This window comes from Ruficoccus amylovorans, assembly GCF_014230085.1.
In the GTDB taxonomy this organism is placed as follows: Bacteria; Verrucomicrobiota; Verrucomicrobiia; order Opitutales; family Cerasicoccaceae; genus Ruficoccus; species Ruficoccus amylovorans.
Window position 1 is genome coordinate 55,950 of the sequence record NZ_JACHVB010000025.1, and the last position, 57,671, is coordinate 113,620.

The following is a 57,671-nucleotide window of genomic DNA, read 5'->3' on the forward strand; positions in this document are numbered from 1 at the left end:
CCGAGCCGTACCGCGTCCTACTCGACGGCCTCGGGCTACATGCTCGCCCCCTGCCGCTGTTCAGCAACATCCCCCCGCAGGCCGGAACCGCCGAGGGCATTCTGTATCCATTTCTGAATACACACGGCTTCGCCATCTCCGACCGCAACCGGAAGCAATTCCACCTCGGCGGACTTTTCGGCACGCTCCATCCGGAGTGGCCACCCCAGCCACTGCTCAACGCCCTGCGCGAAGCCGCCCGGCACGAGGGCCGACGCATCGCGCTTATCCACTTCGGCGGCATCGGCCCGGGCAAGGCGCTTTGGGAGTCGCTCATGCGCGACAACGACGAGCACCTCGCCCTCTTCGAACTCGGACGGCTCGACGCCGACGCGGCCTCGCGACTAATCAACACGCTCGACTTCGGGCTGGCCTCCTCGCCCCGCAGCCTGCTGCAAAAAAGCGGCAGCGCCATCACACTTATCGAGCACGGCCTGCCCGTGATCGTCAACCGCGACGACGCGCACTACCCCGGCATCCCCCGGGAGCTTCCGCTGGGTGACCCGCAGTACATCGCTTTCGACGGCACTTTGCCGGACAATTTCTTTAACCTCCGCAGCCGGGCACCGGCCAGCCGCCTGCCCGCCGTGGCGGAAACCTTTCTTCACGATCTCGGCGCATGATCCTGCTCAGCCACCCGACCGGCAACGAAAACCTCCGCCAGGCCATGCGGGCCATGCAGGAGGCGGGCATTTTGTATTCATTTTCCACTACAATCGGACTGACGGCGGACAGTAAAATCGAATCACTCCCACTCCCCGGCCAGCTCAAACGCCAGTTGGCCAAGCGCCGCTACGCCATCTACGCTGCGCAACTGCGCCGCTCCCCGTGGCGCGAACTGGTGCGGCTCGCGCTGCTCAACCGTCCGGAAAATTCCCTGACCCGCCACGAGATCGGTCCGTGCAGCGTGGACGGTGTTTACCGTGCCCTCGACCGCAAGGTGGCCCGTGCCCTGCGCGGCAAGGCGGGTCGCGAGGCGCAGGCCGTTTACGGCTACGAGGACGGCTGCCTCGAGCATTTCACCGTCGCCCGCGAGCGCGGACTGACCACGATCTACGAACTTCCCATCGCCTACGGCCCCTACGCCCACGCCATGCTGGCGGAGGAGGCGCGGCGGCGGCCCAACTGGGAGCCGACTCTGATCTCCACCCGCGACTCGGCGCGGAAACTCGACCGCAAGCGCCGCGAGTTGGAACTGGCTGACGTGGTGGTGTGCCCGAGCGCGTTTGTCGAGGACTCGATCCCGCCCGAACTGCGCGCGGGCAAGCGCCTGCTGCGGATGCCCTACGGCATCGATCCGGTGGAAGCGATTCCGCCCTACGAGCCGCCGCTTGAGCGCCCCTTGAGATTTCTGTACGCCGGTTCGCTCAGCCAGCGCAAGGGCTTGGCCGACCTCTTCGAGGCCTGGAACTCGGCCGCTCTCCCCCACACCGAGTTGCACGTCATGGGCTCGCGGCTGATGCCGGGGGCGTTTTACCGGGAGCTGTGCCCGACGGCGATTTTTCACGGCCCTCGCCCCCGGCCCGAAGTTCTCGCTCTGATGGACGCCTGCGACGTGCTTGTGCTCCCCTCGCTGGTCGAGGGGCGGGCCCTCGTCCAACTGGAGGCACTCGGGCGTGGACTGCCGCTGCTCATCACGCCCAACACCGGCGGCGACGATCTGGTGGAACCGGGAGAGACGGGCTTCATCACCCCGGCGCGTTCGCCGGAGGCGCTGGCCGAGCGGCTGGCGTGGTTCAGCCAGCACCGGGACGAATTGCCACGCATGCACGCCGCTTGCCTGAAAAAAGCCGCCACCGTCTCCTGGGAGCGCTACCGCGAGCAATTGTCTGGCGCACTGGTCAATATTCTGGAAGATCGCGCGCATGGCTAAGGGCATCGGAACCAAGGGACTCATCAAGCTGCTGCTGTGGGCATACATCGCGCTGCTGCTGGGCGAGGGCGCGTTGCGCAAGTGGTTCCTGGTCCCGCTGTCCGAGCCGCTGCTCATCGTGCGCGACCCCATCGTGGTGCTGATCTACCTGCTGGCCTTCCGCGCGAACCTTTTCCCGGTCAACGGCTTTGTCATCGCCTCGATCTTTATGGGGTTCATGGCGTTTTTGTTCGGGGCGCTTTCGAGCGAGTCGAGCGTCATCGTCACTCTCTACGGGATGCGGATCAACTTCCTGCAAATCCCGCTCATCTTCGTCATCGGGCAAGTCCTCGACTACAAGGACTGCGTGCAGATCGGCAAAGTACTGATCGCGCTGGCACTGCCGCAGGTGCTTATCATGGTGCTCCAGTTCAGTTCGCCCCAGGGGGCGTGGATCAACAGCCAGGTCGGCGGCGGCGAGGGTATCATGGGCGCGCTGGGCCGCTACCGCCCACCGGGCACGTTCTCCTTCATCACCGGACCGGCGGCGTATTTCCCGCTTGTGCTGGCGTTTGTCATCGCGTTTCTGCTGCACGAGGGCAGGCGCTATACCTGGCTGTGTTATATCGGGGCAGCCTCGGTCATGCTCGCCATCCCGATCTCCATCAGCCGCCTGCTGGCGCTGACTTGCGCGCTGGTCATGCTGGCGGCCACCTACGCCTTTTACCGCCTGCCCAACCCGCCCAAGCTGATTATCCGCTCGGTAGGGGCGGCGGCACTGATCCTGGTCGTCGTACCGATGCTGCCCGTCTTCGACACGGCCACGGAGACCTTCACCGCCCGCTGGGTCAGCTCGACCGGGGAGGACGTGGAGGGCTTCAAGGAAGAAGTCGTGGGCCGCTTCCTCTACGGGCTGGTCGGGCTGCCCTTCAACGCACTTTTCGAGGCCCCGCTCACCGGGCACGGGATCGGAGTCGGCTCCAACGTCGGAGCCAAGATGCTGACCGGCGAGGTCACCTTTCTCATGGGCGAGAGCGAATGGCAAAAGGCCATCATGGAAATGGGCCCGATGCTCGGGCTGGGCTTCATCGTGCTACGGCTCATGCTGGTGGTTTTCCTCTTCCGCTACGCCTTCAGCGCGCTGGGCCGGGGCAATGCCATGCCGCTGCTGCTCTTCACCTCGTGCTTCACCCTCGTCCTCAACGGTCAATGGGGACCACCGACGATTCTGGGCTTCGCCATTCTCGGCAGCGGGCTGACGCTCGCCGCCACCAAGACCTCCTCGCTCTCCGCCGAAGACGCCCCCAAGCTCCGCCAACCCGATGACCCCGCACCCGCCGCACATAGCGCTCATCGCTAACTATGCCCCCGACCGGCAGGCAAGCATGCTGCGCTTCGCCGCGCTGCTGGAGACCGGGCTGCGCGACAAGGGCTGCCGCGTCACGCGGCTGGAGCCGAAAAAAGTCCTCGGCGGCCCCGGCCCGGCGGCCAAATGGCGCGGCTACGCGGACAAGTTCCTGCTCGCTCCCGCCAGACTCCGACGGCAACTGCAGAGGCTCTCTACCGGCGGCGAACGCCTCATCGTCCACCTTTGCGACCACTCAAACGCGCCCTACCTGCCACTGGCGCAGGGCCAGCCCACGCTGGTTACCTGCCATGACGTGATGGCGATCAAGTCCGGTCTCGGTCTGGTTCCGCAGAATCCGACCCGCCTGAGCGGACGGCTCCTGCAAAACTGGATTTATCGCCATCTCAAGGACGCGCCCTTCGTGGTGTGTGTGTCGGAGAAAACCCGCCACGACCTCCAAACCCTGACCGGTCTGCCAGACGAGCGGCTGGCTGTCATCCCCAACGCCCTCCCCTATCCCTTCCAACTCCTTCCCCCCGAGACAACCGACCGCCTGCTGCCCGGAAAAATAGACTGGCCGTACTTCCTGCACGTCGGCTCGGACGCCTGGTACAAAAATCGCCCCGGCGTCCTCGCGCTTTACCGGGCCCTGCTCCCATCCCATCCGCAGGCGCGCCTGGTCTTTGTCGGGCCGGAGGATGCAGCGCTCACGCGGGAAATCCGCCAGCACCATCTGGGCTCCCGGGTTCACTTTCTCACCGGTCTGGACAACGCGCAACTCAACGCGATCTACGGCCGGGCCGAATGCCTGTTTTTTCCCTCCTGGGAGGAGGGCTTTGGCTGGCCCGTCGCCGAGGCCCAGGCCAGCGGTTGCCCGGTCGCCCTGACCGACCTGCCCCCCATGAACGCCATTGGCGGCGAGGCCGCTATTCGCCTGCCGCCCCCGCCCCTCAGAGCCGACCAGACCGACAAATGGGCCGGGCAATGTGCCCCGCTCATCCTCGAATCGCTCGCGAACCGGTCAGCGCTCATCCGGAACGGGCTGGCCAATGCCGCCCGCTTTACCCCCGGCCGCATGGCGGAAGCTTATCTGAGTATTTATGCCCAGTTGAAGAATGGAGGATAAATACTCCATTAAGCGGGGATAAACAATCTATCATTGCCAGACCCTCGACGCCTTTGTTTTTTCTTCATCTACGCTTCATCTGCTGATTTATGAAAATTCTCCACGTCATCCACACCATGCGGCCCGAGTCCGGTGGAGTGGTCGAGGCTGTCCGGCTGATCGCCACCGCTCAGATCGAACTGGGACACGAGGCGGAAGTACTTTGTCTGGATGCAGCCGGCACAAATTGTCACGATCTCCCGTTTAACCTCTACGAAATCGGACCGGCCAAAGCCACCTACGGCTACTGCACCGAACTGAAACCCTGGTTGCGCCAACACCATGACGAGTTTCACGCCATCATCGTCCACGGACTGTGGCAATACCTCGGGCTGGCCGTGCACAACATCCTGCGCCGCACCCGCACGCCCTACTACGTCTTTCCCCACGGCATGCTCGACCCGTGGTTCAACCAGGCCTACCCCCACAAACAGCTCAAAAAGCGGCTTTACTGGCGGTTGGCCGAGTGTCGCGTCCTGCGGGACGCCCGGGGCGTGCTCTTCACCTGTGAGACCGAACGTCAGCTCGCACGCACCTCCTTCAGCCCCTACGAGGCCAACGAAATCGTCGTCGGACTCGGTATCGAGGAACCTGCCTTCGACGCCACCGTCGCCCGTGCTGCTTTCAAGGAAAAATTCCCTGCCATCGGCGGAGATTTCCTGCTTTTTCTCGGACGTATCGACCCGAAAAAGGGTCTCGACCTGCTGGTGCTCGCCTATGACGGGCTTGTCAGCAACGGTGCCAATCTGCCGCCACTCGTGCTGGCCGGCCCCGGAGAGAACAGCACCTACGCCGAGCGGCTCAGAAGCCTGAGCAGTTCACCAAAGATCCATTTCACCGGCATGCTCTCGGGCGAACTCAAGTGGGGCGCGCTCAGTTGCTCGCAGGCACTCATCCTGCCCTCGCATCAGGAGAACTTCGGCATCGTCGTGGCCGAGGCCCTTTGCCTGAGCAAGCCGGTCCTCATTTCCAATAAGGTCAACATCTGGCAGGAAGTCCAGGAGGACGGCGCGGGCCTGGTCGAGAGCGACACCCTGGCCGGGACCGAACAACTCCTGTGCAACTGGCTCTCCCTCACCCGCGGAGAACGACACGCTCTCAGCCGTGCCGCCCGCCCGTGTTTCCAGAAGCGCTTCTCCATCCCCGAAGTCGCCCGGCGATTGATGGAAGTGCTTGGCCAAGAACAAGCCGAGAAAGACGCAGCGCACCGGTAGAGTTCACGCCTTCACCATCAGCAGCGTGACCAGCTTCAAGCGGTGCTCAGCCCAACGGGCCTTATAGTCGATGTCCATGCCCAGGTCGTAAGTTTCCAGCCGCTCGGTCTCGCACTGGCGGATCAATTCCCACTGGCAGAGGTTGCCGGGGGCAAGCGCTGCATAGGTGCGGTGATAGCTCATTTGCAGCCCGCGAAAAACCCCTCCCAGCGCCGCCCCGAAAGCGAATCCGATGTCCTCCCCGTCGAGCCGGGCGAAGGCCGCCCGCAAACGACCCGCCGCGCAACTGCGCTGGATTAGCTCCTGATAAAAGGCCCGGGTGTTCGTCGACTGGAAAATACTCTCGCCCGCCTGCCATTTCCACGATTGCCGCTCGGCGGCCACGATGCGCGTAAAGAGCGCGTCCGGATCGTCCGCCTCCAGCACGCGCTCGAACTCAACCCCTGCCACCTGCGCTGCCCGCTCCGAGCGTCGCAACCCCGCCCGGAATTTTCCACTTCGGCGCGAGAGGAATCCCTCCGCCCCGCCCTCCAGGCTGGCTTGCAGGCAATCCGCCCCCGGCAGCGCGTGCACCTGCCAGCGTCCGCCGTATCCACGCCGCAAATACAGATGCAGGTCACTGTCCCAGGGGATGCCCCCGAGCAGGACCAACCGCGCATCGGGCTTTTCTTCGAGCAAGAAATCTTCCAGCAGGTCCACGCTGTCGCGGGGGTCCGGCCCGAGCAGCGGGCAACTGAAACACCACAGCGCGTCGAGCGGCTGGAGCGCCCCGACAAACTGCATCAGCGGCCCCTCCGCCAGCGCCAGCCAGCTCTCGCCCCGCCGGCGCACATGCAGTTCGCGCTCGCCGCACAAGTGACGGTGAGCCGGTAACACCCAGTCCGAGCAGGAACAAAAACGCGCGATGGCAGGCGTTCGCGCGACGGCGGAGTTGTATTCATTTTCCGATACAATCTCAGAGTCCCCCGCCCCGCCTGATGACTTTTTCGCCTTCATTGACCGTGGGTACATTCAAAAACCATGCCAGCCCGGCGGCAATCAGAACTTTCTTCCCGCATGGAACCAGCCCCAACCCCAATCCGTACATTTACTGTCATTACCCATACATTTTAAGACACGCTAACCCGTGCGCAATAAAAGGGACCAAAGCACCTAAAAACACATTAACCATTAATATACAAAACATTAAGAACATAAAACCAAACTCATAAACCATCTTGGCACGGGTCGAGTTATAAAAGCCATGTCCGCGCATGCGGGCATACTCACTCACCTAAACCTGAAACAAGATACCATGAGAACATTCTGGAAACGCTGGAGAATCACCATCGGGAGCGGTTTCGAGTCGCTCATCACGCGGGTCGAAAACCATGAGGCCCTCGTGGCCGAGGCCATCCGCGAGGCCCAGTCCGCCGCCGCCAAGGCCAAGGTCAAACTCGCCCACGTGCGCCGCGACGGCGAACGCTTGCGCGAACGTGCCCGCACGCTCGCCACCGAGACAGAAAGCTGGGAGCGGCGCGCTCAAGCACAGGCCGACGACAACCGGGAGCGCGCACTGGAATGCCTGCGCCGCCGCAACACCACCCGCCGCGAGCTGGACAGCACAACCGCTGAGCTGGCCCGCCACGAACAAACCGAGCGCGCCCTGAGCGCTGACATCTCCAAGCTCGAAGATCACGTGGCCGGGCTGCGCCGCCGCAAGAACGAACTGGCCGCCCGCGACTTCCGCGCCCGCGCGCTCAGCGCCACCTCTCCCGAGGAGGGCACGCTGCTGGGCGGCATTGATGACATCTTCGAGCGCTGGGAGCTGAAGCTGGCCGAGTCCGAAATTATCTGCGAACCGGCCCCGGCGGACGATTTCGCGGACGGCTTCATGGCCGAGGAGGAAAAGGCTGAACTTGAGGCCGAACTCGACGCGCTTCTGAAGCCCGGCCCCGACGACCGGTCCTGATTTCCGATTCCTATCCTCCTCCTTCGCTAACCTTAAACCGACACTTCCGATGAACTCTTCCGACACCTCCTTCCCTCCTCCCGCCAATCCGCTCAGCGAGCCGCCGCCGCTTCCGTCTCTGCCCAAGAGCGAGACGGAAGCGGACGGCGCTCCAGCCATGACGCCAATCCGGGAAACCCGGCCGGCCTCACACGCAGCCCGGGAGCCCATCTCGTGGCCCGACCTGTACCCGCGCATCCTCCGCTGGACCGGCGCGCTCATCCTCGCCGTAGCCGCCCTGTGTTTTCTCATCTCCGGCTGGGTCAACGGCTCGCCGCTCCTGCGCACGGGGAGCTTTCTGGGCTTCACCGCACTGCTGAGCGGGGCGGGGATTTTCTGCGCCTACCGCTGGCGAGAGGACAAAGGGGCACGCACGTTTCTGGCACTGGCCACGGCGTTCCTGCCCGCTAACTTCGCCCAGCTCGGCGCGCTGACCTTTGCCCAGGCACACGGCAGCCTGGGGTACAGCGTTGGGCTAAGAAAAGTTTTCACCTTCGCCCCGGTGGGAGAAACGATGCTGCTGGCCGCGCTCGGAATCAGCCTGCTCGTGCTCGTCCCTGTGGCCTTTACCGGGTTTAGCGCCCTGGCCCGCAGCGGCGCGAAAAAGATGACGGTGCTCTTCCTGGCCGGGAATGCGCTGCTGCTGCTCCCGTGGCGCGACGCCAACCTCGTCGCCGGGCTCGGGGCCGCGCTGGTCGCCGGGCTCATCGTGGCCGACCGGCTTTGGTTCTCGCGCGAAAGCTCACTCAAGACCTGGGACGGCGTGGCCATGCGCAGCCTGCTTTTCGCCCCGGCAGTATTGCTCGTCGTGCGCAACGTGTGCATGCACCCGCTGACGGACGGGTTGATCGCGCTCATCCTCGCCGCCGTCGCCGCGCTCTTCACGCTGGGACTGCCGAGCTGTACGCAGCGTCGCGGACTCGGTGTCGCCAGCCAGGTGATCGGCTACTTCATCGCCCTGCTGGCATGGTTTTTTACCCTGCAAGCCTGCTACCCCGGCAATCTGCCCAACGAAGAAATCCTCCTGCCGATCGTGTTCCTGCCCTGGTGCCTGGCGCTGTTCGGCCTGTCCTTCAAGGCCGAGGGCAAGGGCATCGTCACCCGCGGCTTGGCCGCGTCCGTGGCCTGCCTGAGCTGTCTCCTCGAAATCGCCCTCTACGGCGAAGCCGGTTACCTGCCGAGCATCCTCGGGCTACTCACCGCGCTCGGTCTGCTGCTGGCAGCGTTTACCCTGGAGGAGCGCACGGCCTTCCTCGCCGGAGCCCTGACCCTCGTCGTGACCCTTGGCTACCACCTGCACCTGGCCTTCAGCTTCGTGCAGGAAAACCTCTGGATCTCCCTCGCGGTGGCCGGGACCGGCATCATCCTCGCCTCGTCCTACCTGGAACGCCACGGCGGCGGCCTTCGCCTGCGGGCCAAGCGCCTGCGCCGCCAGTGGAAGCGCTGGAACTAATACCGGTTCCAAGCAACGTTGAAGGTTATGCGAGAGGGTGTTTAAAAAAGTACCCTCTCGCTCTCTCCCCAAAAAACTTTTGAGACGGAACTTAGTTCCTTCGCAAGAGCTGTAGCCTTCACCCCGGCGAGAAACGGTATAACTTCTGCCCGAGGCAGAATCGGAAGTGCCATAAAAAACAAACCGGCGGTCGCACGCACGACCGCCGGTTTTCTTGTTGTTTAAACAGCTAAAGAAAACGGAACTCTAGTTCGCGGCCCACCAGTCGGTCTTGGCGACCTTGACCGCCTTGACATACCCGGCGCGGATGGTGAAGTCGCCGAAGCGTTCGCCCTCTTTACGCTCGCGGGCGTATCGCTCGATGATCGGCTGAAGGACGGCGGCGATTTCTTCCTGCCGGACGTTCTCCTTATAGAGCTTGTTCATGCGCGAGCCGTCGAATCCGGCCCCGAGGTACAGGTTGTACTTGCCGGGGGAGCGGCCCACGAGACCGATCTCGCCCAGATAGGGGCGGGCGCAGCCGTTGGGGCAGCCCGTCATGCGGATGACAATGGCCTCATGCTCCAGCCCGGCCGCCTCGATCACGCCTTCCAGTTCGGTCACAAGGTCGGGCAGGTAGCGTTCGCTCTCGGCCAGGGCGAGGCCGCAGGTGGGCAGCGCCACGCAAGCCATCGAGTTGAGCCGGATGCCGGCTTGCTCGAAGCAGCGGTCGAGCTTGTACTCGGCCAGGATCTTTTCGATCTCGGGGCGCTTTTCCGGGCTGATCTTGCCGATGATGAGGTTCTGGTTCGCGGTCAGGCGGAAGTCCCCGTTATGGACCTGGGCGATCTCGCGCAGGGCGGTCTTCATCTTGATCTCGCGGTCGTCGCGAACGCGGCCGTTCTGGACGAAGAGGGTGAGGTTAAAGTTGCCGTTGGTGCCCTCGACCCAGCCATAGCGGTCGCCGGTGGACTCGAAGACGTAGGGACGCGCTTCGCCGAGCTTGATGCCGCTGCGGGCCTCGACTTCGCCCCGGAACCAGTCCAGCCCGCGGTCGTCAATGGTGTACTTGAGACGGGCGTGCTTGCGGTCGGAGCGATCGCCGAAATCGCGCTGTGTGGTCACGATAGCCTCGGCCACCGGGATGACGTCCTCGGGCTTGACGAAGCCGAGCACATCGCCCAGACGCGGGTAGGTGGCGTGGTTATTATGGGTCATGCCCATGCCGCCGCCGACGGTGAAGTTAAACCCGGCCAGCTTGCCCTCCTCGACAATGGCGATGAGCCCGAGGTCATGCGCGAAGACGTCCACGTCGTTGCTCGGCGGGATGGCCAGCACGATCTTGAACTTACGCGGCAGGTAGGTCTTGCCGTAAATGGGCTCCTCATCCGGCTCGCTGGAGACGGCCTTCTCGCCGTCGAGCCAAATCTCGTGGTAGGCGCTGGTCTTCGGGGTGAGGTGGTCGCTGAGCTGCTGGGCGATCTTGAGTGCCTCGGCGTGAATCTCCGACTGCTCGGGATTCGGGTTGCACATGACGTTGCGGTTCACGTCACCGCATGCGGCGATGGTGTCGAGCACGACCTTGTTGATCTCCTGGATGGAGCGCTTGAGGTTGCTCTTGATGATGCCGTGGAACTGGAAAGCCTGGCGGGTGGTGAGCTTGAGCGTGTGGTTGGCGTAGTCGTCGCTGAGCTTGTCCATGGCCAGCCATTGCTCGGGCGAGCAGACGCCACCGGGCACGCGCACGCGAACCATGAAGGAGTAGGCGCGCTCCAGCTTTTTGTTACGGCGCTCGCTACGCACGTCGCGGTCATCCTGCATGTAGATGCCGTGGAATTTCGTCAGCTGTGTGTCAGCTTCGGAAATCGCCCCGGTGGACAGGTCGGCAAGCCCTTCGAGGATGGTGCCGCGCAGGAAATTGCTGGCATCCTTCAAGTCCTCGTTCTTGGAAAGTTTTTTGGCGGTGGCGCTCATCTCAGTGCTTTTATTGGTTTATTGGGTAACTTACTTAACTTTATTTTCAATGCTTGGCAAGCGGATTTATCGCTTTTCGCGGGGCGGACGATCCGTTATCGGATAAACAAGGCGAAGGAAGCATGCCAGAACAGGAAAGATACCTTCAGGATTTTCAACGGTTGGAGCAAGCGAAAGCGTTCGCCTGCGTCCCGGTTTCAGGGTATCAGGTCGGGGCGCTCCTTGTCACCGAGGAGGGGCGGCTTTTCCCGGGCGCGAACCTGGAATTCCCCGGCTTGCCGCCAAACTACTGCGTCCACGCCGAACAGGCCGCTGCCGCCGCCGCGCTGCTGGCCGGCTGTCGCGAGTGGCGCCAGTTGCTCGTGAGCGCTGCTCCCTGCGGGCATTGCCGCCAGTTTCTGCGGGAGTTCGACCCCGGCTCGCTGCGTGTCCGTGTGGTCGAGAGCCCAACCATCGCCAGCGTGTCCACCTTGGGCAAACTCCTTCCTCAAGCCTTTGGGGCCGAGGCGTTTTTGCCCGATGCCAAAGGAGCCGACGACCAACTGCCCACCCCGGCCCCTGTGCCCGGCACGCCCGCAAGCGGTTCGCCTATAATCTCCAACTTGGAAAGCGCCGCCCGACAGGCTCTTGCCCGTAGCCACGCCCCCTACTCCGGCAACCGCGCCGTGGCCGTGCTGGCCGGGGGCGGAGTCTTGATTGCCGGGGCCAGTTTCGAAAACGCCGCTTACAACCCCGGCCTCGGCCCCATGCAGGCCGCGCTCTCGCAGTGGCGGCTGGCGGGACACGACTTCGCCGCCATCGAGCGTGTCTGGCTCGTCCAGAGCGACCCGTCGCGCGTCAGTTGGGAAGCCCAGTCGCGGGAAATCCTCGCCAGTGTGAGCGCCTCTCCATTGACGGCGAGCGTCCGTTGAGCCTGCATTTTAGTCCAAATCCACCGTAACAAGAGGCGGAGTCGGGGCGCCGCAAGCCGTCTTATTCCTCGCCCGTCAAGGTGAGCGCGGGGTGGAAGCTCAGGCGTTCGGCGGGCAGGCAACCAGCGGGATCGACCCAGGCGGCAAAGGCGATCATCGCGGCGTTGTCGCCGGTGTGGCGCTTGAGCGCGGGCAGCAGTGGCAGGCGTTCCTTTTCGGCCAGCGTCTCCATCGACTCGCGCAGGAGGGTGTTGTTGGCGACACCTCCGGAGAGCCCGAGACTGGCATATTTGCCCGCCCGCAACACGTGGCGCGTCTTGCGGATCAGTTGGTGGACTACGGCTTGCTGATAGGAGGCGCACAGGTCGTTAAAATCGAGCGCCAGTTGCGCGTCGTCCATTTTCTCCAGGCGGTAGCGCAGGGAAGTCTTCAGCCCCGAGAAGCTGAACCGCCAGTCGCGCGCCTCGGGAATCCCGGCGGGGAAATCAAAACGCTCCGGGTTCCCCCCGGTGGCGGCCTTCTCCATCAGCGGGCCGCCCGGGTAGTCCATCCCGAGGAGCTTCGCACCCTTGTCGAGGGCCTCGCCCGCGGCGTCATCCACCGTCTGCGCGAGGATGGTTATCTCCAGCGATTCGCTGATGCGAAAAAGCAGCGTATTGCCCCCCGAAGCCAGCAGCCCCAGGTGCGGCAGGCAGGCCGCCAGGCGTTGGCGGAAGCCCGTCGGGTCTTCGCTGTGCAACGGAATAAACGGGGAAAACGCGTGCCCGCGCAGGTGGTTGACACCGACCAGCGGGAGGGATTTGGCCAAGGCGAGTGACTTGGCCAACGACAGGCCGATGGCGAGGCAACCGGCCAGGCCAGGCCCGCAGGTGACAGCGATCCGCTCCACCTGCTCAAAGCCTTCCGCCCGCGACGCCTCACCCAGCAGCCAGCCAAAATTACCCAAATGTTCGCGGCTGGCCAGGTCGGGCACGACCCCGCCGTAGCGCTGGTGCAGGCTCACCTGGCTGTGCACCCATTCACCACACAGCCCCGCCGCCGGATCAAACAGCGCCAGCGCCGACTCGTCACACGAACTTTCCACTCCCAGCCACATATTCAGATCCGGGATTTAAGCGGCAAAACCCCGCCCCTTGAAAGGAAAAAGCGCCACGACCGGCGGACGAGTTTCTTTCGCGGAATAATGCGGGGTCCGGCTGGACCAGCTATCAGGGGCAGGAGCCTTTTTGGCTCCGCAGGGGCAGCGCCCCTCAATGTCCAGTGCGGTCACGCACTTGGGGGCGCAGAGCCCCCAAATTATGCAGCAAACTTCGGTAACGGGACACTAGCTGGCGTCAGCGGCGGCACGGTAAGCGAGCAGGCCGCGCAGTACTTCGCGGGCGCGTTCGATGGCCTGATCCGTCACCGGCGCAAAACCAAAGCGCGCCTCGAAGGCTTGCGGGTCCATCAAGCGCAGGTGCGAATACTGGAGCCGCTGTCCGAGGGCGGCGCGGGTCGAGACCGGAACCGCGATGTCGGGGATGACGCCCTCCTTATGGATCGTACGCCCGCTGGGCAGGTAGTACATGGCCGAGGTCAGGCGCAACCCGTCGCCGTTGGCGAACTCGTATACCCGCTGGACCGAGCCTTTGCCGAAGGATGTTTCCCCGATGATGACGGCCTTGCCCAAATCCTGCAGGGCACCGGCCACGATCTCCGAAGCGCTGGCGCTGGAAGCGTCAATCAGGATCGCCACCGGGTAATGCGCCTGGCGGGCCGTGCCCGTGGTGCGCTCCTCGTTGATGACGGTGCCATCCCGTCCGCGCGTAGTCACGATGAGGGTATCGTCGGGTAGAAATTCGCCCGCCACAGCGACGGCTTCCGTGAGCAGCCCGCCGGGGTTTCCACGCAGGTCGATGATGAGCGCCTGCATCCCCTGAAATTCCAACTGGCTGAGCGCGACCCGGAACTCGCTCCCGGTGTTGCGGCCAAAGCCCGAGATCCTCATAAAGCCGATACCGTCCGGACCGACCCCGACCTCCCGCACCGAGGGAAAATCAATCGCCTCCCGCCGAAAACTGAAATCCAGCTCGCGCCCCTCCGAAGGCCGGTAAACACTCAGCGCCACCGTCTCGCCCACCGGGCCGCGCAGGCGTTCGACCATTTCCGTCACACTCCAGCCCGCAGCATCCAGATCGCCCACGCGCACAATCTCGTCGCCGACCCGCAGCCCGGCGGCCAGCGCGGGACTTTTCTCAAACAGCCCGGCAATGGTCACCCGCGAGTCGATCCGCTCGACTTCGGCCCCGATCCCGGCGTAGTGCTGGTCGGTATGCACGGTAAAGTCCACGTAGTCGTCATGGTCCATGTAGCCGGAGTACTCGTCCAACCCGTGAATCATCTGCTTGAGCGCGGAGGTACTGAGGTCGTCGTAGCCGACCTTGTCCGTCTCCACATAGCTGTCGTTGGTCAGGAGCATGACCTGCCCGACGTGAAAAATATTGCGCCAGAAATCCAGGCTGAAAAGATCGCGCTGATGCGGTTGAAGCCAGACCAGCGACATAAAGATCAGCAACAACACCCCGGTTCCGAAAAAAACCAGCAGGTAAATCAGCCATTGTCGCGCGTACTTGATCATCACTTGTCCGTCCCGCGCACACTAGCCGCCTGCGTCCCGCCAGCCAGATAAAAAATGCCCGCACCGATTTTTGAAGCCCTCCGCCAAGCCGCCGATCCCGCCGGACACCTTTCCTATGCCGGGTTCACCCGGCTGGCACTTTACCACCCCGAACACGGCTACTACCACCGCCAACGCGAGCGCGTGGGCCGCAACGAGCAGAGCGACTTTTACACCGCCGCGAGCCTCGGCGGAGTCTTCGCCGACCTGCTGCTGGAGGCCATCGGCCAGCTCGCCCCCGCACCGCTGGAGAGTTTTTCTCTCGTCGAGTTGGGGGTCGAGGCAGGCCGGGGCACATTGGCCGGGCAGGCCGGGCGTTTCGCCTTCACCCACGAAATCGGCAGCGGCCAGAGCATGGATCTGCCTGAGCGCGCCATCGTCTTCGCCAACGAGTTGTTGGACGCCCAACCCTTTCACCGCTTTGGCTTCATCGAAGGCCAGTGGCGCGAGTACGGCGTCCTCGTCGGCCCCGACGGCCTGAGCGAAGTTCTCCTCCCCCGCCCCAGCGCCGAAGCTGAAGAATTTCTGGCCACGTTGCCCCCCTCCGGCGAGGGCTACCGGCTGGACATCTCGCTGGAGGCGGAAACGTTGCTGGCCCGGATCGCCCGGCAGGTCCGCAGCGGGTTGCTGGTGTTTTTCGACTACGGGCGCAGTTGGCCCGGCCTGCTGGAGGAGACCCCCGCCGGAAGCGCGCGCGCCTACCACCGCCACGAGGCAAGCACGGATCTGCTGGCCCGGCCCGGCGAACAGGACCTGACCTGCCATGTCTGCTGGGACCGGTTGGCCGACACGTTAACCGCCAACGCCTGGCCCGGCGCGAAGCTGGAGACCCAGGAAGCCTTCTTCGTCAAGCACGCCGCGCCCGCCATTGAGCGGATTATCACCGCGCCGGGGAACACCTTCGACCCGAAAAAGCAAACGCTCAAGGAACTGATCTACCCCGGGCACATGGGGCGGAAATTCCAGGTTATGTCCGTCTGTAAACCGGACGCTTGACCCCAGGGTGACCCGCAGAGACCGGCGTCCACCGGCCCCTCCCTCTGGCCAGACCGTCACCCGCCCTACATAAATCCCTGTATTAGCAGGGGTTAGCAGCCCTGAGACACGGTAAATTTCCTTTCAAAACGGGCGTAAACGAGCGATCCCCGTTGCATTATAAGACAAAGTGTCGCTTAATAAAGCGGCCTTAGAAAGGAAAACATGCACCGAGGCCGTCACCCCAAATCCCCCTCTAAGCACCCGGGTTTCTCCCTGGTGGAGGTGATGATTGGCATGTCAATTCTGGTCATCGTGGCGGCGGCCACCACCTCAGCGGTTTTTGTCAGCCGCATGCTGGCCGAGAGCAGTATTTATCAGAACACCTCTTTCACGGTCGCGCAGGGTTATGTCGAGCAGATCAAGAGTATCGAATACGTGCTGCTGACCAATGCGCTCGACAACTACGAAAGCCACAAGGGCACCGTCGGCGGCTGGGATGTCCTCAGCAGCGACGCCTACCAGACCAACAGCATCGCCGAAAAAGTCATGCTCGACACGCGCAGCATTGATTCCTCCGAATCCGGCGTGGCTTCCGAGACTGAGTTCGAGACCCGCGCCCCACTCTACATCGGGGCCTGGGTCGAGCGCAACGTCCTCATAGACATCCGTAACCCCGGCGAAAACAACCAACACGAACTGCTGATGCCGATGCGCTTCAAGGTCGAGATGACCAACCTCTCCGACACGACGGAAAACGTCGATGCGCTCGAAATCACACTGCTGTACTCCTACCAGACCAATATCCGCGGCGACAAACATTGGTATGACGGCGAACTGCGCTTCGTCCGCTGCAACGCCCCCACCTTCTGAGCACCCACGCCATGACACTCCTTGCCACAGTCCGCTCCCACCGTCGCACCCGCGCCTTTACGCTGACGGAGATGATGGTCACGGTCGGCGTGATCGGCCTGCTCATGGCCGGGCTGATGACCTTTTACCAGGACTCGCTCGTCACCATGTTCGAAAGCGAAAAGAAATCGCTCATCAACATGGACATGCGTTCGATCACCGAGGAAATGACCAAGGAGGCCCGCAACGCCAACCACTTCGTCATGTATGAGTCTTTTAATCAGGATTTCCGTAACGTCCCGGCCGATGCCCAGCAGAGTGACGAGTATTTCTACGACCCCAATGGCTGGTCCACGGATTACCTGTCCGGAGACGCCTCGGATGCCGGCGTCCCGGCGGAGAACGTCGATTCGGACTTCGACCCGGCCAGCTATTTCCGCAAGCGCGACGGCGAGTCCGGTGACTTCCTGCTCCTGATTACCTACGGTGACGACCTCTCCCCCTACGACACCGGCACCGGCACCCGCTACCCCGACGATGTCGATTACACCAAACCCGTGGTCAAGCTCGTGGGCTATTTCCGCTCCGTCGAAAACGCCTCCGCCCAGACCGGCCCGGTCCGCAAGTTCACTGTCTATCCCACCGGCAGCAATCGCTTCAAGCCCATTGAGGAGCTTATCCCCCGCCCCGAACTGGCCTCCACCTTTCCCGTCGTCATCGAGCTTTCCAAGGGTCTGGCTAACCAGCGACTCTTTTACAACTTCCGGGACACCAGCATCATGGTCAACGGACAGATCATCCACGGCTCCAATGCCAAGCGCGTGACCGACACCTACAACTTCACCATATCACCCAGGGGGTAACCCATGAAGACACGACCCGCATCCTCCCAGCAGCCCCGCACTTCCCTTTCCCATCGGCTGCGCACACGCAAGGGCTCCATGATTATGATCGCCCTGCTCCTGACCGCCGGCGTATCCATGATCCTCGGCTCTGTGCTCGACTTCGGCATGACCGAAAAGAAAAACAACAGCCGCCACATCCTCCACCAGGAGGCCAAGAACGCCGCTGAATCCTTCGTCGAGTATGGCTTCGCCGACCTCATGGATCGCTTCCGCACCAAGAGTGCTGTCGGCCTGGTCAGAAATTCGCTCGCCTCGGACCCGGTGACGATCCCCGCCTCGGCCACCAGCTTCTACAACGGCTCCAATATCGACCTGTCCAAGTGCGAACTGGTCGTGGGCGAAATCCCCGACGCCGCCACTGAAGTTTATATCGACCCCACCGACCCGAGCAACGAATACGACCCCCTCAAAGGCAAGCGCGCCTACGTCCGCCGCATCGAAGTCCTCGGTAAGGCCGTCGCCACCACCAGCCGCAACAACGGCATGAGCATGGAGGCCTACGCCCGCGAAGTGCTCGAAGTACGCGACTCCCCGCTGTTCGCCCACGCGATTTTCTACAACATGGACCTGGAGCTTCACCCCGGCCCCCAGATGAATATTTACGGCCCCGTCCACACCAACAAGGACTTCTGGGTCGAGTCCACCAACGGGCTCAAGTTCTACGAGACCGTCAGTTGCGCCGGACGCATCCTGCACGGCTACAAGCTCTCCAGCATGTACCCCAGCGGTGCCCTCAAAAGCCAGAACGACCACACCCAGCAGGCTTCCGTCCAGATCGTCAACTCGCAGGGCGCCTTCAAGGACATGTACATCGGCGGCAGCAAGAGCACCGACGCCGCCTGGCTCGACCACCGCGACAAAGACTGGCGCTCCGCCGCTTCCCAGCGCTGGGACGGCTATGTCCAGGACACCGCCCACGGCGTCCCCGTGCTCAACCCCGTCGGGATCGCCGACTACGTCCCGCTCGACCAGTCTGTACTGGAGGGAGCCATCCTCAACCCCGGTGACCCTGACAGCCGCATCAATGTGATCGAAAACCACGCCTACGCCCTGATCGAGCCGGTCCTCTCCGAACGTCACCCCAACTACAAGGGAGACGCCGTACGTCAGGAAAAGTATGCCTACAAGGCCGGACTCATCCTGAGGCTTGAGCGCACCGGCGATGTTCTCAACCCCTACTACCCGACGGGCACTTACACCAACAGCAGCGCGAACGAGAGCTTCCCGGTCCGCCGTAACCTTTACCACGTCAAAGCCTACAAGTACGAGCGCAACAGCGATGGCGACCCCATCATCGGCACGGACGGCTACCCCATCATGTATGAGGTCCGCCTGCCAAAGGGCCTCGTCGGTGCCGCCGACCGCGCCACCATGCGCGAGATCGACAAGGACGGCGAACTGGACCTCTACTACACCCAGGACGAAAAAGACGACGACGCCCTCGTCGGCACAACCACCATAAGCTACACATGGGTGAACGGCCGCCGGGTCGCGGTGGAATCCGATCCCCACGAAAAGACCAACAACTACAACCCGCTCTCCAGCGACGTGCTGGGCGGTATGTACGACCACCGCGAAGACAAACCGCTCGACATGCTCAGCATCAACGTGGAGCGCCTCTGCGAACTGGTTGACAACACCAACTCCAGGTACAACCCCGACGAATGGAAGGACCACTACGGCCCCGGGGCCGTGCCGACCGCCATCTATAACCCCTCCGCGGACTGGAACGGCATCATTTACGTGCAGTTCCCGGTTGACACCCAGGTGAACGGCGGCAGCTCCGCACGCGACGTGAACTTCGCCGCCAGCGGCGCCCGCGCCCGCTACGACAATATCGTCTCCGGCACGGACAAGTTTGTCGCCCTTCAGGTCATCAGCGCCTCGAAGTTCCCGAGCCCGACCTACGCGGAGGAAAAAGGCCTGACCATCGCCACCAACGGCCCGCTCTACACTATCGGCAATATCAACGCCAATGGACGCGCCCATACCAACGACGCCAACCTGCCCGACGACAGCAGCGAGCCTCCCGGCTCCTTCGCCTCGGACACGCTCACCGTGCTCTCCAACCGCTGGTACCCCGACAGCGCGAACAACCGCAAGTACAGCAACCGCAACAGCACCAGCAACCGCACAGCCAGCTACACTGAATTCTCCGCTGCCATCCTGACCGGCCTCAAGCCCACCATCCCGCAGAACTCGCCTAACATCCCCCCGCGCGGAGCCATCAGCGGCGGGGCACATAACTTCCCGCGTTTCCTGGAAAACTGGAATGGCGAGCTTACCATCCGCGGCTCCCTTGTCGCTCTCTTCGAAAGCGAAGTCCACACCCTCGCCATGCCCAACGACAGTGGTAACTACTACGACCCGCCCGACCGCGACTGGGGTTTTAATGAAAACTTCCGCAACGGCAACTACCCGCCCGGCACGCCAAACACCCGGACTTACCGGCGCGTCTCTCTCCAGGACATCCCCGAAAACTCCAAGGGTAAAAGCTCCGACCCGGACTACCAGGAGGGTTACGTTCAGGCCAAGGCCCGCATCCAGGGAAGCTCAAGCTAGGGCCTCTTCAGGCCCTGACTTCTAACAGAAAGAAGTGCTCCGCCCCACATCCATGTTTAAACGCCTGCGTCTGACACTCCTCGCCCTGAGCGTGACAGCCCTGTCCGTCCACGCCCAAAAGCAACCCCCCGGAGCCCCGCCCGAAGAACCGCCCTACGAAGGGCCGGTCATCACACGCCCGAATGCCGCGCCCTTGCCGGTCAACTTCAGGCTCGCCCCCTACAGGTTCGACGGCTACGAGCGCACGCGCTCGGAGTTGAGTTGCTCCCTGTTCTCCGCGCACACGCTTGCCCCACAGAACTGGGCGCAGACTTCCCTGCCCGGCGCTTCGCTCGTCTTTCAAGGCACTTACTACCCGGACGTAAAATGGGCTTTCAACATCTGGTCCCCCGAGAGCTTCTTGCCCAACCTGAGCAAGACCACCATGACCGCCTACGCCGAGGGGATAAAAAAAACCTATCCCGAACTGGTCGAAGTCCTCAACTACGACTCCGACTACCGCTCGGTCGGCATCGGTGCGGTCTTCAACCGCGACCCGCGCACGCTCATTTACCAGATCACCAGCCCTGAAAACGGCAAGCTCACCCTGCGCTACGACACCTTCGTTCTCTTCAAGGACCACCTGCTGGAGTTTTCCCTCTGGGGCCCACCGGATGAGGTCAAGCAAATGCTGGGCTGGTTCTCCGTCTTTCCTGACAATCTCTCGCTCACCACTGCCGACGAAGACTACGCCGAGGAAATTAGTCGTGCTTACACCGATCCTCCCCCCGAGGACGCCCCGAAGGAAGACAAGGCCAGCACCCGTAAATGACACCGGGAAACCGGAACCGCCTGCTCCTCGCCCCCGCGTAATACCGCTTTAATAAAGCAATAAAAAGTTTTTGGGGAGAGCGCGAGAGGGTGTTTTTTTCAAAAAAACACCCTCTCGCATAAACATCAAAGTGCCAGAGAACCGACTTTACTCGATGTTCTGAGCCTGCTCGCGAATACGCTCCAGCTCGTTCTTGCAGTCGATCACGAGACGGGTCAGTTCAAGCTGGTTGGCCTTGCTGCCGGAGGTGTTGACCTCGCGGTGGATTTCCTGGCAGAGAAAGTCCATCTTCCGCCCGATGGCGCCGTCTTCATCCAGTGTGGACTTAAACTGCTCCAGGTGACTGGAGAGGCGGGTCAACTCCTCGGCGATGTCCGCCCGGTCGGCAAAAAGCGCGATCTCCTTGAGCACGCGCTCGTCGTCGAGTTCGAGTTCAAGCCCGGCCTTCTGCAAGCGGGCGAAAAGCTGCTCGCGATAGGTGGGGACGGCATCGGCCACCGTTTCGCGCATCTTGACCACCTGCCCTTCGAGGAACGCCAGACGCTCCAGCAGGTCCTTTTTCAACGCCTCGCCCTCACTCGCGCGCATGGCGGCAAAACCTTCGAGCGCCTGCTTGAGCGCCCCCATCACGAGCGGCTGGGCCACCTCGGCCTCTGGCAGCGTGGAGCCGGTGTCGAGACTGTTGATCACGCGCAGGAGCAGGTCACCGTCCGGGGCGATGGTCATGCCGTGCTCGTGGGCAAAGGACTCCAGCCGCCGCACAGTGGCGAGGACTTTTTCGTCGTCCCAATCCAGCCCGGCTCCGTGCCCGACCTTGCGCACCTGCACATAGACCGAGACCTTGCCCCGCAGCGCAACGCCGCGCACGGCTTCGTTCACATCCCGTTCCAGCGACTGCCATTCGCGCGGCAGCGAGACGCCGACTTCGAGCGACTTGCGGTTGACGGAGGACACCTCCACGGTGATCTCCACGTGCTCACTGCGCGCTTCTCCGCGCCCGAATCCGGTCATCGACTGCATGAGCGAGAGCGTAGTGGATGTAAGGGCTCGGGTGGAAGTTAAAAACAGGATGCATGCGCACACATCTTGAGCGAGCTGCGCCTACCTCCACGAAGCCACCGGGCCAACCAGCCACCGACTCGCGAGCCGAAGGAGCAGAGGGCTATGCCTTCTCTTCCATCAGGCGCATGACTTCCTGCACATCCTTGTCGCCGCGTCCGGAGAGGTTCACGACGAGAATCTGGTCCGGCGACATTTGCGGAGCGCGCTTGAGAGCGTAGGCGACGGCGTGGGTGCTCTCCAGCGCGGGGATGATCCCCTCCGTGCGGCTGAGCGTTTCAAAGGCCTTCATGACTTCTTCATCCGTGGCATAGCCGTAGTGGATGCGTCCGCGATCCCGGTAGAAGGCGTGCTCGGGACCGATGGCCGCATAGTCCAACCCGGCGGAAACCGAATGGGTCAGGTTGATCTGGCCGTCGTCGTTTTGCAGGATATAGGTCTTGCTGCCTTGCAGAATGCCGACGCGCCCGCCCTCGAAACGAGCCGCGTGCTGGCCGGGCTTGATCCCGTGGCCACCGGCTTCCACGCCGACCAGGCGCACGTCGAGGTCTTCCAGGAACTCGTAAAATAGCCCGATGCAATTGCTCCCGCCACCGACGCAGGCGCAAAGCTCATCCGGCAGGCGGCCTTCGGCCTCCAGTATCTGGCGACGCACTTCCTCGCCAATCACCTTGTGAAAGTCGCGCACCATCATCGGAAAGGGGTGCGAACCGAGAGCCGAGCCCAGAATGTAGTGGGTGTCACCGACGCTGGCCACCCAGTCACGCATGGCCTCGTTGACGGCGTCCTTGAGCGTCTTCTGGCCGGACTCGACCGAGCGGACTTCGGCCCCCATCAGGCGCATGCGAAAGACATTGAGAGCCTGACGGCGCATGTCCTCCGCGCCCATGTAAATCACGCACTCCAGCCCAAAGCGTGCACAGACCGCCGCCGTGGCCACGCCGTGCTGCCCGGCCCCGGTCTCGGCGATGATGCGCTTCTTGCCCATGCGGCGGGCAAGCAGCGCCTGGCCGATACAGTTGTTGACCTTGTGTGCCCCCGTGTGCAGCCCGTCCTCGCGCTTGAGGTAGATCTTTGCCCCGCCGCAGCTCTCGGTCAGGCGCTCGGCGAAGTAGAGTTCGGTCGGGCGGCCGGCATACTGTCGCAGGAAATAGTCCAGATCGGCCTGAAAGGCGGGGTCGTTTTTCGCCTGCCTGTAAGCCTCAGTCAGCTCGAAGAGCGCGGTCATGAGCGTCTCGGGCACGTACATGCCGCCGTAGTCGCCAAAGTGGCCGCCGGTATCCGGCAACGAGGTACGATCAAGGGTTTCGGGTGCTGAATTCTGGGCCATGACAGGAAAATGTTTCAGGTAAAAAGGGTCACGTTACGTACTCGCCAGCGGTTTGGCAAGCGGGTTACTCCCACGCGCAAGCAGGCAACCCGTCCGCCCAACCCTCAAACCGTTTACGTGTGCTTTACAGTGATGAGCGTAAGGTCGTCGGCGAAGCTGGCCTGCCCGGTGTAACGCTCGACCGTGGAGACGATCCCGCTGTTGATCTGTTTCGCGGGGCGGTCACGCAGCACGCGCACGCACTCGGCCAGCCGGTTCGAGGCGAACTCCGTCCCCTCGTCGTCGATGGACTCCGTCACCCCGTCGGTGTAAAACACCGCGATGTCCCCGCGCTTGAAGGGCACCGTGCGGTCCTCGATCACGTAGTCGAAAATGTCAGGCGGCACCATGCCCAGCGCCATGCCTTCCGAGCCGACGAAGTTCAGCTCCGGCTTGGCTTCGGAACCGGAGTGCGTGCAGATCAGCGGCAGCTCGTGACCGGCACGGGCCAGGGTAAGCGTGTCTCTGGCTGTGTCGATGATCGCGTAAATGATCGTGATGAACATGTCGCGCCGGATTTCCTCGGACATCTCACGGTTCATGGCCTTGAGGACTTCGGAGGGGCTGCGGAAGGCCTGCGCGAAGTGCCGCAGGTTTGTCTGGCAAATCGTCATCAGCAGCGAGGCCGGAACGCCCTTGCCCGACACGTCCGCGATAGCCAACCCCACGCGACTCTCGTCGAGCTTGATCACGTTGTAGAGGTCGCCGCCGATCTTCTGCGCCGGGCGGTAATAGGCATCAATCTCCAGCGCCGGATTATCCGGAAAGGTCTGCGGCAGGATCATCCCCTGGATGCTGCTGGCCACGGAAATGTCGAGGTCGAGCTTGCTCTTCTCGATCTGCATTTCCATCAGGTCGGAGTTGTGAATGGCCATCGCGGCCTGCTCTGCCAGCGACTGCACGAGCGAAAAGTCCGCCTCGTTAAAGGCCAGGCCGTCGGCGGGGTTCGCCACCGCCAGCACGCCGAGAATCTTCGAGCGGAAGGCGATGGGCGCGACCACCAGCGAGCGCACCTTCAGCGCCGGGTCCTCGTGCTGAATGACGCGCGGGTCGCTCCCGGCATCCTCAATCAAAACGGCCTTGCCCGTGCGGGCAACCGAGCCGATCAGCCCTTCGCCCATTTCAAAAACCTCGGACTTGAGAATCTGCTCGATGAACTTCGAGCGCGTGGCCAGCCGGTCGCGCGACTTCTGCGGTAAGGGGTGCTGCGGCGGAAACAGGCCCTCCACCGCGATGCCGCGCAGCTTGTCCTTGCCAGTGCGCTCGAAGATGCACGCGCTGAGCGCGCCGGTGCTCAGGATTGAGGCATGCACGATATGCTGGAAAAGCTCCTCACGCCCCACCCCCGCACCAATGGCCTCGACCAGGTTGTGCATGAACTCGACCACAATCTGCTTCTCCTGATGGACGAGCTGCTTTTCCTCGTCGAGCTGGACGTTTCTGCGCCGCTGACGGATATAGAAGAGCCAACCGACAAACGCGCCGACAAAAAGCCCTACCCCGAAAGACAACAGCAACCAGATCATAACCAACTCAACATGAGTAAGAACCCCGGCTTCTGCAATCCCTGTTATCCGTTATTCGAGGGGCATTGACCCAATTTCCGCCTACCGACCCTCAATCCGTAGAACCGGAAAGGCCGGTAAGTAAGACCGGAGACATCTCCTTCCTTACTTACCGGCCTCCCTGTTAAATCTCTAAGTATCAAATGGGGCAGATGTGGTCTTACTCGCTGTCGGCTTCCTTGTCCTTCTCGACCTGGAGCCGCAGGTAGGCGAGCACATCCTGGAATTTCTTCAGGTTACCCTTGTCCGCCTCCACGAGGTGCTCGTGCGCGCGCAGCATGCTCTCGGCCGAGGCATGGGGAGGGCCGTCCGTGGTTGTGGCCACGGTCTGCGCCCGGTCCACATCGAAGCTCAGGCTGCGCCCGTCGGCGTCCACCTCCAGGATGCGGTGCAGGCCAAGGTTGCGGACGAGTTCGAGGTTGCGCTCGCCGAGCCGGACCAGCGTGAGCTTGCCCGGCGGCTTCTGCTTGCGGAAGTCCATCGCGGCTCCGGCCAGGATGCCGAGAAAGGTGCTGTCCATCGCCGTGCACCCGGCGAAGTCCACCACGACGTGCGTGCGCCCCTCTGCCAGCATGTGCTTGAAGAAGTCACTAACAGGCGCACAGTTAAGGTAACTGGCCCGGCCCTGTATACGCAACAGGGCCGGGTCGGAATAACCATCGACAAGAAAAACAGGTGTGTCGTTATCTGCCATACCGCCCAGGTTAAGCAGGGAGTGCATACTCCCTTATCGGCATTAGATGAGGTTCCTTAAAACGTAGGGAAGGATACCGCCGTGCCGGTAGTACTCGACCTCGATGGCCGTGTCGATACGCAGCTTCAGCGTGGCCGTCGAGGCGGAACCGTCGGCCTTGGTGATCTCCAGCGTCACGTCCTGACCGGGCTTCATGTCCTCGCCGATGGCCAGCGAGAAGGTCTCCGTGCCGTCGAGCCCGAGGGTGTCAATGCCCTCGCCCTCCTTGAAGCACAGGGGCATGACGCCCATGCCGATCAGGTTGCTGCGGTGGATACGCTCAAAGGACTTGGCCACCACAGCGCGCACGCCCAGCAGCGCGGTGCCCTTGGCCGCCCAGTCGCGGGAGCTGCCCATCCCGTAGTCCACGCCGCCGAAGACGATCAGCGGGGTTTTCCGCTTCTTGTATTCTTGGCAGGCATCGAAAATCGTGGTCACTTCGCCCTCGGGCTGGAGCTTGGTGAAGCCGCCTTCCTTGCCGTCGGCCATGCGGTTCTTGATTCGCACGTTGGCGAAGGTGCCGCGGGTCATGATCCGGTCGTTACCGCGACGCGATCCGTAGGAGTTGAAATCCTTCGGCTCGACACCCTTTTCCACCAGGTAGCGACCAGCGGGGGTTTCGGGCTTGAAGGAACCGGCGGGAGAAATGTGGTCCGTGGTCACGGAGTCGCCAAGCAGCGCCAGCGGACGCATGTTGGTCAACGGCGCGATCTTGCCCGGCTCGGTCGTGAAGCCCTCGAAGAACGGCGGGAGCTGGATGTAGGTCGAGTCTCCGTTCCATTTGTAAACGTCGCCCTCGGTGATCGGGATGGCGTTCCACTCGGGATTGGCCTCGTTGATGGTCGAGTACTTCTCGCGGAACATCTCGGGCTTGAGGCCCTTGAGGATGTTTTCCTGGATTTCCTCGTGGCTGGGCCAGAGGTCTTTCAGGTAAACGTCCTGGCCGTCCTTGCCCTTGCCGAGGGGTTCCTCGTCGAGGTTGATGTTGACCGTCCCGGCCAGCGCGAAGGCCACCACCAGCGGCGGCGACATGAGGAAATTCGCCTTGATCGAACCGTGCACGCGGGCCTCGAAGTTGCGGTTGCCCGAAAGCACGCTGGCCGCCACGAGGTCGCCCTCGGTGATGGCTTCTTCAATCGCCGGGTCGAGCGGGCCGGAGTTGCCGATGCAGGTCGTGCAGCCGTAGCCCACGAGGTTGAACCCGAGCTGGTCGAGGTAGGGCTGGAGGCCCGTCTCGTTCAGATAGTCGGTGACCACGCGCGAGCCGGGAGCCAGGCTGCACTTGACCGTCGAGTCAACGGTCAGGCCCGCCTCGACCGCCTTCTTCGCCAGCAGGCCGGCGGCCAGCATGACGGAGGGGTTCGAGGTGTTCGTGCAGCTCGTGATGGCCGCGATCAGGACGGAGCCGTGCCCGATGTCGGGAAGCATCTCGGTCGCGGTCGGCGCGCCACCGTCATCCTGCCAGCGAGCCTCGGCGCGGGCGGCCTTGACGGTCGCGCGGCGGTCGAAGTCCTCCGGCTTGACGCCGAAGCCACCTTCGGCGGCGGGCTTTTCGAGCAGCGACTGGAAAGTGTTCTTGAGCTTGGGCATATCGATCCGGTCCTGCGGACGGCGGGGGCCGGCCACGGACGGGACGATGCTCTCAAGGTCGAGGTCGAGCACCTTGGTGTAGGTGACATCGCCCTTCTTCGGGATGCCGAACATGCCCTGGGCCTCGTAGTAAGCCTTGACCAGTTCGATCTGTTCCTCGGTGCGGCCAGTGGCGCGCAGGTAGTCGAGGGACTTTTCATCAACCGGGAAGAAGCCCATCGTCGCGCCGTACTCGGGGGCCATGTTGGCGATGGTGGCGCGGTCGGCCAGGGTCAGGGCGGCAGCGCCTTCCCCGTGGAACTCGACGAACTTGCCCACCACCTTTTCGGCGCGGAGCATTTCGGTGATGCGCAGGGTCAGGTCGGTCGCGGTGACGCCTTCCTTGAGCTTGCCGGTCAGGTTGACGCCGATGACTTCCGGCGTCTGGAAAGCGATGGGCTGGCCGAGCATCCCGGCTTCGGCCTCGATGCCGCCCACACCCCAGCCCACGATCCCGATACCGTTGATCATGGTGGTGTGCGAGTCGGTCCCGACAAGGGTGTCGGGGTAAAGAATGGTTTCGCCGTCCACCTGTTTCTGGAAGACCACGCGGGCGAGGTACTCCAGGTTGACCTGGTGGATGATGCCGATGGCGGGCGGGACGACCGAGAAGGTCTCGAAGGCCTGCTGCCCCCACTTGAGGAACTCGTAGCGCTCGCGGTTGCGCTCGAACTCGATCTTGAGGTTGTCCTTGAAGGCGTTGACGGTCCCGGCGCGGTCCACTTGCACGGAGTGGTCAACCACGAGGTCAACCGGCACGAGCGGCTCGATCAGGCCCGGGTCCTTGTTCAGATCGGCCACAGCGTCGCGCATGGCGGCGAGATCGACCAGCAGCGGCACCCCGGTAAAGTCCTGCAAAACGATCCGCGAGACGATAAAGGGGATTTCGTTTTCGGAGGGTTGAGTGGCGTTCCAGGTGGCGAGGCGCTTGACATCGGCCTCGTCCACCCCGGCCTGTCCGCAGTTGCGCAGGAGGGACTCCAGCACGATGCGGATGCTCACGGGCAGCTTTTTAATGTCACCCAATCCGGCCTCTTCGAGGCTCGAGAGCGCGTAATAGACCCCGGCCTTTTTGCCGGCGACCATGAGTTCCTTGCGGGCGTTGAACGGATCGTTGGATGCAGTCATTTTCCAGAATTCAAGTCATGTTTTAATCCAGAGAGCCTTCGGCGGAGCCGGAAACCAGAGACCGCCCTTATTTCAGGGCGGCCTTGACCTCGTCGAAGGGAGGTAAATCGTGCGGGTCTTCGCTGGACCAGCTAAAGGTGACGGTGCCGTCCTTGTCCACCACGAAGGCCGAGCGCTTGGCCACGCCCTTGAGCCCGAGCAGGTCGGAATAGAGCACGTCATAGGCGGTGGCGACTTCCTTGTTAAAGTCGCTCAGCAGGGTGACGCTGATCTTGTTCGCCTTGGCCCAGCCCTCCTGCGCGAACGGGCTGTCCACGCTGATACCGTACACGGCGGCGTCGAGCTTTTCGTACTCGTCCATCCCGGCGGAGATGCTGCACATCTCGTTTTGGCAGACGCTGGTGAAGGCGAAGGGGAAAAAGAGCAGCACGGTCTTTTTCTTGCCGAAGTTGTCGCTGAGAGTAACTTCCTTCAGGCCGTCGGCCGTCTTCGTGTTCAGAGTGAAGTCAGGAGCTTTAGAGCCTTTCGCAAGAGCCATAGATATAAGGTGTTGAAGTTAGAAAAGGGTGAACGGGCAAGCTACGCCGCCCCTTGGGGCAGTGCAAGCACAACCTCGTGTATTCACGTGGTTTCGACCGGGGAACAGTATGGTGCTGAGAATGTTGCACCATTCACGCCAGCAAGTCCAGTGCCGTCCACCTGCTAAAAGCGAAATAGGAATAGTTCTCAACAAGCCCGTCCATCCCGTCGCGTCTCCTCACCCGCGGTTACGGGCAGCCAGCCGCCGCTGGGGATTGTCCGCGAAAAACGCCGCCACCGCCACAGCCGCACAGCAAGCGCCGTAGAGCCACGTCACCGGCGAGTAACTTCCCGCCAGTTCCTCGGAAACACTCCACAGCAACGGCGCGATCGCGCTGCAAATCACCATCGTCAACATGACCCAGCCGCTGACCGCGCCCAGGTGCTGCCGCCCGAAGAAGCGCGGATAGACCACGGCCATCAGCGTCCCGAAAAACGACGACGAAAGCCCGCCCCCGGCCACATAAACGACCACGCCCCAGCCATACGAGAGGTGCAGCAGTCCAAAAGCCGCCAGCGTCATGCTCGCCCCCATCACCACGAGCAAGGGCTTGAGGCGCATTCTCCCCGTCAGCCAGCCGATGACGAACCCGGAGGGAATACTCACGCAGGTCATCCACAGGTAGAGCCGGAAAAAATTCGACGGCTCGCGACCCATTTCCCTAGCGATGTCCACAGCGTGGAAATTCACCGCGGTCATGAAAACCGAAATCAGGCTGAAAGCCGCCGTAAAGACCCAGAACGAGTAGGTGCGGATCGCCTCGCGCGCGGTAAACTCGTAGTGGATATTGAACTCCGGATCCGTCGGACCAGTCGGCTCCGGCGGGGGCGGTTCGCCATCCATGACCAGGCCGCACTCCTCGGGGTTGTCGCGATAGAACAGCCAACACAACCCGGAAACGACAAAAATCAGCACCAGTCCCATGAGCACCCAGGCCTCCCGCCAGCCCAGCCAACTGACCGCGCCGTACAAACCCAGCGGCGCGGCGGCAAAGCAGACCCCACCCACGCTCCCGGCAATGGCACTGGCCAGCCCGCGCTTGCGGTTGAACCACTTGCCCAGCATGGCGCGGGAAGTCATCGCCACCACGCCCTGCCCCAGAAACCGGATCAGGAAAAAGCCGAACATGACCACCGCCAGTGCCAGGTACGGCAGTGGCTCCTCCCCCGGCTTGAGCCAATGGTAGATGGCCGAGCACGAAGCCATATAAAAGAGGCTCAGCCCCAGGCCGATTTCAACCAGCGTCCCGGTCAAGCGGGCTCCAAAGCGGTCGAAAAACCGCCCGATCCGGGGCAGAATCAAGCCGCTGGCCACCGTTCCACCCAGATAGGCGATACTCAGTTGCAGGCGCGTCAGGTCGAGATTGGCCAGGAGGTCTTCGGTAAACGGCCCCACCCCGGCGGTCTGCCCAGGCATGCTTGAGACCATCCCCATGACCGAAGCACCGACCACGACCCACCCGTAAAAGAACGGTATCCGGTCCGGCCGGAACGGCACGTCCGGTCGCATCCATTTTCCCCTGGCACTCCCCATAACACGCCAGCGTGGAGCATTAAAACGCCCGCGCCAAGCGCCGAATGCGCTTCCTCCCGCGAGCGCCGTTGCCAGGAGTGCCAGACGGGCGGACTTGACGCTTTTACCGCGTGTGATTAAAGCCTAAGCTCGCAACAAGCCGCCCCCCTGCCTCCGTCGTATTCCTGCCCACAGCCATGAAGCCTTCCTACGAAACCGGATCATTGAGCTTTGAAGAACTCATGCAGGCGCTGGCCGAAGACGAACCGCACCGCAGACTCGTCCTGTGGATCTGCCGCCAGAACGACTTCCAGCGCCGCTCCCTCATCCGCACTCAACTCCACGAGATGCGCCTCAAATGCGCCCCGGCAGCCCTCATCGCGCTGGTCGAGGCCCTTGAGAACCCGGATTTCGCGCGCCGGGCCGCCGATTTCCTGGCCGACGGCGGCCACTGAACCGCCTCCACAGGCCGGGGACGTGTTTTTCCCCTTGTCGGAAGCCCCCGCGACGGGCTTAATCGGCCCCACATACTCTAAATTTACTCCCCATGAGCAGGTTGGACATTCTGAAAACAAACGCCGAGAGCATCATCGGCGACGAGGACATGATGGAGCGCATCCGCGCCGGCAAAAAGCTGAAGATCAAGCTCGGCGTCGATCCCACGCGCCCCGACCTGACCTTCGGGCACATGGTCGTCTTCAACAAGATGAAGCAGTTCCAGGCCATGGGACACGAGTGCATCCTGCTCATCGGCGACTACACCGCCACCATCGGCGACCCCTCCGGCCGCTCCGAGACCCGCCCCGTCCTCACCGACGAGGAAGTCCAGCAAAATTCCGAGACCTACCTCGACCAGGCGTTCCAGATCCTCGACGAGAACAAGACCACCGTGCGCTACAACAGCGAGTGGTTCCGCAAGATGGACTTTTCCGACGCGCTCAGCCTGACCCGGCAGATGACCGTCGCCCGCATGCTTGAGCGCGACGACTTCGCCAAGCGCTACGCCTCCCGCACGCCCATTTCCATCGTCGAATTTCTCTACCCGCTGATCCAGGGCTACGACTCGGTCATGCTGCAGGCCGACGTGGAGCTCGGCGGCTCCGACCAGCTCTTTAACATGCTCGTCGGACGCGCCCTCCAGAAAAACGCCGGACAGCCGGAGCAGACCGTCATCACCATGCCGCTGCTGGTCGGCCTCGACGGGGTGAAAAAGATGTCCAAAAGCCTGGGCAACTACATCACCTTCAACGACTCGGCCAAGGACATGTTCGGCAAGATCATGTCGATCAACGACGAGACCATGTGGGACTACTACCGCCTGCTGCTCGAAGTGGACGGCGAAGCCCTCAAGCGCCACAAGCTGGAGCACCCGATGGAGGCCAAAAAGCACCTCGCCGTGTCCCTGACCGCGATGTTCCACTCGCTCGACGCCGCCAACCATGAGCGCCAGCAGTTCGAGCAGGTCTTCTCCCGCAACAAGCTGCCCGACGACATGCCGGTCTTCTCCTGGCGCGAGATCGCCGGAGAGGAAAACCAGCTCGCGCTGACCGAAGTCCTTTCCCGCACCAAACTTTTCCCCAGCAAGAAGGAAGTCCGCCGCCTCATCGAACAGGGCGCGGTCAAACTCAACGAGGAAAAAGCCGACGACCCCTTCCAGCCCATCGAAAAGCCTGAACAGGAACACATCCTCCAGGCCGGTAAACGTATATTTGTCAAGATCGTGGCGTAAAATCAAACCGAACTTGACGGGAACCATTCTCAAAACTACTTTTCAATACGCCAAAATCTGCTAAACTATTAGCGAGGCAATCATGGGAGAGAAAATTAAATCAATCCTTGAAGGAGTCGGTACATTGTACGACTTTGTTCCTTATGAATCAAAAGCGGTGAGAGAAGAGACCCCGATGGGATATCTTCACACAGCATTTGAATACATTGGTCATGGCCTCAAGACTTCAGAGACAGAAACAGAAAGAACGAGAAAAGGAAGAGCTGAACAGCTTGAACTTATCTCAGACTGCTGAAATCAAGCAGGTAAAACAGCGTCTTTCAAATATTGAGGCTGGCTTAGTTAAAATACAACAAACTAAGCTCACATTACACAGTGGCCCACTCCCGCCTCCTGAGCAAACAGAGGCATACGAAAGGATGCACCCTGGATTTATTGATCGGTCACTTAAGATGGCTGAGAGAGAACAGGAGCTTCAACATCGCCACATAAAAAGGGGTCAAGTCTTTGAGTTTATCGACAAAATCACGATAAAGTCCATAGGTGGTGTCATCGTTTTGGCGCTCGTAGGATTCGGGATATACTTTGTTTTCGACGGAAAAGAAAAAACAGGCTTATTCACCTTAATTACCGGAGCATTGGTCCCTATTATTGCCGCAGTGTTAAAAATCGGGATGTCATCTGAGAGAAAGAAGCCACAGTAGCATACAAAAAATGGATCCCCACACAGAGGGGTAGCCGCCTTTCTGGCGGCGTAGGGGCGGAGCCCCTCAGTGCCAGCGGGTGCAACCCGTCAGCGCCATTCGTGTTTGGGGTAGCGGCCGCGGAGTTCTTTTTTTACGCCCTCGTAGGAAGTGGTCCAAAAGGCGTCGAGGTCGGTCGTGAGCTGGGCGGGACGGCCATTGGGGGCTAGTAGTTCAACCACCAGCGGGTAGCGTCCGGCGCAGATGGTGAGCTGCTTGTGTGGGGTGTCGTAAAAGTCCTGCAACTTGCTCGAAATGATCGCCCGCCCGTCCTCGTAGCGGATATTGACGGCCCGGCGGCGGCGCGGCAGCTCAATGCTCTCGGGGACGAGCGTCTCCAGCGCGGCGCGCTGCTCCTGCGTCAGCCAGTCGTAAACGTAACGATGAGCCTGAACCTCACGCAGTTCCTTCGCGCTGACGAAGCCGTGGCAAATCTGCTCCAGGATCATCAGGCGGCCTTCATCGTCGAGCGGCTCAATGTCCAGCTCCGGGCAGTGCGCGGCAGCGAAGTTCACCCGGGCGATCCAGCGCTCGATCCCGTTATCCCAACTTTTGAGCGGGAGGCGTCCGGCGTGGATTTCGGCGGCCAGGAGCCGGGCGGCGGTGTCCGGATCGGGGTCGTCGCCCTCGCCACTGGCCAGCACGAGGTCGCGGAAGCGCGTCAGGCGGCGGCATTCCACCCGCTTGAAGTCCGGATCGTAAAAAGTCTCGCTGCTGTCGTTGAAGTCCTCCGGGAAATACTCCTTCAGCCACACCTCGTCGATTTCGGTAGCCAGCGAAAGGTACACGGTGACATCCCCCCGGGTCTCGATCTCGTCGATCTCGGCGGCCACGAAAAGCGGCGCGTCCCGCAGGGCGCTGTGACGGCGCAGTTCACCCTTGCGCCCGTGGACGAGCGCGCAGCGCAAGGTGCCCCGGTCGAGGCGCTTGGCCAACTGGTCGGAAAAGGCCAGCAAAAGGCAGCGGCGCACGGCCTCCTCGTCCAGCGGTCCCTCGCCCGTGTCGAGCCCCTGCGCCTGCGCCAGACGCAGGAATTGCCCGGCCCCGCGCTCGGCCTCGCGGGCGGCTCCTCCGTGGATGCCCCACTGGCGGCAAAAGCCCATGTTGTAGTTCTGCTTGCGGGCCATGCCCCAGGCCCGCAGCAGGTGGAAAAAATCCGAAGCGGTGTCGCCGAGCAAATCCTCCCGTTCCTCGCGGCGGCGCTTGTTGTCGATGGGCATGAGCAGGTTTCGTCCCTGGGCCAGCGCGGCGATGACCGCCACATGCCAGACGCAGCCCAGCTCCTGCGCGGCCAGAAAGAGCCGGGCGTAGCGCGGGTGCATGGGAAAAGAAGCCATCCGACGGCCCATCTCCGTCAACGCACCGGCCGCGTCAAGCGCCCCGAGGTCGTGGAGCAGAGTCAAGGCGCGGGCAAGGGATTTTTCCTCCGGCGGCTCGAACCACGGGAAATGCTCCAGCTCGGCGTAACCGGCCAGCTTGAGCGTGAGCACGGTCTCGGCCAGATCGACGCGGCGGATCTCCGCCAGCTCGCGCGGGGGGCGGTGCTCGTGCTCCTTTTGCGTCCACAGCCGCAGGCAAATCCCCGGTGCGGTCCGACCGGCCCGCCCGGCCCGCTGCTCGGCGGAAGCCTGGCTGATTTTTTCAATCAATAGCGTGTTGATCCCACGGTGCGGATCGAAGCGGGCCACGCGGGCCAGCCCGGCATCGACTACGCCCCGAATACCGTCGATGGTGAGCGAAGTCTCGGCCACATTGGTGGCAACCACGATCTTGCGCGTGTCGTAGCGGGCCACCGCGGCGTCCTGCTCGGTCGGGGGAAGCTCGCCGTGCAGCGGGAGCACCACGCACTCGCGCAGGCCGCGTGTGGCCTGAAGCTCCTCCACCGTGCGGCGAATCTCATAAGCGCCGGGCATGAAGATCAAAACGTCCCCCTCGGGCAATTCCTGCACGAGCTTGGCGGTCTGCTGGGCGGCGCGCTCCCAGACGGAAGCCTCCCCAGCCCCGGCGTAGCGGACCTCGATGGGGAACATGCGCCCTTCGGCCTTGAGGATGGGACAACCGCCGAGGTAAGCCGAGAGCTGACCCGTCTCCAGGGTGGCGGACATGACGGCCATGAGCAGGTCGGGACGGGATTTTTCCTGAAGCTGCCGGATCATGGCGATCCCCAGGTCGCCGTGCAGGTGGCGCTCGTGAAACTCGTCAAAGACAATCGCGCCCACCCCCTTCAACTCCGGGTCGGTCAGCATCATGCGCAGGAGGATGCCCTCGGTCACGAACTTGATCCGCGTCTGCGGCCCGAACACCCGGTCGAAGCGGATGTGAAAACCGACCTCCCCGCCAAGCGTCGCTCCGCGCTCCTCGGCCACACGGCGGGCTAGCATGCGGGCGGCCAGGCGGCGCGGCTGCAGGACGATGACTTCCTTCCCGGCAGGGACCAGCCCCTCGTCGATCAGCATCTGCGGGACCTGGGTGGACTTGCCCGAGCCGGTCGGGGCCGAGAGTACCACGCGGTTGCCCGCGCGCAGGGCGGCGGCCAAGTCCGCCCGCAGGTCTTCGATGGGGAGTCGTGTCGTCGCCATAGGGAGCCGGTCAGCGCACACCAGCCCGGCGCGCTCGACAAGCCCGAATCGCCGGGCTGGTCGATTTTGCTACCCCCCGGTACGTAGCGCTTCCGATTGAAAATGAGGAAACTAACCACAAAGGCGCAAAGACACAAAGGGGCGGAGCGAGAGGAGTTGGTAACAAAAAAATTCGTGTCTGATCCGCGCCATCCCTGGTCGCATCACCCTCTTTCACCAAGAGATGAGACGCGTTTTTTGTTCACGCGGCCGAATTTAGCCCTTTTCCGCGGGCACAAAAGTTGCTAGGGCCTGTTCAGGTAAACGGAAAAGATGGAAAAATGAGGGATTTTCCGAGCACGTGCTGAGGTTTTGAGACGAGGCGAATCCAGATTCGTCGAGTCGAAAAACGTCGGCACCGGGCCGAAAAGACCCATTTTCTGCCACTTTGAGCGTTTACCTGAACAGGCTCTAAATCCCGGCAATCAGCCTGTGCGATCACGGCCCGACTCTCACCTCACCATCAATCCCCGAACACATGCCCAGACATCAAGCCTGCCGCCCAACTTTCAAACGCTGGAAACAAGCCTTGCTTGTGCTGGCAATCTCGGGGCTCGTCTCCGCCACCCATGCGGGGGTGAGCTTTGTCATTAATGAGTTCAACTCCCGCACGCTCGATGTTACCTTTGAAGTCGGCAGCACTGTAACAGGAGACCAGTTTGGCGGCACGCCCGCCGAGGAGACGAACTTGCTGACCTTCATCGCCATCGACGAGAATCTCGACCCCTTGAACTACGCCACCGGGTTCCCGGCGGAGACAGAAAACCCGAATTTCATGATCGGGGATCACCCGGTCACCTCGATCGGTTATGACGGCGAGAATTACACGATGGTTGTCGGAAACATGGACATCGGCGACATGGTCGGCCCGGCTGATACCGGAACGACTTCCTACAACTTTCGCGTGTCCAGCCCGGATACGGATATTTTCAACCTTAACGGCATCGATCGGTTGGTTCTCGTGTGGGGTGCTGATGCGGCCTTTTACGTCGAAGGCGGCATGTGGCAGGACAGCCAGCAGGTCATTGTGCCCGAACCCGCCGAATACGCGGCTCTTTTCGCCCTGAGCGGGCTTCTGCTTGTCATGGCAGGCCGGAGATTCCGCACGCACCGGTAATCCCCGCCAGACGATGACCAGGCTGCACACACAGGGCAAAAAATAACCGGGCCCCTTCCGAAGAAGAGGCCCGGCCGCTGATGTGTTGCTACTTACTTACTGCTAGGATTGTCTGCTACACAGGTAAGAGAACACGGCTGCTGCTTTATTCCGTTCGTTCTGCCTAAACTCACTTTTTTCAAAACAAACCCCGAGCCAGATCAGCTCACCGCGATCTTGCGGGGCTTGGCTTCCTCCGCCTTGGGCAGTTCGATGCTGAGGACGCCATCCTCAACCCGGGCCTTGATTGCGGACGTATCGACCGGCACGTTCAGGTGCAGGCGCAGGTGGTAGTCCTCGTGAGCGATCTCACGGCGAAGCGCCTTCCAGCCTTCCGGCGTTTTCGCGTCGGAGCGGCGGGCGGTGATGTCGAGTGAATCTTCCTCGAAGGCGATTTCGACGCCGCTCTTGTTCACGCCGGGGACGTAAACCTCCACAAGGTAGCCGTCCTCGGATTCCGAGGTGGTGAACCACGGTTTGCGCCAGCTCTGCTGCTGGGCGGTCTGGACAGGGGCTTGGTCTTCGCGTTTTTCAACTTCGCATTTCATGGTAAGGGTCTCCTTTTTTTTTAATTAAGTGATTGTGTTTTAAAGTTTTCAGCCAAGGCGGCGGGCAGCGATGCAGCCCCGCCGCGTGTCTTTTTTTGTTAATGAACGTCAATCTGGCGCGGTTTGGCCTGTTCAGCCTTGGGCAGCGTAACGGTTAGGATGCCGTCCTCGAAGGCGGCCTTGACCGCTTCGCCGTTGACGCCGTCGGGCACCCGGACGGTGCGATTGAAGGCAAAGCTCTGCTCACTCTCGCCCTGCTTTTGCGTGCGGGCGGCGGAGAGGGTCAGCGTGCTCTTGTCGAACTCGAGCTTCACGTCGCCTTTTTTCACGCCGGGCAGTTCGGCCTTCACGTAGTAGTTGTCGGCGTCTTCATAGAAGTCGGTCGCCGGGGCGTTGCTGAAGGGTCCGCTTTCGAGCATACGGCCCCAGAGGCCGGTGCGCGGCGCACTCAAGTCAAACAGGCGGTCGAATTCGCGGAGCGCTTCGTTGAACGGATTGTAACGGGTTATGAAGTTCATGGTGTTTTACCTCCTTGTGTGGGTTAAAGTTGTTGGACGCTCCTTCTATTGCACAACGAATGCCAGCGGAGGCATTTTTTATTTATCATTGGTCATCAATCATTTGTCATATTTTAACGAACCACCCGACAGGGACATTTTGACACTATCCACAAAACCAGCGTCTCTCACCCATCTGTTTCATGTGAAATTTTGACACACCCATTCCTGTGATTGCCAAAGCGCATGCCAGGCGTCAGCGTGCCGGACATGTCAAGCGACCAAGAACGGTTCAACGACCTGGAGGCGCGTATCGCCTACCTCGAACGCCACCTGGAACAGCAGGACCGCGAAATGCTCAAGCAGGCTGAACGTCTCGCGCTGCTCACCCGCGAACTGACCTCGCTCAAGGGCCGCGTCCAGGGCATGGACGACAAGGGCATGCCCGCGCAGGAAAAGCCGCCCCACTATTGACCGGCCAGCCGCCTCCGGCTCATGACCCGTCCGGCCTTCGGGCAACAAAATCCCCGCATTGTGTTTGCGCTTTGCGCCATCACCGCTACCAAAGAGGGATTGGGGATTGGGCAAAACCGTCCGGTGCAGCCCGGCACCGACGTGTTTTCCAGAAAACCGGCCGACTCGGCCGGTTGATGGAACTTTTTGCGTCCCCGGAAAGACCCAGACAAGCGACTTTCTTGATGATTAACGCAACCAACCCTTACGAATCGCAGCCCGCGACCTTTTCGCGTTTTCCGCCGGTGGTGAAGACCCTGCTCGTGGCCAACGTGGCCGTTTTCCTGCTGATGAATTTCAGCCTGCAGGTGAAAATTCCACTCATGAAGTACTGTGCCCTGTGGCCGGTTTCCAATCCGTGGATCTTCACTACGCACAGTGGCTGGCAGTCACCCTTCGCCCCGTGGCAGATGATTACCTACGGGTTCATGCACACCGGGTTTACGCACCTGTTTTTCAACATGTTCGCGTTCTGGATGTTCGGCTCGGTCATCGAGCGGGTCTGGGGCTCGAAGCGGTTCGCTTTCTATTACTTTGCCTGCGTTTTCGGGGCGGCCATCGCCCAGCTCTTCGTCTCGTACGGCAAGGGTTATCCGACCATCGGGGCTTCCGGCGGGGTCTTCGGGCTCCTGCTGGCCTACGGGATGATGTTCCCGCGCCAGAAGCTGATCTTCATCGCCTTTCCGGTCGAAGCCCGCTGGTTCGTGCTCGGCTACGGCGTGGTCGAACTCATCATGGGCGTGACCGGCACCATGTCCGGCGTCGCCCACTTCGCCCACCTCGGGGGGATGATCTTCGGCTTCCTGTTGATCCAGTTCTGGCTCGGCCGCTTCCCGATCAAGCCCCGCCCCGGCAAGTTATTTTGAAAGGGTGAATGGTTAAATGGCTGAGTAGTTAATTGCTGGTCGCCATCTCCCGCCACGAAGACGAAGCCCCCTCCTCCGCAGCCAACACGCAGTTGCCCGGCAGCTTTTGAAGCCTGATTGGGGACCTAATGAAGTTCGCCTGACCCGGCGTCAACCGCTGTTGCCCATGACTCCGCGTTGGCCGGAGTCATCAGTGACCCGCAGGATCACAGGGTCAAGGACTCCGTCCCTGGTGTCATGTACGGCGGCACAGGGCGACTCGGGGAGGTTTTTCGCCAGGACTGCACGCCGAAGGTCAGCGACATCACGGTGAGGCCGATTGTCAGCCCCCACCAGACACCCTCGACTCCCCACCCTGCCGGGTAGGCCAGGAGCCAGCCCGTCGGGATCGATATAAACCAGCAGCAGAAAAACGACATCCAGGCGGGGAACCGCACCTCACCGAGTCCTCGCAGCGCCCCCACCGAAATGATCTGCACGGCATCGCCCAACTGGAACGCGACCGCCACCAGCAGCAAGGCGGCAGCGAGCGCCTGAGCCGGACTTTCGGGCAGGAACCAGCCCGCGATCTCGTGGCGCAGCAGCAGGAAAGCGCTCGCACTGAAGAGCGTGAAGACAATCCCCATCAGCCAGCCACCGGCCAGGATCGGACGCAGGCTTGCAAAACGGCAAGCCCCGAAGCTTTCCCCGACACGTACTGTGACCGCCTGGGAAATCCCCATCGGCACCATGAAAACCGTGGCCGCGCAGGTGATGGCCACCTGGTGAGAGGCCAGGGCGTCCGCCCCGAGCGTGCCGATAATCAGTGTCGCCATGACAAAGGCGCTCACCTCGGCCAACAGTTGCAGGCTGGAGGGCCAGCCCAGTTTCCAGAGTTTGCGCAGGGCCTCCCAGTCCGGGGGGCGCAGCCAGCGGGCGGGCACCCACTCGCGCAGACGGGCGTCCCAGCGGCACCAGCCGATCAGCGCAGCCAGCGTCAGGCCCCGTGCCAGCAGCGTTGCCACGCCCGCGCCCTCCAGCCCCCAGGCCGGGCAGCCCCAGTTGCCATAGATCAGGAGCCAGTTGAGAAAGACGTTCGCCGCCACCCCGCCGAGCAGGATAAAGAGCGGTGGCCAAGGCCGGTTCATGGAGTCAGCGTGGTTTTTAATCACCATCGATCCCATCGCGGGCATGAAGGATACCGCCACCAAAATAAAGTAGGCCGGAGCCGCCGCCACCACCTCCTCCGGTTGCCGGAATAACGGCAGCAACGGCAGGGCTAGCAGTGCCCCAGCCACCGTGATAAAAGCCGTCCCGGCGGACAGGTAAAGCCCGTGCCGCAACGCCGAGCGGGCCAGCGCCGGATCCTTCGCCCCACGCGCCTGCGAAACCTGGATGGATACGGCCAGTGTCAGTCCGATAGCGAACATCAGCGGCAGGTACAGCAGCGTGTTGGCAAAGGTCGCCGCCGCCAGCGGTGTCACCCCGAGTCGGCCGATCATGACGGTGTCAGCCGTAGCGGTCAGCATATGGCTGAGCTGGCCGACGATGAGCGGTATCGCCAGAATGACCGTCGGACGGGATTCGTGTGAAAGTCTGGAAAGAAAACTCATAACGGGAAAGAAGATGCGTTCGAACCGGTGCCGACAGGCTTTCCCAAAAAACGAAAAACCCGCGGACAATTCGCGGGTCAAACAGGTAAAAGACGGATGGTTATAAAAACTTACCTGAGTCCCGCGGCAACACTTACTGAGTGCGTGATTTTACGGCTGCGGGTATCCATCTTCAAAAACAGGTTTATGCGCCAACAGGTTGCCCTCAATCATGCCGGTGTCAATGCCCTTTTATCGGTCAAAACGCGTTATAACTGCGCTTCTGACGAGCATTCGAGGACATCATACCCGTCGAGTTCACCGACAGCTCGAACGCATGGAGAAATCAGGCAGCCCCGGTTCGCATAGCGAGGACGGATTTTAGGCTTGCGCTGCCATTTTTCACATATAAAACATATTCCACAAATGAAACAATTAGATCCACAGGCACTTTGCCAGCCCGAAACCCCGGCTCCGGCGCTGGGCCGGGGACTGGCCATCCTGGCCGCGCTGGCGCAGGACTCGCCACAGTCGCTGGAAAGTCTGGCTACGCGCCTGAAGCTGCCCAAAGCCTCGGTTTTCCGGCTGATGGCTACGTTGGAGACGCTGGGCATGGTCCGCCGAACCTCGCAGAAAACCTACGAACCCCTCTGGCAGCTCCAGCCTGCCGCTGACACGCTCACGCTCCTGCGCAACCGCCTGGAGGCACGTATGCCCGCCCTGTGCGCGGAAAGCCGCTGCACCATCGAGTGGTATGAGCCCGGTGCCGAAGGCATGCGCCTCGTGCTCCAGAAAAACCCGGAGAGCGAACTGTGTGTAAAAGTCCGTCCCGGCTACGTCCGCCTCTGGGGGGACGAACTCGAAGCGGTCGCCCGGCTCGGTTACGCCTTTTACCCCGACGCTCCCGCCCCGGTGGTCATGGACCACTACCCCGCCAACGGCGAAAGGCAGCCCCTCCCGCTCGCCAAAGTCCGCGCGCAGATCGCCCTCGCCCGCCGGGAGGAAAACGCCTTCGACCCCGCCTACAACAGCAACGCCGTCCGCCGCTTCGCCATCGCCGTCATTGAAGACGGGCAATTCGCGGGCGTGCTCGCACTGGCCGAGGCCTACCACTTCACCCAACGACCGGGAGCGGATACCCGCTTCCAGCAACTTAGAGACCTGCTCGCCTGATTCTTGCCAACCGACCACACATCCAAGCCATGCGCATACTCTATATCGACATCGACAGCCAGCGCCCTGACCATCTCGGCTGCTACGGCTACCACCGCAACACCAGTCCCGCCATTGACGCCATTGCCGCCGAGGGGCTCGTCTTCGAGAATGTGTACGCCCCTGACGCCCCCTGCCTGCCCTCGCGCACGGCGTTCTACTCGGGGCGCTTTGGCATCCACACCGGCGTCGTCGGGCACGGTGGCACCGCCGCCCAACCGAAAATTCAGGGGCCGGGCCGCAATTTCCGTGACACCTTCGACGAGCAGGGGCTGGCCCGCCAACTCCAGTTGCTGGGCTACCACACGGCCATGATAAGTCCTTTCGGCCAGCGTCATGCCGCCTGGCACTTTTACGCCGGTTTCAACGAAATCCACAACACAGGCCAGGGCGGCATGGAGTCCGCCGAAGTTGTCCAACCCGTAGTGGACAAGTGGATGGCCGACCACGCCGCCAACGACAACTGGTTCCTCCACATCAACTACTGGGACCCGCACACCCCTTACCGCGTGCCCGCCGACTACGGCGACCCCTTCGCCAACGAACCGCTTCCCGCCTGGCTCGACAGCGACGAGGTCATCGAGCGCCACAGGCAAATGACCGGCCCGCACACCATGCAGGAAATCGGCATGTACGACGACCGCACCTCGCCCGACTTCCCGCGCCACCCCGGCAAGATCACCGACCCCGCATCCCTGCGCCGCATGATCGACGGCTACGACACCGGCGTGAAGTACGTGGACGACCAGGTCGCCTCCATCGTCCGCCAGCTCAAGACAGCCGGGGTTTACGACGAGACCATGATCGTCATCTCCGCCGACCACGGTGAAAATCTCGGCGAACTCGGTATCTACGGCGAGCACGGCACCGCCGACCAGGCCACCTGCCGCATCCCCCTTATCATCAAATACCCCGGCGGCCCCAAGGGCGCACGCAACGCAAAATTCCACTATAACCTCGACCTCGCCCCCACCCTGATGGATCTCCTCAGCGGCGAAAAGCAGCCGCTCTGGGACGGCGAATCGTTCGCCCCGGCCCTCACAGACGGTGCGGACACGGGCCGCGACGAAGTGGTCTTCAGCCAGTGCGCCCACGTCTGCCAGCGCTCCGTCCGCTGGGGCAAATGGCTCTACCTGCGCACCTACCACGACGGTTTCCACCTCTTCCCGCAGGAAATGCTCTTTGACCTGGAGGCCGACCCACACGAGCAGGACAACCTCGCCCCGGCCCGTCCCGACCTCTGCCAAGAAGGCCAATGGCGGCTCTCCCGCTGGCACGACGCGCAGATGCAGCGCATGGCCCTGAACGCCAACGACGTGGTCGATCCGCTCTGGACCGTGATCCGCGAGGGCGGCCCCTTCCACGCCCGCCTCACCGACGGCAACCTCCCCGGCCAGCCCGGCAACAAGCTCGCAACCTACCTCGAACACCTGGAAAACACAGGCCGCCAGGACGGTGCCGACGAGATCCGCCGCAAATACGCCGTCCAGATCGCACGGGCGTGCGGCCACGCCGAGCCCTGAGAGACCCGGCCCCTTCGTGGGCAATCCCCTTGGCCTATCGCGCCCCCGCCGCTCAACCGCCGGTCTCGCGCAGGTGGCGCGGGGAGCAGCCGAAGGTGCGGCGCACGAGCTTGTTGAAGTGCTGGAGATCGGCCAGGCCGACTTCGCAGGCCACGACCTTGACCGGCAAGTCCGAGTGAAGCAGCAGTTCGCGGGCGCGGTCGGTACGCAGCTTGCGCAGCCAGGCTTGCGGGGTCAGCCCGGTGTGGGCCTTCAGCACGCGGATAAACTGGCTGTGCGAGAGCCCGCAGCGGCGGGCCAACTCGGCCACGCCGGGACATTGGGCCATTTCCTGCTGGCAGATGCGCGCCGCCCGGTCCACCAACTCCATGTGCGCGGTGCGGGCGCGGGGAAACGACTCCACCTGCGCCAGCCCCCAGAGCACATCCCACAGGCGGGCGTCGGTCCGGGCGAAGTCGCCGTCACGGTAGCCGACCACCTCGGCCAGCCGCTCCTGCAAGGCGTCCAGCCGCCGCTCCGCCGGGAAGAAACGCGCCCGCACTCGCGGGGCCGGGACAGCAGCCCGCATCTTAAAATGCACATAAAGGTGCTCCGAACGCCCCCGGTACACGTAGGTAAAAAGCTGTCCCGGCGGAATCAGCGACACCGCTCCGGCGTGCAACGAAAAGCACCCCTCCCCGGCCCACAACTCGCCCTCGTAATTGTGGAAATGCATCGCCCAGGCATCCTTCAGGAGGAAGTTCTCCCGGTCCACATACTGGCCGTGAACGCCGTAGGACAGCCGCACCGTTTCGGGCGGATGACGCAGGTATTCCAGCCAGGCCGGAGCTTCTTCCATGACAAATATATACCACTATACACCAAACCCGGACAAGTATTTACTCTTCCGCCGCCCCACAAAGACCAGCACGCTGGAACCATGACCCAGCCCCTGCGTTTTCGCCAAATCCACCTTGATTTCCACACCTCCGGTGCCATTGACCGCATCGGCGAGCGCTTTGACAAAAAAGCCTGGCAGCGCACGCTTCAGGAGGCCGCCGTCAACAGCGTTACCACCTTCGCCACCTGCCACCACGGCTGGAGCTACTACGACACCCAGGTCGGCCAACGGCACCCGGGCCTGAACTTCGACCTGCTGCGCGCCCAGTACGAGGCGAGCAAGGAGATCGACATCAACGTGCCCATCTACCTGACCGCCGGAGTCCACAACCTCATGGCCGAGGAGCACCCCGAATGGCGCATGATTACCCCGGACGGCAGCTACGCCGGCTGGACCCAATCGCCACTGGAGGCAGGCTTCAAGTGCATGAGCTTTCACTCGCCCTACCTCGACCATCTTTGCGAGCAGATTCAGGAAGTGGTTAAACTCTTCCCTGAGGCGGACGGGATCTTTCTGGACATCATCTCGCAGTTCGATGACTGCTCGGAGTGGGCGCTCAAGCACATGCGCGAAAAGGGCCTCGACCCGGCCAACCCCGGTGACCGCGCCCAGAGCAAGGTGGACGCGCTTTTCAAGTACTACCAACGCACCACCGAGGCCGTCCGCAACCTTAACCCGGACATGCCGATTTTCCACAACAGCGGACACCTCGTGCCCGGCTTCCGCGAGATCCTGCCGTGGTTCAGCCACCTGGAGCTGGAGAGCCTGCCCACCGGCGGCTGGGGTTACGACCACTTCCCGCTCTCGGCCAAGTACGCCCACACGCTCGGCCTGGACTACCTCGGGATGACGGGCAAGTTCCATACGACCTGGGGCGAGTTCGGCGGCTACAAGTCCCCCAACGCCTTGCGCTACGAGTGCTGCGCCATGCTCGCCTACGGAGCCAAGTGCAGTGTCGGTGACCAACTCCACCCGGTCGGCCAGCTCGACGGGAGCACGTATGAAATTATCGGCCACGCCTACCGCGAAGTCGCCCGCAAGGAAGCCTTTGTCGAAGGGGCGCGCAATGTCGCCGACGCCGCCATCCTCAGCAGCGTCTCCACCCGGGCCGCCGAAGCCTTCCGCAACAAGGAGCGCGACGACGCCTCCGACACCGGCGCGGCCCGCGTGCTGCTGGAGGAGCACATCCTGTTCGACGTGATTGATCCGCAGGCCGATTTTACCGCCTACCGGATGCTCGTGCTGCCGGACAATGTGGCCGTCGGCCCGGAACTCGCGACCAAACTCAAGTCCTACCTCGCCGCGGGCGGGAAGCTCTTCCTCACCGGTGACAGCGGTATCGACTCCGAGAGCGGCCAGATGCTTTTCGACATCGGTGGCGAAGTCGGCGCGCCCTCCGAATTTCTCCCCGACTACCTGCTCCCCACCGAGGCACTGAGGGCGGACTTCGTAGCCAGCCCGCTGGTCATGTACCGGCGCAGCCGACGGCTGAAAGTCACCGACGGCGAGTCGCTGGGCGAGATTTACGACCCGTACTTCAACCGCGCCTGGGACCATTTTTGCAGCCATCAGCACGCCCCCGCCCGGACCGAACCCTCCGGCTACGCCGGTGGCGTACGCAAGGGCAATGTCCTTTACCTGGCCCACCCGGTCTTTTCCATCTACCGGGGCTTCGGCCAGGTGGCCCTGCGCCAGATTATCGGGCGCGCCCTGCGCAGCCTGCTCGGCAGCGACGAGACCCTGAGCCTGCGCGGCCTGCCTTCGACCGGACGCGTCACCCTGACCCATCAGGAGGCCGAGGCCCGCCACATCCTGCATCTGCTTTACGCCAACACCATCAACCGCGGCGGCATCAGCGATCTGCACGGCGGCAACGCCGCCGGTAAGCAGGCATCCTACGAAGTCATCGACGAACTCATGCCCGTGGACAATATCGAGGTCGAACTGCGGCCCGGCGTCGCCATCCGCGCCGTCACCCTGGAACCCGAAGGCGAGCCGCTCGCCTTCGAGCAATCCGGCGACGGCCCCCTGCGCCTCCGTCTGCCCCGACTCGTCTGCCACCAGATGATCGCGCTGCAGCACAGTTAATAGCCTTTCGGGCTTTTCTCTTAGCTACTTCCCGACAGCGCCGGGACCGAATGTAAATTAGACGCTAAAGTTTAAGAGAAAAAGAGCGATATGGTCTGCAAGTAATACTGACCCGCCGAACGCACACCCGAACCCCGGAATCAAGAATTCCGAATCGGACAACGTGCCATGTTCAGTCGGGCTCATTCCACCGCTTGCGAAGCGGGGTTTTGTTTTACCGCAGTACCATGACCATTAAACCAGACCAGGCTCTCGTGCGCATCGTCGTTGTTGACGGACAGGAAATTGTCCGCCACGGCCTTGAGTACATGATCAACGGCAGCGATGACCTGAACGTCGTCGGAGTCGCGCCGGATATGGGCAGCGCGCGCGCTGTCATCCTCTCCCAGCGACCGGATGTGGTCGTGCTCGACATGGTGCTGCCCGACGGCAACGGCTACGAACTGCGCCCCTGGATCAAGGAAGAACTTCCCCAGTGCGCCGTCGTGTGCCTGAACTCCCACTCCAACCAGGAAATGATCCACCAGGCCATCTCCTGCGGGATCGACGGGCTCATTCCCAAAAACGCCGACAGCAAGACCATCCTCGAAACCATCCGCAAGGCCGCCCGTGGCCAGTGCTACGTGGACAGCGACATCCTGTTGGCCGCCTTTCACCACACCCAGCCCAGTTCCAGCCCACTGGACATCCTCTCCCAGCAGGAGTCCCGCGTGCTCACGCTCATGGCCGACGGCATGACCAACCGCGAAATCGCCGAGCGCATGGGCCTGAGCGAAAAGACCGTCAAGAACTACAGCTCGCACATGATGGCCAAGCTCGGCGTCACCCGCCGCACCGAGGCCGCCGCCCTGTACTGGAAACACGCCCGTGCGCAAAACGTCTAGTGTAGCGTTAGCCAAGTTCTTGCTATAATTTCTGGAGACTGCGACGCCAACCCTCCAGTGCGTGACCGCACAGGACAATTTCAGGGGCACCTGATGTCACCGGGAGTCGCACCGATTTGGCCGTTCCTGAGAATTCCGGGCTTTCCCTTTGGTGGGCAAGGCGCTAGGCTGCCGGTCATTGTTGCCGACTATGAAGTTCCCGCTCCTCACCCGCCCCGCTGTGCTTTCCATCCTGCTCTTGTCGGTCATCACGTCCGCGCGGGGGGAGCTTGTCATCCGCTACGGCGAGATCAACAACCCGGCCATCTTCGGCGTAGAGATGCCCGACGACCTGTCCTTCTACGGGCGCGCCGACATGGTGTACGCGATTTCCCTTCAGAAATACCAGACCGGCCCCTACCTCGTAACGGAGCTGGTGGTGGACATCGGCGGGGTCACCTCGCAGTTCCGCGTGTACGCGACCGAAGCCTTTGACCCGTCGGTGCTGACCGACGCCCTCCCCCAGCAGGGCGCACCCAAGGCCGTGACCCAACGCACCGGCGTCCCCACCGCCGTCGAAAAACTCCGTCAGCAGGCCGACGACTCCCTGAACTCCGCCCAGGGCGGGCTCGTTGTCAAGGACTACCCGACCTCGACCCACGCCAAGACCATCGAGTACCGGCTGGCCCGCGCCGAGGATGTGCGCGACCTGTACGAAGCCATGATGGACCTTTACATCCGCAATGGCCGCGAAGCCGTCGTCAGCCGCCGCGAGAGCGTCAACGACTCGCAGGAAGTCAAGCAGGTCATCAGCCGCCTCGGCGGCACGCTGTTTGTTTTTGAATAGAAGAACCCGCCGGTTGCTTTTCCCTTGTAGCCGGGCGGACAACGCGCACATTAATCAGGCATGCGCTGGTGGCAACTTTGCCGCGGGCTTGTTCCCGTCCTTCTCTTTACCCTGTGTGCGAGTGAACTCGCGGCCCAGGCGTCGTTTCGCGACGGCGGGCTGGTCATCCCCCTGCAACCGCCCAAGGAGGACATCAACCCCGCCCTCGATGTGAGCGACATGGCCGCCGTGCGCGCGCTCACCCCCGGCGCGGCCCACCCGGCGATCTCGCCCGAGATGCTGGAGCGTTTCGGAGAGTACATCACCGACCTGGCCGAAGATTACGGCCTGCCGGGCATGGCCCTGGCCATCGTGCAGGACGGGCAAGTCGTCCTCCAGCAAGTCGTCGGCTACGCCAACCTCAAGACCGGCGAACGCCTGACCGAGCGCACGCGCTTCAACGCCGGGCCCGCCAGCCAGGCGCTTACCTCCCTGCTCGCCGCGAGCCTGGAGAGCCCGTCCTTTACCTACGACAAGCCCGCCCAAAAGCTCTGGCCGCGCTTCCGCATGAGCGCACGCGAGCTTTCCGGCGAAGTCACCATCCGCCAGCTCCTGACCATGACGGCGGGCATCCCCGACTACACCGACGACATCCTCGACCCGGCCTGGGCCCGCCCCGAGGACGTGATGGCCGTCATCGCGCAGGCCCCCGTCAGCGCCAACCCCGGCCAGCGCTTCAGCCGCAGCCTGGTCAGCATCGCCGCCGCCGGTTACCTGCTGCCCCGCTCCGCCGGCAAGGACAGCGAATTTTACAAGGACTACATCGAGACCGTGCAGGATAAGATTTTCGGCCCGGTCGGGATGGAGGACGCGACCTTTTCCCTGGCCGAAGCCCAGGCCTCCGGCCAGATGGCCAGCGCCCACCAGTACGCCGACCGGGGCCGCTACGACCCGACCGGCTTCTGGCAGCCCGAGCAGAACGCCTTTGCCCCCGCCATCGGCCTCAAGGCCAGCCTGCGCGACATGACCCGCTGGCTTATCACCGAGCTGAATATGGGCCTCACTCCCGACGGCCAGCGGATCGCCGACACCGTCAGTGTGCGCGAACGCTGGCAACCCGCCCGCACCGAGGACAGCCGCAACTTCGGCATGGGCTGGAGCCGCCGCTACTACCGCAACGTCGAAATCATCGGCACCGAGGGCAGCTACGACCGCCACAGCGTGGCTATGGCACTCTTCCCCGGCTACCGCACGGGTTTCGTCGCCCTCATCAACACCGACAGCCCCGACGCCCAGAAAGTCCTCTCCGAGCTGCCCCTGGGCATTGCCGAGATGCTCAAGTCCACCGAAAACAAGGCCCGGCAGTAATTCGTCACCGGAAGGGGCAGGAGCCTTCCGGTTTCCGTAAAGGGTACCGTTGGCTGTAGGCGGTACCCGGCCACAACCCCGCCCCGGCAATCGGATCAAAGGCCGAGCGTTTGATTGACCTTTGGCCGGAAATCTGCTTAATTGGATCGCTTGAATCCATTCCGGTCATGACCGTCGAAATCCTTAAAAGCAAAATCCTCCGGGCAGAAGTCACCGAAGCCGAAGCGGACTATGAAGGCAGCCTCGCCATTGACGGGGCGCTCATGAAGCGCATCGGCCTACTGCCCTACGAAAAAATCCTCGTCGGCAACATCACCAACGGCGAACGACTCGAAACCTACGCCATTGAGGCCCCCGAGGGCTCCGGCACTTTCGCCCTGAACGGTGCCGCCGCCCACCGCGGCAAGCCCGGCGACCTGTTGGTCATCATGAACTTCGCGCACATGCCCTACGAGGAAGCCAGGAGCTGGAAGCCACGCGTCATCGTCATGGCCGACCATAACCGGACGATCATCAAGGAGCGCAGCCCCGAGGGCGAAACCGGCGAGCCCTTCCGTGTGGCCGCCTGCGAAACCGCATCTTAAGGCGGTTCTGGCCCCCGCGAGGGGCATTCCTATCTTTTGTGCGTCTGCAAACTCTGTTGACGGCAGCGCGGATTCTGTTTCCCTGAACTCTTTTCCATGAGCTATAAACTCTTCATTCCCGGTCCGATCCAGGTGTCGGAAAAAACCTATCGCGCGATGACGACACCTGTCATCGGCCACCGAAGCAAGGACTTCGTGGAGCTGTTTCAGGCCATCCAGCCCTCCCTCCAGAAGCTCCTCTACACGCAGGACCCGGTTTACCTGAGCACCAGCAGCGCCTGGGGCGTGATGGAAGGCTCGCTGCGCAACGTGGTCAAAAAGAAGGTCCTCAACTGCTGCTCGGGCGCGTTCTCGGACAAGTGGTACGACGTTTCCCTCCGCTGCGGCCTCCAGGCCAAGGAGCTCAAATACGAATGGGGCACCCCCATCGACCCGGAGGACATCCGCAAGGAGCTTTCCACCGGGGAGTACGACGCCATCACCATCATTCACAACGAAACCTCGACCGGCACCATGAACCCGCTGGAGGAAATCGCCGCCGTGCTGCGCGAGTTCCCCGAGGTCATTGCCATCGTGGACACGGTCAGTTCCTTCTCGGCCCTCAAGATCGATAAGGACGCCCTCGGCCTCGACATCATCCTGACCGGCTCGCAGAAGGCCCTCGCCCTGCCGCCCGGCCTCGCCCTGCTCTCCGTCTCGGAAAAGGCCCTCAAGCGCGCCGAGACCGTCGAAAACCGCGGCTACTACTTTGACTTCATCGAGTTCCAGAAGAACTACGAGAAGGGCATGACCCCGAGCACGCCGGTCATTCCGCTCATCTACGCGCTCAAGAGCAAGCTGGAAGACATCTTCGAGGAAGGGCTGGAAAACCGCTACGCCCGCCACCTGCGCCTCAACAACCTCGTGCGCGAGTGGGTCAGCAAAAACGGCATGGAACTGCTCCCGGCCCCCGAGTACGGCTCGGTCACGCTCAACTGTATCAAGAACCTGCGCGAAATCGACCTGCCCAAGCTCAACGAAGCCCTCAAGAGCCGCTACAACTGCGTCATCGACGGCGGCTACGGCAAGCTCAAGGGCAAAGCCTTCCGCATCTCCAACATGGGCGACGAAACCGACGAGACCATGGCCGAGCTGCTCAGCGCGCTCGACAGCCTGCTCCCCGAATTCGCCGCCAAGTAGAGACATCCTTTTAACAGGAAGGACGGGAAGAGCCGGGAAGCATGCACGAAAAGTTTGAAAGAGCCGACAAGTTGACGAAAACCGTCATCGATTCGGCCTTTCGAGTGCATCGCCATTTCGGACCGGGGCTGCTTGAATCCATCTATCAGAAGGCCTTCTCGCGCGATTTGGCGCTGGAAGGCCTGATGGTTGAGGCGGAGCTGTGTATCCCCATCGAATATCGCGGAGAAGTGTTCAATGAACACATACGGGCAGATATTTTTGTTGAGCAATCCCTGCTGGTAGAACTGAAAGTAGTCGAAGCGGTTCGCCCCGAGCATATCGCTCAAACACTGAGCTACATGAAGCTTCTGAATGCTCCGGTCGGCCTGATTTTCAACTTCTACGAATCCGAATTTCGAAAAGGAATTCGCAGGTTAACCTTGAAAGGAGCGGATAAATAGCCCTTTCTCCGTTCTTCCCGACCTTCCTGTTAAAATTTTCATGAAAACCCTTGTCATCGCGGAAAAACCCAGCGTCGCCGGCGACCTCGCACGCGTCCTTGGCCGCATCCCCCGTAAAGGCGACCACTACGAAAACGACGAGTACATCATCGACTCGGCCGTTGGCCACCTTGTGGAGCTTATCATGCCCGAGGACATCAGCCCGGACTACAAACGCTGGACGCTGAAGACCCTCCCCATCGTGCCGAAGACCTTCAAGCTCCGGCCCATCGACAAGACCAAGAAGAAGTTCCAGGAGCTGAAAAAGCACATCGCCCGCGACGACGTCGGCATGATCATCAACGCCTGTGACGCCGGACGCGAGGGCGAGCTGATCTTTACCTACATCATGGAACTGGCCAAGGGCGACAAAAAGGACATCCGCCGCCTGTGGATGTCCTCCATGACCCCGCAGGCCATCCGCGACGCCTTCTCCAACCTGCGCTCCTCCGAGGAGATGCAGCCCCTGCAGGACGCCGCCCGCTCCCGCTCCGAGGCCGACTGGCTCATCGGCATCAACGGCACCCGCGGCGCCACCGTCCAGTTCGGTCGCCGCGGCGGCACCGCCGCCACCGTGGGCCGCGTCCAGACCCCCACCCTCACGCTCGTCTATGAACGCGAGTGCGAAATCCGCAATTTCAAGGCCCGCGACTACTGGCGCATCCTCGGCAACTTCAACATCACCGCCGGCGCCTACGACGGGGTTTACCAGAAGCCTGACTTCAAGAAGGCCGACGACGAGCACGACCGCGCCGACCGCCTCTGGGACAAGGAGCAGGCCGAGCGCATCCTGCTCGAAGCCCTCGCCGCCGGGCCCGAGGCCGCCGTCACCGAGGAGAAAAAGCGCACCCGTCAGGCTTCCCCGCGTCTTTACGACCTGACCACGCTCCAGCGCGAGGCCAACAGCCGCTTCGGCTTCCCCGCCGGGATGACGCTCAACATCGCCCAGGCCCTCTACGAGAAGCACAAGATGATCACCTACCCGCGTACCGACTCGCGGGCGCTTCCCGAGGACTACGGCCACACCGTGCGCGACACCCTGGCCAGCCTGCCCGAGCCCTACGCCATCCACGCCGAAAAGGTCCTGGCCAACGACTGGGTCGTCACCGGCAACAAGCGTATCTTTAATAACAAGCAGGTCAGCGATCACTTCGCCATCATCCCGACCAACACCTCCCCGAAAAAACTTCAGGAGCGCGAGCAGAAGATCTATGACATGATCACTCGGCGCTTCATGGCGGTGTTCTTCCCCCCGGCCGAGTACGACGTGACCACCCGCATGAGCGAGCTCGGCGGGCACGCCTTCAAGACCGAAGGCAAGGTCCTCGCCGTCGCCGGTTGGCTCGAAGCCTACGGCAAGGGCAGCGGCCAGGGCGGCGAAGACACCCTGCCGGCCCTTTCCCCCGAAGACGGTTCACCGGCCAAGGCCCGCCTCGCGCAGGCCGAACTCCAGGCCGACCAGACCCGCCCCCCGCCCCGCTACACGGAAGCCACTCTCCTGGCCGCCATGGAAGGCGCGGGCAAGTTCGTCGAGGACGAGGAACTGCGCGAAGCCCTCAAGGAACGCGGCCTGGGCACTCCGGCCACCCGCGCCGCGACCATCGACCACCTGGTCAAGGAGCGCTACATCGAGCGTGAAGGCCGCGACCTGGCCCCGACCCACAAGGCCGAGGATCTGGTCAAATTCCTGCGCACCTTTAAGATCGACGCCCTCACCCGCCCCGAGCTTACCGGCGAGTGGGAGCACCGCCTCCGTCAGATCGAGGAGGGCACGCTCTCCCGCGATGAGTTCATGAAGGGCATCGCCTCCATGACCGAGGAGATGATCAACAACCTCAACGCCCCGCCCCCGGCCAAGGAGACGCACCTGATCTCCCCTCTGGACAAAACCCCCCTGCTCGAAGACCACCGCGCGTGGTTCTCGCAGGAGTCGGTTGATGTGCGTGGGCGCGCCATCCCGAAGGTTTCCGTCAACAAGGTCATCGGCAACCGCAAGCTCGACCCCGACGAGGTGGAAGTCCTCTTGGACAAGGGTGAGATCGGCCCGCTCGACGGCTTCAAGTCCCGCATGGGCAAAGCCTTTTCCGCCGTGCTCAAGCTGGCCGAAAAGGACAACGGCTCCCTCCGCGTAGAGCTGGACTTCGGCGACAACGGCAACGGCCCCGGCGACGAGGACATCGACCTGTCGCAGTTCCCCGTCGTGGGCACCTCCCCCGTGGACAACACTCCCGTGCACGAGACGCCCAACGCCTACATCTCCGAGGGCAAAGACGCCAAGGGTCGCGCCACCTTCCGCATGAGCCGCAACATGCTCGGCAAGGCTCTCCCCGCCGAGCAGATCAAAAAGCTCCTGACCAACCGCAAGACGGACCTCATCCAGGGCTTCCGCTCGAACCGCACCAAGCGCCTTTTCGACGCCTTCCTCATCCTCCAGGACGACGGCGGCATCAAGTTCGAGTTCCCGCCCCGCCCCGCCAAGAAAGCGGCGAAAAAAGCCGCCAAGGACGCCCCCTCGGAAGCCCCCAAGGAAAGCTGAGCCATGCTGAAAATCCCTCCCGGCGATTTCCTCGGCGCGATCTTCGACTGCGACGGCACGCTGGCCGACAGCATGCCCGTGCACTACCGCGCCTGGGTCGAGGCGTTCAAGGCCCATCACGCCAAGTTCGACTTCACCTGGGAGATTTTCTACTCCATGGCCGGGACCGGGCTGGAGGATTCCGTCGTGCAGCTTAACCAGCGCTTTAACGACACCCTCGACCCCGCTGCCGCCGTCCGCAGCCAGATGGAGATCCTCGACCGGCTGCACCACGAGGTCACGCCCATCGTGGAGGTGGTCGAAATCGCCCGGCACTACGCCCAGGCGGGCAAAAAAGTTTCCGTCTCCAGCGGCGGCACCTACCGCCACGTCCACGAGACGCTGCGCCAGATCGGCGTGCACGACCTGTTCCCGGTCATCATCACCCGCGAGGACTACGCCCGCAGCAAGCCCGCTCCGGACTGTTTCCTGCTCGCCGCCGAACGCATGGGCGTTCCCCCGTCCGCCTGCCTCGTCTTCGAAGACAGCCACCTCGGCATCGCCGCCGCCGACGCCGCCGGCATGGCCTCCGTCTATGTCGAGCCCGAGACCTACTCCAGAGGCTCGGGAATATAAGAGCTGGTCACAAAGAGCACAAAGAAGACACGAAGCTCACAAAGGCAGGGCTGGCGGTGGGGCCAACGTTATTTCTATTTACGCTTGGTATTTGCCGCTGCGCGATCGGCGCAAATCCTTCGGCGTGAAATAGCTCCCCCGACAAAGCCTACCACACACGCCAACCACCCCGGCCATAATGGAGGCCTGCTGCTCTCACAAATGTAATAAACCAATGCGTGAAGATAGCGCCTGCCTCCGTCTTCAACTTTGATATGCCATTGCTCATCGAGAATTTCCGCCACATCCGCCTCTGTCAGCTTACCCTGGACAACTTTCGACTGTATCCAGCCAGCCAGTTTGTACTCAAAATAACTGACACTAGATGAAGCATTGGACTCGACATTGAGAGGCAACACATAGGCAAAAAATAACCAAATCACTCCAAGAAAAAGGAGTAAAACTGAGAGCGCCTCGTTCAGTGATGTGCGAAACTTCATACCCCTCAAAATCCTCCCAATAACAGTATATATCATTTCCCGTTTATAACTGCAATAATCCCGAGACTAGGCTTTTACCGGATCACCCAGTTTTGATGCTTGCCTCAGCGATTCCCTACCTCACGGCAGCCACGGGAACTTCCGGAAGTCGGGAGCACGCTTCTCGACGTAGGCGCGGCGGCCTTCGTCGCCCTGCTCGGTCAGGTAATAGAGCAGCGTGGCGTTGCCCGCCAGCTCCTGCAGGCCCTGCTGGCCGTCCACATCGGCATTGAACGCGCTCTTGAGCAGGCGGATGGCGAGCGGGCTGTGCTGCATGATTTCGCGTGCCCACTTGACGCCCTCTTCCTGGAGTTGCCCAACCGGCACGACCTCGTTGACCAGGCCCATGTCGAGCGCCTGCTGCGCGTTGTACTGGCGGCAGAGGTACCAGATTTCGCGAGCCTTTTTCTGACCAACGATACGGGCGAGGTAGCTGGAGCCAAACCCGCCGTCGAAACTACCCACGCGCGGTCCGGTCTGCCCGAAGACGGCATTGTCGGCGGCAATGGTCAGGTCGCAGACCACGTGCAGCACGTGCCCGCCGCCGATCGCGTAGCCCGCCACCAGCGCGATCACAACCTTCGGCATGGAGCGGATGAGCTTCTGCAGGTCGAGCACGTTCAGGCGCGGCACGCCATCCTTGCCCTGATAGCCGCCCGCCTGATGGCCGCGAATCTTCTGGTCGCCCCCGGCGCAAAAGGCGTACTTGCCGTCGGTCTGAGGATTGGCCCCGGTCAGCAGAACCACGCCGACACTCGGGTCTTCGCGTGCATCGGTGAAGGCCGCGATCATCTCGGCCACCGTGTCGGGGGTAAAGGCGTTGCGCCGATGCGGACGGTTGATCGTCACGCGGGCGATACCCTCGCCCTCCAGCTTTTCGTAAACGATTTCTTCAAACTCCCTGACTTTGGTCCAATTCATAACAGAAGGTCGTTGTGTATTCAATTTTAATGACAAAATAAAGCGGCCACATGCGCGAGCAGACTAACTCTGCGCCGAGGAATTTCCGCCCGCTGGCTTATCCTCACCGGATTGGCTCTGTGGCGACGCACTCGCCCCCGAGGAAGGCTTCCTGCGGCGTCGCGGACGAGCAGATTTCTTTTTTACCGCAGCAGTCTGCGGCTCACTGCGATCGTCCACCCCGGAACGCGGTGCATGCGCAGGGCTCGAAGCAGACGTTGAATCTGGAACAGTTGCAGAACGGACAGGAGGCGCGTCAACAGTGCGGGCGGCCACCTCTCCCTCCGCGTCGGATTTTTTCCCCCGAGAGCGGCGGCGGGTTGATTTCTTTTTCGGCGCAGAATCGGACACGTCAGTCGGCTTGGCGGCGGGTTTTGAGTCGGCGGGCTTCGTCTCCCCTCCGAGCAGCGCCTTGCGCAGCGGCACATCGTCGGCGGAATCCGTCACCACCTCGATGATACGGACGCCCTCGCGGGGAAGTTTGCTGACCAACCGGTCCAACTCGGACCAATCCTTCGGCTTCACGTACTCGACACCGTGCGCGGCGGCGAGCTTTTCAAAATCCACCCGTTGCGGCGTAGCGAAAAATTCCTCAAAGGGGGGATCAAACTTCGCGATGGCGAGGTTCTCAAAAATCCGCCCGCCCCCGTTGTTGACGAGGATCACAGTCAGGCTACCGCGCAGGCGCGGGGCGCTCAGCAGACCGTTGCTGTCGTGGAGGAATGCGAGGTCCCCCGTAAGCAAAACCGCGGACCGCCCGCCGTGGGCGAGGCCGAGCGCGGTCGAGAGCGTGCCGTCGATGCCGTTCGCGCCGCGGTTGGCGCAAACGGCGTAGCCGCGTTCCGAGGGCTGCCAGAACATCTCCGCATCGCGCACCGGCATGCTTGCGGCGATGAATACCGGCGTCTTTTCCGGCAAGCGTCGAGAGAGCAGCCAGGGAATTTTTCCCTCAAAGAATGTTTCGCAGCCGCGTAGTTCTTTTTGGATACGCTCTGAGCAAGTCCCATCGGCCTTGAGCCACGCCTCGGCGTAGCGGCTCATCGGGGCCACGTGCATGTCGAGCTCATCGGTAAAGACATCGTCGCCGAGTCGCAGGTGTGTGGCGCGGGTGTGCAGGCTGTCGAGGTTGCGGTACGAGCCGTCGATGACGAGCGTCTCGGCTTCTGTATCCGCCAGCCAACTACGCAGAAGCTTGCTCGTGGGCAAGTCCCCGAACTGGAGCACAAAGTCCGGGCGATGCTTGTCCGACCAGTGACGGTCACGCACGAGCGCATGGTAGTTGGTCACGAGCGGCGCGTGCTTGGGCGCGTGAGTGCGCAGCGGAGAAAGCACATCGGCCAGGACCGGCCAGCCGAGCATCCGGGCCATGCCGAAAACCGTCTCGGCATAGGCGGCGGGGTTCTCCACCCGCGTGCAACCGGCCACGATCAGCCCGCGCTCATGCTGTTCGAGCGAGTCGAGCGAGGCGACGGTACCGGATACCTGCGGGGGCGTTACCTCGGCCAGGAATTTTTCCACGTCAAAGCCCTTGGGCA

50 protein-coding genes (2 of these 50 cut by a window edge) are annotated in these 57,671 nt (G+C 62.4%); 31 read left to right on the top strand and 19 right to left on the bottom strand.

From position 1 onward, the window contains the following. The 5 genes from H5P28_RS09775 to H5P28_RS09795 form a co-directional block, all read left to right on the top strand. A protein-coding gene (locus H5P28_RS09775; RefSeq protein ID WP_185675527.1) for a glycosyltransferase family protein crosses the window boundary here: on the top strand, positions 1–662 show its 3' portion. Its footprint begins 460 nt before the window's first position; only the last 662 of its 1,122 coding nucleotides appear in the window; its start codon lies off the left edge, out of view; the stop codon is at positions 660–662. Continuing rightward, positions 659–1,912, top strand: coding sequence for a glycosyltransferase family 4 protein (locus tag H5P28_RS09780; RefSeq protein ID WP_185675528.1), 1,254 nt, complete (start codon positions 659–661; stop codon positions 1,910–1,912). The genes H5P28_RS09775 and H5P28_RS09780 overlap by 4 nt, the downstream gene beginning before the upstream one ends. Next, complete coding sequence (locus H5P28_RS09785; RefSeq protein WP_185675529.1) at positions 1,905–3,251, top strand: hypothetical protein; 1,347 nt, start codon at positions 1,905–1,907, stop codon at positions 3,249–3,251. Before H5P28_RS09780 ends, H5P28_RS09785 begins: the two co-directional genes overlap by 8 nt. Then, positions 3,214–4,365 (top strand): glycosyltransferase family 4 protein, encoded by a 1,152-nt coding sequence (locus H5P28_RS09790; RefSeq protein WP_185675530.1) that lies wholly within the window; start codon positions 3,214–3,216, stop codon positions 4,363–4,365. Before H5P28_RS09785 ends, H5P28_RS09790 begins: the two co-directional genes overlap by 38 nt. Positions 4,366–4,454: 89 nt before the next feature. Next, positions 4,455–5,618: a glycosyltransferase gene (locus tag H5P28_RS09795; protein WP_185675531.1), complete on the top strand. Its 1,164-nt coding sequence runs from the start codon at positions 4,455–4,457 to the stop codon at positions 5,616–5,618. Between the two features lie 3 nt (positions 5,619–5,621). Here the strand turns inward: H5P28_RS09795 and H5P28_RS09800 are convergent, their stop codons facing one another. Beyond that, complete coding sequence (locus tag H5P28_RS09800) at positions 5,622–6,614, bottom strand: GNAT family N-acetyltransferase (protein ID WP_185675532.1); 993 nt, start codon at positions 6,612–6,614, stop codon at positions 5,622–5,624. Between the two features lie 298 nt (positions 6,615–6,912). On the opposite strand from H5P28_RS09800, the gene H5P28_RS09805 reads away from it, so the two are divergent. After that, positions 6,913–7,569 carry a PspA/IM30 family protein gene (locus tag H5P28_RS09805; protein ID WP_185675533.1) on the top strand — a complete coding sequence of 219 codons (657 nt, stop codon included), beginning with the start codon at positions 6,913–6,915 and terminating at the stop codon, positions 7,567–7,569. 49 nt (positions 7,570–7,618) lie between these two features. Further along, a complete protein-coding gene (locus tag H5P28_RS09810; protein WP_185675534.1) occupies positions 7,619–9,061 on the top strand; it encodes a hypothetical protein in 1,443 nt (480 codons plus the stop codon). 246 nt (positions 9,062–9,307) lie between these two features. Here H5P28_RS09810 and H5P28_RS09815 read toward each other — a convergent pair whose 3' ends face one another. Continuing rightward, positions 9,308–11,014 carry an NADPH-dependent assimilatory sulfite reductase hemoprotein subunit gene (locus H5P28_RS09815; RefSeq protein ID WP_185675535.1) on the bottom strand — a complete coding sequence of 569 codons (1,707 nt, stop codon included), beginning with the start codon at positions 11,012–11,014 and terminating at the stop codon, positions 9,308–9,310. 122 nt (positions 11,015–11,136) lie between these two features. Between H5P28_RS09815 and cdd the strand changes: the two genes are divergently transcribed. Then, complete coding sequence (cdd, locus tag H5P28_RS09820) at positions 11,137–11,925, top strand: cytidine deaminase (protein ID WP_185675536.1); 789 nt, start codon at positions 11,137–11,139, stop codon at positions 11,923–11,925. A 61-nt stretch (positions 11,926–11,986) separates the two neighbouring features. Here the strand turns inward: cdd and tsaD are convergent, their stop codons facing one another. After that, the gene (tsaD, locus tag H5P28_RS09825) at positions 11,987–13,009 is read right to left on the bottom strand and encodes a tRNA (adenosine(37)-N6)-threonylcarbamoyltransferase complex transferase subunit TsaD (protein WP_343075474.1); all 1,023 of its coding nucleotides are present in this window, start codon (positions 13,007–13,009) and stop codon (positions 11,987–11,989) included. 240 nt (positions 13,010–13,249) lie between these two features. After that, positions 13,250–14,542 (bottom strand): S41 family peptidase, encoded by a 1,293-nt coding sequence (locus H5P28_RS09830; RefSeq protein ID WP_185675538.1) that lies wholly within the window; start codon positions 14,540–14,542, stop codon positions 13,250–13,252. A 54-nt stretch (positions 14,543–14,596) separates the two neighbouring features. On the opposite strand from H5P28_RS09830, the gene H5P28_RS09835 reads away from it, so the two are divergent. From H5P28_RS09835 to H5P28_RS09855, 5 genes are all read left to right on the top strand, one after another. Then, a complete protein-coding gene (locus tag H5P28_RS09835; protein WP_185675539.1) occupies positions 14,597–15,577 on the top strand; it encodes an SAM-dependent methyltransferase in 981 nt (326 codons plus the stop codon). Between the two features lie 204 nt (positions 15,578–15,781). Then, positions 15,782–16,429 (top strand): type IV pilus modification PilV family protein, encoded by a 648-nt coding sequence (locus H5P28_RS09840; protein ID WP_281398159.1) that lies wholly within the window; start codon positions 15,782–15,784, stop codon positions 16,427–16,429. Between the two features lie 11 nt (positions 16,430–16,440). Then, positions 16,441–17,271 carry a PilW family protein gene (locus H5P28_RS09845; RefSeq protein ID WP_185675541.1) on the top strand — a complete coding sequence of 277 codons (831 nt, stop codon included), beginning with the start codon at positions 16,441–16,443 and terminating at the stop codon, positions 17,269–17,271. Positions 17,272–17,274: 3 nt separating this feature from the next. Next, a complete protein-coding gene (locus H5P28_RS09850) occupies positions 17,275–19,875 on the top strand; it encodes a hypothetical protein (protein ID WP_185675542.1) in 2,601 nt (866 codons plus the stop codon). 52 nt (positions 19,876–19,927) lie between these two features. Further along, the gene (locus H5P28_RS09855) at positions 19,928–20,686 is read left to right on the top strand and encodes a hypothetical protein (RefSeq protein WP_185675543.1); all 759 of its coding nucleotides are present in this window, start codon (positions 19,928–19,930) and stop codon (positions 20,684–20,686) included. Positions 20,687–20,833: 147 nt separating this feature from the next. Here the strand turns inward: H5P28_RS09855 and H5P28_RS09860 are convergent, their stop codons facing one another. From H5P28_RS09860 to H5P28_RS09890, 7 genes are all read right to left on the bottom strand, one after another. After that, positions 20,834–21,706, bottom strand: a complete 873-nt coding sequence (locus H5P28_RS09860) for a YicC/YloC family endoribonuclease (RefSeq protein WP_185675544.1) — start codon at positions 21,704–21,706, stop codon at positions 20,834–20,836. 142 nt (positions 21,707–21,848) lie between these two features. After that, positions 21,849–23,075 (bottom strand): tryptophan synthase subunit beta, encoded by a 1,227-nt coding sequence (trpB, locus tag H5P28_RS09865; protein WP_185675545.1) that lies wholly within the window; start codon positions 23,073–23,075, stop codon positions 21,849–21,851. Positions 23,076–23,188: 113 nt separating this feature from the next. Beyond that, positions 23,189–24,640 (bottom strand): GAF domain-containing SpoIIE family protein phosphatase, encoded by a 1,452-nt coding sequence (locus H5P28_RS09870; protein ID WP_185675546.1) that lies wholly within the window; start codon positions 24,638–24,640, stop codon positions 23,189–23,191. A 199-nt stretch (positions 24,641–24,839) separates the two neighbouring features. Beyond that, the gene (locus H5P28_RS09875; protein ID WP_185675547.1) at positions 24,840–25,373 is read right to left on the bottom strand and encodes an STAS domain-containing protein; all 534 of its coding nucleotides are present in this window, start codon (positions 25,371–25,373) and stop codon (positions 24,840–24,842) included. Between the two features lie 42 nt (positions 25,374–25,415). Continuing rightward, complete coding sequence (acnA, locus tag H5P28_RS09880) at positions 25,416–28,169, bottom strand: aconitate hydratase AcnA (RefSeq protein WP_185675548.1); 2,754 nt, start codon at positions 28,167–28,169, stop codon at positions 25,416–25,418. A 67-nt stretch (positions 28,170–28,236) separates the two neighbouring features. Further along, positions 28,237–28,707, bottom strand: a complete 471-nt coding sequence (locus H5P28_RS09885) for a redoxin domain-containing protein (RefSeq protein ID WP_185675549.1) — start codon at positions 28,705–28,707, stop codon at positions 28,237–28,239. A gap of 219 nt (positions 28,708–28,926) precedes the next feature. Beyond that, positions 28,927–30,258, bottom strand: coding sequence for an MFS transporter (locus H5P28_RS09890; protein WP_185675550.1), 1,332 nt, complete (start codon positions 30,256–30,258; stop codon positions 28,927–28,929). A 200-nt stretch (positions 30,259–30,458) separates the two neighbouring features. On the opposite strand from H5P28_RS09890, the gene H5P28_RS09895 reads away from it, so the two are divergent. The 3 genes from H5P28_RS09895 (at position 30,459) to H5P28_RS09905 (ending at position 32,694) form a co-directional block, all read left to right on the top strand. Then, positions 30,459–30,716, top strand: coding sequence for a hypothetical protein (locus tag H5P28_RS09895; protein ID WP_185675551.1), 258 nt, complete (start codon positions 30,459–30,461; stop codon positions 30,714–30,716). A gap of 92 nt (positions 30,717–30,808) precedes the next feature. Then, a complete protein-coding gene (tyrS, locus tag H5P28_RS09900) occupies positions 30,809–31,990 on the top strand; it encodes a tyrosine--tRNA ligase (protein WP_185675552.1) in 1,182 nt (393 codons plus the stop codon). A 212-nt stretch (positions 31,991–32,202) separates the two neighbouring features. Then, on the top strand, positions 32,203–32,694 hold the full coding sequence (locus H5P28_RS09905) for a DUF2335 domain-containing protein (RefSeq protein WP_185675553.1): 492 nt from the start codon (positions 32,203–32,205) through the stop codon (positions 32,692–32,694). A gap of 89 nt (positions 32,695–32,783) precedes the next feature. Here H5P28_RS09905 and hrpB read toward each other — a convergent pair whose 3' ends face one another. After that, complete coding sequence (gene hrpB, locus H5P28_RS09910) at positions 32,784–35,312, bottom strand: ATP-dependent helicase HrpB (RefSeq protein ID WP_185675554.1); 2,529 nt, start codon at positions 35,310–35,312, stop codon at positions 32,784–32,786. 517 nt (positions 35,313–35,829) lie between these two features. On the opposite strand from hrpB, the gene H5P28_RS09915 reads away from it, so the two are divergent. Further along, positions 35,830–36,468, top strand: a complete 639-nt coding sequence (locus H5P28_RS09915) for a hypothetical protein (RefSeq protein ID WP_185675555.1) — start codon at positions 35,830–35,832, stop codon at positions 36,466–36,468. A 200-nt stretch (positions 36,469–36,668) separates the two neighbouring features. On the opposite strand, the gene H5P28_RS09920 is transcribed toward H5P28_RS09915, so the two are convergent. Together H5P28_RS09920 and H5P28_RS09925 are read right to left on the bottom strand one after the other, a co-directional pair. After that, a complete protein-coding gene (locus H5P28_RS09920) occupies positions 36,669–37,055 on the bottom strand; it encodes an Hsp20/alpha crystallin family protein (protein WP_185675556.1) in 387 nt (128 codons plus the stop codon). A 98-nt stretch (positions 37,056–37,153) separates the two neighbouring features. Beyond that, positions 37,154–37,573, bottom strand: a complete 420-nt coding sequence (locus H5P28_RS09925) for an Hsp20/alpha crystallin family protein (protein WP_185675557.1) — start codon at positions 37,571–37,573, stop codon at positions 37,154–37,156. A 249-nt stretch (positions 37,574–37,822) separates the two neighbouring features. Between H5P28_RS09925 and H5P28_RS09930 the strand changes: the two genes are divergently transcribed. Genes H5P28_RS09930 through H5P28_RS09940 form a run of 3 tightly spaced genes read left to right on the top strand, consistent with a single transcriptional unit; the run spans position 37,823 to position 38,931 of the window. Next, positions 37,823–38,026, top strand: coding sequence for a SlyX family protein (locus tag H5P28_RS09930; RefSeq protein WP_185675558.1), 204 nt, complete (start codon positions 37,823–37,825; stop codon positions 38,024–38,026). Positions 38,027–38,047: 21 nt separating this feature from the next. Further along, entirely contained in the window at positions 38,048–38,203 is a 156-nt protein-coding gene (locus H5P28_RS09935) for a hypothetical protein (RefSeq protein WP_185675559.1), read from the top strand. Between the two features lie 47 nt (positions 38,204–38,250). Further along, positions 38,251–38,931 (top strand): rhomboid family intramembrane serine protease, encoded by a 681-nt coding sequence (locus H5P28_RS09940; protein ID WP_185675560.1) that lies wholly within the window; start codon positions 38,251–38,253, stop codon positions 38,929–38,931. 206 nt (positions 38,932–39,137) lie between these two features. On the opposite strand, the gene H5P28_RS09945 is transcribed toward H5P28_RS09940, so the two are convergent. Then, on the bottom strand, positions 39,138–40,523 hold the full coding sequence (locus tag H5P28_RS09945) for an MATE family efflux transporter (protein WP_185675561.1): 1,386 nt from the start codon (positions 40,521–40,523) through the stop codon (positions 39,138–39,140). A gap of 405 nt (positions 40,524–40,928) precedes the next feature. On the opposite strand from H5P28_RS09945, the gene H5P28_RS09950 reads away from it, so the two are divergent. Together H5P28_RS09950 and H5P28_RS09955 are read left to right on the top strand one after the other, a co-directional pair. Further along, positions 40,929–41,675: a helix-turn-helix domain-containing protein gene (locus H5P28_RS09950; RefSeq protein WP_185675562.1), complete on the top strand. Its 747-nt coding sequence runs from the start codon at positions 40,929–40,931 to the stop codon at positions 41,673–41,675. A 29-nt stretch (positions 41,676–41,704) separates the two neighbouring features. Beyond that, positions 41,705–43,237 (top strand): sulfatase family protein, encoded by a 1,533-nt coding sequence (locus tag H5P28_RS09955; protein ID WP_185675563.1) that lies wholly within the window; start codon positions 41,705–41,707, stop codon positions 43,235–43,237. A gap of 52 nt (positions 43,238–43,289) precedes the next feature. Here the strand turns inward: H5P28_RS09955 and H5P28_RS09960 are convergent, their stop codons facing one another. Continuing rightward, positions 43,290–44,075 carry an AraC family transcriptional regulator gene (locus tag H5P28_RS09960; RefSeq protein ID WP_185675564.1) on the bottom strand — a complete coding sequence of 262 codons (786 nt, stop codon included), beginning with the start codon at positions 44,073–44,075 and terminating at the stop codon, positions 43,290–43,292. Positions 44,076–44,156: 81 nt separating this feature from the next. Between H5P28_RS09960 and H5P28_RS09965 the strand changes: the two genes are divergently transcribed. The 9 genes from H5P28_RS09965 (at position 44,157) to H5P28_RS10005 (ending at position 54,658) form a co-directional block, all read left to right on the top strand. Continuing rightward, positions 44,157–46,205: a beta-galactosidase trimerization domain-containing protein gene (locus H5P28_RS09965; protein ID WP_185675565.1), complete on the top strand. Its 2,049-nt coding sequence runs from the start codon at positions 44,157–44,159 to the stop codon at positions 46,203–46,205. Positions 46,206–46,432: 227 nt separating this feature from the next. Beyond that, on the top strand, positions 46,433–47,089 hold the full coding sequence (locus H5P28_RS09970) for a response regulator transcription factor (protein ID WP_185675566.1): 657 nt from the start codon (positions 46,433–46,435) through the stop codon (positions 47,087–47,089). A gap of 190 nt (positions 47,090–47,279) precedes the next feature. Continuing rightward, positions 47,280–47,915: a hypothetical protein gene (locus tag H5P28_RS09975; RefSeq protein ID WP_185675567.1), complete on the top strand. Its 636-nt coding sequence runs from the start codon at positions 47,280–47,282 to the stop codon at positions 47,913–47,915. 60 nt (positions 47,916–47,975) lie between these two features. Beyond that, on the top strand, positions 47,976–49,262 hold the full coding sequence (locus tag H5P28_RS09980) for a serine hydrolase domain-containing protein (RefSeq protein ID WP_185675568.1): 1,287 nt from the start codon (positions 47,976–47,978) through the stop codon (positions 49,260–49,262). Between the two features lie 167 nt (positions 49,263–49,429). After that, positions 49,430–49,846, top strand: coding sequence for an aspartate 1-decarboxylase (panD, locus tag H5P28_RS09985; protein ID WP_185675569.1), 417 nt, complete (start codon positions 49,430–49,432; stop codon positions 49,844–49,846). A gap of 96 nt (positions 49,847–49,942) precedes the next feature. Then, positions 49,943–51,025 (top strand): pyridoxal-phosphate-dependent aminotransferase family protein, encoded by a 1,083-nt coding sequence (locus H5P28_RS09990; RefSeq protein WP_185675570.1) that lies wholly within the window; start codon positions 49,943–49,945, stop codon positions 51,023–51,025. Positions 51,026–51,066: 41 nt separating this feature from the next. Then, on the top strand, positions 51,067–51,468 hold the full coding sequence (locus H5P28_RS09995) for a GxxExxY protein (RefSeq protein ID WP_185675571.1): 402 nt from the start codon (positions 51,067–51,069) through the stop codon (positions 51,466–51,468). 40 nt (positions 51,469–51,508) lie between these two features. Beyond that, positions 51,509–54,043: a DNA topoisomerase III gene (locus tag H5P28_RS10000; RefSeq protein WP_185675572.1), complete on the top strand. Its 2,535-nt coding sequence runs from the start codon at positions 51,509–51,511 to the stop codon at positions 54,041–54,043. 3 nt (positions 54,044–54,046) lie between these two features. Next, the gene (locus H5P28_RS10005; protein ID WP_185675573.1) at positions 54,047–54,658 is read left to right on the top strand and encodes an HAD family hydrolase; all 612 of its coding nucleotides are present in this window, start codon (positions 54,047–54,049) and stop codon (positions 54,656–54,658) included. Positions 54,659–54,732: 74 nt separating this feature from the next. Here the strand turns inward: H5P28_RS10005 and H5P28_RS10010 are convergent, their stop codons facing one another. From H5P28_RS10010 to menD, 3 genes are all read right to left on the bottom strand, one after another. After that, positions 54,733–55,137: a hypothetical protein gene (locus H5P28_RS10010; RefSeq protein WP_185675574.1), complete on the bottom strand. Its 405-nt coding sequence runs from the start codon at positions 55,135–55,137 to the stop codon at positions 54,733–54,735. Between the two features lie 120 nt (positions 55,138–55,257). Next, positions 55,258–56,097 carry a 1,4-dihydroxy-2-naphthoyl-CoA synthase gene (gene menB / locus H5P28_RS10015; RefSeq protein WP_185675575.1) on the bottom strand — a complete coding sequence of 280 codons (840 nt, stop codon included), beginning with the start codon at positions 56,095–56,097 and terminating at the stop codon, positions 55,258–55,260. A 63-nt stretch (positions 56,098–56,160) separates the two neighbouring features. After that, positions 56,161–57,671, bottom strand: partial view of a 2-succinyl-5-enolpyruvyl-6-hydroxy-3-cyclohexene-1-carboxylic-acid synthase gene (menD, locus tag H5P28_RS10020; RefSeq protein WP_185675576.1) — the 3' portion only. It continues 565 nt past the right edge of the window; the window shows 1,511 of its 2,076 coding nt (coding positions 566–2,076); the start codon falls outside the window, past its right edge; its stop codon occupies positions 56,161–56,163.

Coding starts and splice junctions, on each gene's coding strand:
- panD (WP_185675569.1), top strand. CDS start 49,430: ATGACCGTCGAAATCCTTAAAAGCAAAATCCTCCGGGCAGAAGTCACC.
- H5P28_RS09875 (WP_185675547.1), bottom strand. CDS start 25,373: ATGGCAGATAACGACACACCTGTTTTTCTTGTCGATGGTTATTCCGAC.
- acnA (WP_185675548.1), bottom strand. CDS start 28,169: ATGACTGCATCCAACGATCCGTTCAACGCCCGCAAGGAACTCATGGTC.
- H5P28_RS10005 (WP_185675573.1), top strand. CDS start 54,047: ATGCTGAAAATCCCTCCCGGCGATTTCCTCGGCGCGATCTTCGACTGC.
- H5P28_RS09995 (WP_185675571.1), top strand. CDS start 51,067: ATGCACGAAAAGTTTGAAAGAGCCGACAAGTTGACGAAAACCGTCATC.
- H5P28_RS09860 (WP_185675544.1), bottom strand. CDS start 21,706: ATGCAGTCGATGACCGGATTCGGGCGCGGAGAAGCGCGCAGTGAGCAC.
- H5P28_RS09830 (WP_185675538.1), bottom strand. CDS start 14,542: ATGATCAAGTACGCGCGACAATGGCTGATTTACCTGCTGGTTTTTTTC.
- H5P28_RS09790 (WP_185675530.1), top strand. CDS start 3,214: ATGACCCCGCACCCGCCGCACATAGCGCTCATCGCTAACTATGCCCCC.
- H5P28_RS10000 (WP_185675572.1), top strand. CDS start 51,509: ATGAAAACCCTTGTCATCGCGGAAAAACCCAGCGTCGCCGGCGACCTC.
- H5P28_RS09940 (WP_185675560.1), top strand. CDS start 38,251: ATGATTAACGCAACCAACCCTTACGAATCGCAGCCCGCGACCTTTTCG.
- menB (WP_185675575.1), bottom strand. CDS start 56,097: ATGAATTGGACCAAAGTCAGGGAGTTTGAAGAAATCGTTTACGAAAAG.
- H5P28_RS09815 (WP_185675535.1), bottom strand. CDS start 11,014: ATGAGCGCCACCGCCAAAAAACTTTCCAAGAACGAGGACTTGAAGGAT.
- cdd (WP_185675536.1), top strand. CDS start 11,137: ATGCCAGAACAGGAAAGATACCTTCAGGATTTTCAACGGTTGGAGCAA.
- H5P28_RS09990 (WP_185675570.1), top strand. CDS start 49,943: ATGAGCTATAAACTCTTCATTCCCGGTCCGATCCAGGTGTCGGAAAAA.
- H5P28_RS09805 (WP_185675533.1), top strand. CDS start 6,913: ATGAGAACATTCTGGAAACGCTGGAGAATCACCATCGGGAGCGGTTTC.
- H5P28_RS09905 (WP_185675553.1), top strand. CDS start 32,203: ATGGCCTCAAGACTTCAGAGACAGAAACAGAAAGAACGAGAAAAGGAA.
- H5P28_RS09970 (WP_185675566.1), top strand. CDS start 46,433: ATGACCATTAAACCAGACCAGGCTCTCGTGCGCATCGTCGTTGTTGAC.
- H5P28_RS09895 (WP_185675551.1), top strand. CDS start 30,459: ATGAAGCCTTCCTACGAAACCGGATCATTGAGCTTTGAAGAACTCATG.
- H5P28_RS10010 (WP_185675574.1), bottom strand. CDS start 55,137: ATGAAGTTTCGCACATCACTGAACGAGGCGCTCTCAGTTTTACTCCTT.
- H5P28_RS09955 (WP_185675563.1), top strand. CDS start 41,705: ATGCGCATACTCTATATCGACATCGACAGCCAGCGCCCTGACCATCTC.
- H5P28_RS09810 (WP_185675534.1), top strand. CDS start 7,619: ATGAACTCTTCCGACACCTCCTTCCCTCCTCCCGCCAATCCGCTCAGC.
- H5P28_RS09935 (WP_185675559.1), top strand. CDS start 38,048: ATGACCCGTCCGGCCTTCGGGCAACAAAATCCCCGCATTGTGTTTGCG.
- H5P28_RS09925 (WP_185675557.1), bottom strand. CDS start 37,573: ATGAACTTCATAACCCGTTACAATCCGTTCAACGAAGCGCTCCGCGAA.
- hrpB (WP_185675554.1), bottom strand. CDS start 35,312: ATGGCGACGACACGACTCCCCATCGAAGACCTGCGGGCGGACTTGGCC.
- H5P28_RS09920 (WP_185675556.1), bottom strand. CDS start 37,055: ATGAAATGCGAAGTTGAAAAACGCGAAGACCAAGCCCCTGTCCAGACC.
- H5P28_RS09850 (WP_185675542.1), top strand. CDS start 17,275: ATGAAGACACGACCCGCATCCTCCCAGCAGCCCCGCACTTCCCTTTCC.
- H5P28_RS09800 (WP_185675532.1), bottom strand. CDS start 6,614: ATGAAGGCGAAAAAGTCATCAGGCGGGGCGGGGGACTCTGAGATTGTA.
- H5P28_RS09945 (WP_185675561.1), bottom strand. CDS start 40,523: ATGAGTTTTCTTTCCAGACTTTCACACGAATCCCGTCCGACGGTCATT.
- H5P28_RS09965 (WP_185675565.1), top strand. CDS start 44,157: ATGACCCAGCCCCTGCGTTTTCGCCAAATCCACCTTGATTTCCACACC.
- H5P28_RS09835 (WP_185675539.1), top strand. CDS start 14,597: ATGCCCGCACCGATTTTTGAAGCCCTCCGCCAAGCCGCCGATCCCGCC.
- H5P28_RS09780 (WP_185675528.1), top strand. CDS start 659: ATGATCCTGCTCAGCCACCCGACCGGCAACGAAAACCTCCGCCAGGCC.
- H5P28_RS09975 (WP_185675567.1), top strand. CDS start 47,280: ATGAAGTTCCCGCTCCTCACCCGCCCCGCTGTGCTTTCCATCCTGCTC.
- H5P28_RS09840 (WP_281398159.1), top strand. CDS start 15,782: ATGCACCGAGGCCGTCACCCCAAATCCCCCTCTAAGCACCCGGGTTTC.
- trpB (WP_185675545.1), bottom strand. CDS start 23,075: ATGGCCCAGAATTCAGCACCCGAAACCCTTGATCGTACCTCGTTGCCG.
- H5P28_RS09915 (WP_185675555.1), top strand. CDS start 35,830: ATGCCCAGACATCAAGCCTGCCGCCCAACTTTCAAACGCTGGAAACAA.
- H5P28_RS09870 (WP_185675546.1), bottom strand. CDS start 24,640: ATGATCTGGTTGCTGTTGTCTTTCGGGGTAGGGCTTTTTGTCGGCGCG.
- H5P28_RS09980 (WP_185675568.1), top strand. CDS start 47,976: ATGCGCTGGTGGCAACTTTGCCGCGGGCTTGTTCCCGTCCTTCTCTTT.
- tyrS (WP_185675552.1), top strand. CDS start 30,809: ATGAGCAGGTTGGACATTCTGAAAACAAACGCCGAGAGCATCATCGGC.
- H5P28_RS09855 (WP_185675543.1), top strand. CDS start 19,928: ATGTTTAAACGCCTGCGTCTGACACTCCTCGCCCTGAGCGTGACAGCC.
- H5P28_RS09845 (WP_185675541.1), top strand. CDS start 16,441: ATGACACTCCTTGCCACAGTCCGCTCCCACCGTCGCACCCGCGCCTTT.
- H5P28_RS09930 (WP_185675558.1), top strand. CDS start 37,823: ATGTCAAGCGACCAAGAACGGTTCAACGACCTGGAGGCGCGTATCGCC.
- H5P28_RS09785 (WP_185675529.1), top strand. CDS start 1,905: ATGGCTAAGGGCATCGGAACCAAGGGACTCATCAAGCTGCTGCTGTGG.
- H5P28_RS09885 (WP_185675549.1), bottom strand. CDS start 28,707: ATGGCTCTTGCGAAAGGCTCTAAAGCTCCTGACTTCACTCTGAACACG.
- H5P28_RS09795 (WP_185675531.1), top strand. CDS start 4,455: ATGAAAATTCTCCACGTCATCCACACCATGCGGCCCGAGTCCGGTGGA.
- H5P28_RS09960 (WP_185675564.1), bottom strand. CDS start 44,075: ATGGAAGAAGCTCCGGCCTGGCTGGAATACCTGCGTCATCCGCCCGAA.
- H5P28_RS09950 (WP_185675562.1), top strand. CDS start 40,929: ATGAAACAATTAGATCCACAGGCACTTTGCCAGCCCGAAACCCCGGCT.
- H5P28_RS09890 (WP_185675550.1), bottom strand. CDS start 30,258: ATGCGACCGGACGTGCCGTTCCGGCCGGACCGGATACCGTTCTTTTAC.